Origin of the sequence: Mycolicibacterium hodleri, from assembly GCF_025822245.1 — a bacterium.
GTDB lineage: Bacteria > Actinomycetota > Actinomycetes > Mycobacteriales > Mycobacteriaceae > Mycobacterium > Mycobacterium hodleri.
In genome coordinates, this window is sequence record NZ_JACKTL010000026.1 from 418574 (window position 1) to 474856 (window position 56283).

Below are 56283 nucleotides of genomic sequence, written 5' to 3' on the forward strand. Positions count from 1 at the left end.
CGACCGGCAAGACGACATCACCTCGCTCGACACGACTCTGACGACCGTGGAGCGGGTGCTCGACGTCGACGGGCTCCGCGACCGCATCAAGACGCTGGAGGACGCGGCGTCAGATCCGAAGCTCTGGGACGACCAGACGCGCGCCCAGAAGGTCACCAGCGAGCTGTCGCACGCCCAGAGCGAATTGCGCCGCGTCGAGGAGTTGAGGCAGCGACTCGACGACCTTCCGATCATGTACGAACTCGCCGCCGAGGAAGGCGGCGAGGACGCCCTGTCCGACGTCAACGTCGAGCTGGAGAAGCTGCGCGAGGACATCGCGGCGATGGAGGTTCGCACCCTGCTGTCGGGGGAGTACGACGAGCGCGAGGCCGTCGTGACCATCCGGTCCGGTGCCGGTGGCATCGACGCCGCCGACTGGGCGGAGATGCTGATGCGGATGTACATCCGCTGGGCGGAGAAGCACGACTACGGCGTCGAGGTGTTCGACACGTCCTACGCCGAAGAGGCCGGCATCAAGAGCGCCACGTTCGCGGTACACGCGCCGTACGCCTACGGCACGCTCTCGGTCGAGCAGGGCACGCACCGCCTGGTGCGCATCAGCCCCTTCGACAACCAGAGCAGGCGCCAGACTTCCTTCGCCGACGTCGAGGTGTTGCCGGTGGTCGACACCGCCGACCACATCGACATTCCCGACGGCGACGTGCGGGTCGACGTCTACCGATCCAGCGGTCCGGGCGGGCAGTCGGTCAACACCACCGACTCCGCCGTTCGACTCACCCACATCCCCAGCGGTATCGTCGTGACTTGCCAGAACGAGAAGTCGCAGTTGCAGAACAAGGTTTCGGCAATGCGAGTTCTCCAGGCAAAGTTGCTGGAGCGCAAGCGGCTCGAAGAGCGCGCGGAGATGGACGCGCTGAAGAACGACGGCGGCAGTTCGTGGGGCAACCAGATGCGCTCCTACGTCCTGCATCCGTATCAAATGGTCAAGGATTTGCGTAACGACTACGAAGTCGGAAATCCGGCCGCGGTACTCGACGGCGACATCGACGGCTTCCTGGAAGCGGGCATCCGTTGGCGCAATAGGAAAGATGACGACTAACACGTTCTTGGCACTCAGTTGGGCCGACAGTTGGCACGACTTCTGGCGCGGTGACATCGGGGAATGGATCATCACGCGCGGTCTTCGGATCGTGATGTTGATCCTGGCTGCCATCTTGGCGGCCCGATTCGTCCAGTGGACGGCCCGCAAGATCACCCGCCGCATCGACGCCGACTTCCGCGAGAGCGACGCCTTGGTGCGGTCGGAGACCACCAAGCACCGGCAGGCGGTCGCCTCGGTCATCTCCTGGGTCACGATCGCGCTGCTGTGCGTCATGGTCCTGGTGGAGATCACCGACATCGTGGCGATCCCCGTCGGCTCGCTGGTGGCGCCGGCCGCCGTCCTCGGCGCGGCGCTGGGTTTCGGTGCGCAACGCGTCGTCCAGGACCTGCTGTCGGGTTTCTTCATCATCACCGAGAAGCAGTACGGCTTCGGTGACCTGGTGGCGCTGACGGTGTCGGGCATCGCGCTGCCGGCCGAGGGCACCGTCGAGGACGTCACGCTGCGCGTCACCAAGCTGCGGTCCAGCGAGGGCGAGGTGTTCACGATCCCGAACGGTCAGATCGTGAAGACCGTCAACCAGTCCAAGGACTGGGCGCGCGCGGTGGTGGACATCCCGGTCCCCACCACCGCCGATCTGAGCAAGGTCAACGACGTGCTGCACCAGGTGTGCGACCAGGCCATGGAGGACGAGCACATGGCCGCCCTGATGCTGGACAAGCCGCAGCTGATGGGCGTCGAGAGCATCGAGCTGGAGACGGTGAACCTGCGGATGGTAGCCCGCACGCTGCCCGGCAAGCAGTTCGAGGTCGGCAGGCAGCTGCGCGTGCTCGTCGTCGCGGCGTTGCGACGCGCGGGCATCGCCAGCCCGGCCGAGTCGTCGCCGACGGTGGGCGCGCTGTCGCCCACGGCGACGTCGGCCATTGCCGAGGACCCGCAGAACGGGGGTCAGGACAAGTGAAGTTCAACCTCAACTTCCGCAAGGCGGGCGAAGGCCGCGAGTGGCCGGCATACCTGCCGGGCGGACGGGTGCGCACGTCGACCGCCGCCCTCATCGTCGCCTTCTGCTTCACGTGGTGGCTGCACGCGACCTACGCCCCGCCACCGCCGGCCGCGTCGGAGCCAACTCAGGTGGTGCCGCCCGGGTACGTGCCCGACCCGGAGTACACCTGGGTTCCGCGTACCAACGTCGAGACGCGGCCGAAGACGACGTACAGCACGCCGAGGACGTCCAGGACCACCGAGACCTCGACGACGGAGTCCACGACCCCGACGGAGACCACCAGCGGTACGGGAACGCCCACCACGAGCGCGCCGGAGACGGCGACGACCGTCGTCGACCCCGACGGGCCGGGACCACTGCCGCCGACGACCTTGACGCAGACCCCGATCACGTCTCCCGGCCAGCCGGTGCCCAACCGTTCGGGCACGTCGACCACCACGACGACGGCGATCCTGCCGGGCATCACGCTGCCCGTACTGGTGCCCCCGCCACCCGGGTAGTCGGGGGCTCGAAGTCGGCCCGGCTACACTGGCGTGCCGTGATGATCACCCTCGACCACGTGAGCAAACAGTACAAATCCTCGGCACGGCCAGCTCTGGACAACGTCTCGCTCAAGATCGAAAAAGGTGAGTTCGTCTTCCTCATCGGGCCGTCCGGATCGGGCAAGTCGACGTTCATGCGGCTGCTCCTTGCCGAGGACACCCCGACGCACGGAGACATCCAGGTGTCGAAGTTCCACGTCAACAAGCTCGCCAGCCGGCACATCCCCGGGTTGCGTCAGGTCCTCGGATGCGTGTTCCAGGACTTCCGCCTCCTGCAGCAGAAGACGGTGTTCGAGAACGTCGCCTTCGCACTCGAGGTGATCGGCAAGCGCTCCGACGTGATCAACAGGGTGGTACCCGACGTCCTCGAGATGGTCGGCCTGTCGGGCAAGGCCAATCGGCTGCCCAGTGAGCTGTCCGGCGGTGAACAGCAGCGCGTCGCCATCGCGCGCGCGTTCGTCAACCGGCCCCTGGTGCTGCTGGCCGACGAACCCACCGGCAACCTGGACCCCGAGACCAGCAAGGACATCATGGATCTGCTCGAGCGGATCAACCGCACCGGGACCACGGTGTTGATGGCGACCCACGACCATCACATCGTCGACTCGATGCGCCAGCGAGTCATCGAACTCGAGCTGGGACGACTGATCCGCGACGAACAGCGCGGTGTCTATGGAATGGATCGGTAAGTGCGCTTCGGCTTTCTCGTCAACGAAGTCCTGACAGGGCTTCGTCGCAACGTCACCATGACGGTCGCCATGATCTTGACGACCGCCATCTCGATCGGCCTGTTCGGCGGCGGCCTGCTGGTCGTCCGCCTCGCCGACAGCTCGAGAGGCATCTATCTCGACCGCGTCGAGAGTCAGGTCTTCCTGACCAACGACATCTCCGCCAACGACCCCACGTGCGACGGCGACCCGTGCAAGGCGGTGCGCAAGCAGATCGAGGATCGCACCGACGTGAAGTCGGTCCGGTTCCTCAACCAGAGCGACGCGTACGAGGACGCGATCAAGAAGTTCCCGCAATACAAAGACGTTGCGGGCAAGGATGCGTTTCCCGCATCATTCGTGGTGAAGCTCGACGACCCCGAGCAGCACAAGGACTTCGACAACGCGCTCAAGGCTCAGCCCGGTGTCCTCAACGTGCTGAATCAGAAGGACTTGATCGACAGGCTCTTCGCGGTGCTCGACGGGCTGAGTGCGGCGGCGTTCGCCATCGCCTTGGTTCAGGCCGTCGGAGCAATCCTGCTGATAGCCAACATGGTTCAGGTCGCGGCCTACACGCGAAGAACGGAGATCGGCATCATGCGCTTGGTGGGCGCGAGCCGCTGGTACACCCAGCTGCCGTTCCTCGTCGAGGCGATGCTGGCCGCGTTCATCGGCGTGGTGATCGCGATCGGGGGGCTGATCCTGGTGCGGGCGCTGTTCCTCGAGAAGGCGTTGAAACAGTTCTACGACGCCAACCTGATTGCCCAGGTCGACTATCAGGACGTCCTCTACTTCAGCGCGCCCATCATGCTGTTCCTCGGCTTGGCGATGTCCGGTGTCACGGCGTACGTCACCCTGCGGCTGTACGTACGGCGTTAGCGGTGGCCAAGAAATCGGCCGCGGAGGTCAAGAAGCACCGGAACAACCAGGTCGTCGCGACCAATCGCAAGGCGCGGCACAATTATTCGATCCTGGAGACGTTCGAGGCCGGCGTGGCGTTGATGGGCACCGAGGTGAAGAGCCTCCGCGAGGGGCAGGCGTCGCTGGCCGACTCCTTCGCCACCGTCGACGACGGCGAAGTGTGGTTGCGCAACCTGCACATCCCCGAGTACCACCACGGCTCGTGGACCAACCACTCGCCTCGGCGCAACCGGAAACTGCTGCTCCACCGCGGTCAGATCGACAACCTCATCGGCAAGATCAGGGACGGCAACCTTTCGCTGGTTCCGCTGTCGCTGTACTTCACCGACGGCAAGGTCAAGGTCGAACTCGCGCTGGCTCGCGGTAAGCAGGCCCACGACAAGCGCCAGGATTTGGCCAAGCGCGACGCCGACCGGGAAGTGATCCGCGAACTCGGCAGGCGCACCAAGGGCATGAGCTGATCGGGGTCGTCCTGGCCTTGGTGTCCGGAATCGGCTACGGGCTGAGCGACTTCGTCGGTGGACTGGCGTCGCGTCGGGTCGCCGCGCTGCGCGTGGTGCTGGTGTCCTATCCGGTGGCCCTGGTGCTGTTGACGGTGCTGTCCGTCGTCGTCGGTGGTCACGTGTCGACGCCCGCGGTCGTGTGGGGCGGCCTGTGTGGGCTCAGCCAGGCGTTCGGCGTGTGGTGGTTCTACGCGGCGCTCGGTGCCGGTCCGATGTCGTTGGTGTCACCGCTGACGGCGATCCTGGTCGCGGGTGTTCCCATCGTGGCGGGCGTGACGCTGGGGGAGCGGCCGAGCGCGTCGGCCGTCACCGGAATCGGGCTTGCGTTGATCGCGGTCGTGCTGGTGAGTCGCGAAGTGCGCGACGAGGATTCGACTGCCCACCGCTTCACGACGAAGGTGGCATGGCTGACGCTTGGTGCGGGCCTCGCCTTCGGACTCAACTTCGTGTTGATCGACCAGGCACCGCCGGACGCACGGCTCTGGCCGCTGGTGTTCGCCCGACTGACGGCAAGCCTGATGATCCTCGCGATCGCCGCGACGTCGGGCAATCTCCGCGTCCCGTCCGGCGTGCCGATGAAGCTGGCGCTGGCGGCCGGCGTGCTGGACACCGTCGCCAACGTGTCGGTGCTCCTGGCGCTGCAGGCGTCGCTGCTGTCGCTGACCAGCGTTCTGGTCTCGCTCTACCCGGCGGGCACGGTGCTGCTCGCGTTGGTGGTGCTCAAGGAGAGGGTCACTCGGTGGCAGGCGGCCGGGATGGTGCTCGCCATTGCCGCGGTGGGGTTGATCGCCGCGGGATAGGCGCGGTCCGGTCGGTCAGTAGGATCGAACGTGCGTTGAGCGGAGGGGGTGCGGAATGGCGAGTGACGCCGTGATCCGCGAGTTGACTGCGGCCGTTGCGCGAACTCCCGACGCCGTCGAACTACGGTTGCACCTCGTCGACCTCCTGATTCAGCAGGGCAGGTACACCGAGGCGCTCACCCACTGCAGCGCCGCGCTGGCCCAGGACGCCTCCAACGCCGCGGCGCTGAGCCTGTTGCAACGATGCACCGCCGGTCTGGCCACGGGCACCGTGACCGAGGCGCCGACGCCCAGCCCGAAGCCTGAGTTCAACTGGTCGGCCGCCGAGGAGGAGGTGTCCGACATCATCGGCCCCGCCTTCGTCGACGGTGACGCCGAGACCGCCGACGGGGTCGACGCCACCGACGTCGACGTGGTCCGACGCAGTGAGGTCACCCTCGCCGACGTCGCGGGCATGGAGGCGGTCAAACAGCGGCTCGAGGTGTCCCTGCTCGGACCCATCCGCAATCCCGAGCTGATGCGGGCCTACAAGGTCAACGCTCGCGGTGGCCTGCTGATGTACGGCCCGCCGGGGTGCGGCAAGACGTACCTGGCCAGGGCGGTGGCCGGCGAACTCGGGGCGAACTTCTACGCCGTCGGCATCGCGGACGTGCTGCAGCACTGGCTTGGCGACAGCGAACGCGCGCTCAACCGCATCTTCGACACGGCCCGCCGCAACGCGCCGTGCGTGCTGTTCTTCGACGAGGTGGACGCCCTTGGGCAGCGGCGCGCGGCGCTGAGCAACGGCTCGGGCCTTCGCGTCGTCGTCAACGCGCTTCTCGCCGAGCTGGATACCGCCACGTCGTCCAACGACGGCGTGTACGTGCTGGCGGCGACCAACATGCCCTGGGACGTCGACCCGGCGCTGCGTAGGCCCGGCCGGTTCGACCGGATGATCTTCGTCGGGCTGCCCGACACGGAGGCGCGCGCCGCCATCGTGCGGATGAATCTGCGCGACCGGCCGGTCGAGCGCATCGACCCCGCCTCCGTCGCGAAGCGGACCGACGGCTTCTCCGGTGCCGACATCGCCCACGTCTGCGACACCGCGACGCAGCTCGCGATGGCGGACTCGTTGAGGGCCGGAGAGGTCCGGCCGGTCCGCATGAGCGACGTCGACGCCGCGCTGGTGCAGATTCGTCCCAGTGCGGGCCCGTGGTTCGACACCGCGCGCAACGTCGTCGAATTCGCCAACGGCGACGGCACCTACGACGAGCTGGCCACCTATCTGCGCCGCAAGAAGATGCGTTGACCGCTGCCGGTGACACCGACGGCGTCGTCGCCCTCGCCACCGCGTACGCCGACGCCCGCAACCACGCCCGCGCCGAGGAGGTGCTGCGGGAGGCGCTGGTCACCGCCCCCGACAACGCGGTGCTGCTGGCGAACCTGGCGAGGGTGCAGGTGCTGACCCGGCAGTACGACGCCGCCGCTCGTAACGCCTATGCCGCACTGGCCATTTCGCCCGAGTACGGCTTTGCGATGCGGATCTACGCCGTCGCGCTCGACGCGGCGGGGCGGGTGGACCAAGCGCTGTACATGGCATGGCGCGGTGTCGCCGCCCAGCCCCGTGACCGCCTCGCCCACTTCGTGTACGCCGAGATGCTGCTGAAGGTCGGACGGCCTCATGACGCGCTCTTCGTGGTCGGCGAGGCGCTGCGGCTGGACCCCACCAGCGCCGACAGCCACGTCCTGCGCGGCCAGATCCTGGCCCGGCTTGGCAGGTCCGAGGAGTCGACCAGCGCGTATGAGCAAGCCCTGCAACTGGATCCGGCCAACGCGTCGGCCGTCCACAACATTGGCGTCAACCGCCTCGCCCGCAGCAAGTGGTCGGCGGCGTTGAGCGGGTTCCTCGGCGCCGCGAGGCTCGACCCGGATCTCGGCGACCTGGCGCGGCGCAACATCGGCATCACCCTGGCCCGGCTCCTGCGGCTGGCGACCGTGGGGGTGCTGGTCCTGGGTTGGGTGATCATCGTCAGCATTCCCGCCGTCGGGCAGGGCACCAGTCCCGACGTGGGTCACCGCATCGCCGTCGGTGTGTGCACGCTGGCGTTGCTGGCCTACGCGGGGTGGCTGAGCCGAGTCGTCCCGATGCGTACGTGGCGGTCGGTCCTGCGAACGCAGCGCCCGCTGGCGCTCCGGGTGGGGCTGCTCGTCGGTGCCATCCCCCTTGGCGTGCTCGCCGTCGTCAGCGGCGGTCTGACGGTGGTCGAGATCGTGGGCCCGGTGCTGCTGTTCGGCGCCGTCGTCGTGACGGTGGTCGCGCGGTTCGCAGGCGGCTAGTGCGGACGGGCGGTTACGAGCCGGGCGCGCGGACGACGGTCAGGCCCGCCGCGGTGAAGGGCTGCGTCTGCTCGTCGGTCGCCGACTCGTCGGTGACCAACGTCGTGCCCGGCGGGATCGGGGCCCACGCGTGGAACGGCCGGCTGCCCAACTTGCCGGCGTGAGCCAGGACGTAGACGGTGCCGGCCCGCTCGATCATCATCTCCTTGAGCCGGGTCTGTTCCAGCTCGGCCTCGCAGATGCCGAGGGTCGCGTTGACGGCGTCGGCGCCGAGGAAGGCGCGATCGAACGTCAGGCGTTGCAGGCTTGCCTCGGCGATGGGTCCGACGAATCCTTGGCTGAGGTGCCGCAGCGTTCCTCCGATGCACTCGACGCGGACGTCGTCGGCGTCGGCGAGCGCTTCGAGCGCGGTGAGGCCGGCGGCCACGACGGTGAGACCCGGTACGTCGCAGAGGTATTCACCCATGGCGCCCACGGTCGTACCGGCGTCGAGCAGAATCGTCTCGCCGGGTTGCACCTGTTGGGCGGCCCACCGCGCGATGTCGTGCTTCGCCTGATAGCCCTCCAGGGCGCGTTGGCGCAGCGACGATTCCGGCTGGCGGTCGAGCGCGATCGCGCCGCCGTAGGTTCTGGCGATGAGACCCTGGGACGTCAGCTGGCCCAGGTCCCGGCGGATGGTGGAGGCGGTCACGCCGAACTGCGCCGAGAGCTCCTCGACGCTCGCCAGACCGCTCGATCGCGCGAGATGCACGATCTCGGCGCGGCGCGCCTGTGAACCACGTACCGCCATGTGCTCTTCCCTAATCGACACTCATTGTGCTGCTTGCCATTTCAGCTGCCTGCCGCAGCGCCTCCACCATGCTACCGGCCTCGGCGATTCCCTTGCCCGCAATGTCGAAAGCGGTGCCGTGGTCGACTGAGGTGCGGATCACCGGCAACCCGACGGTGATGTTGACGCCCGACTCGAGCCCCAACACCTTGACCGGCCCGTGGCCCTGGTCGTGATACATCGCGACGATCAAGTCGTAGTCGCCGCGGCCGGCCAGGAAGAAGGCGGTGTCTGCGGGTAGCGGACCGTGGATGTCCATGCCCTCGGCGACGAGGAGCTCGACCGCGGGGATGATCTTCTCCTCTTCTTCGCCGTAGCCGAACAGTCCGTTCTCGCCGGCGTGCGGGTTGATCCCGCACACGCCGATCTTGGGGTGCGGCGTACCGGATCGCACCAACGCCTCGTGGCCGCGGCGAATGGTTCGCTCGACGAGGCCGGGCTCGATGCGCGCGACGGCGTCGATGAGCCCGATGTGCGTGGTCACGTGGATGACCTTCATCTTGGGTGTCGAGAGCATCATCGACACCTCCTCGATGCCGGTGAAGTAGGCGAGCAGTTCGGTGTGTCCCGGGAAGACGTGCCCCGCGGCGTGCAGTGCCTCCTTGTTGAGCGGTGCCGTGCAGATGGCCTGGACGTCGCCGCGGACGGCGAGTTCGGCTGCCACGCGAAGGTATTCGTAGGCGGCGTGGCCGGCGACGGCCGACAGCTCGCCCCATGGAAGATCGGCGGGCAGGAGGTCGAGGTCCACGACGTTGACGCGGCCCGGCGCCTTTTCTGCGGCGGCGACGTCGTCGATTCGGACGATCTCGACGTCGACGCCGAGCAGCTCCGCAGCCTGCGCCAGACGCTTGGCGTCGCCGATGACGATCGGGTCGCAGAAGCCCATGGCGGTGTCGTCGAGCAGGGCTCGGACGATGACCTCGGGCCCGATGCCCGCGCCGTCGCCCATGGTCACCGCGACGACGGGCAGGGGAGTGGTTCGTGTCAGGAGGGTCATGTCAGTGCCTTCGGTTGGGTGCGGACGGACGGGGTTTCGGCGAGGTAGCGCGCCACGGCGCTGAGACTGAACGGATCTCCGAAGCTGCCGGGCCTGGTGACGACGGTGCGTCCGTCGGATGCGATCGAGACGACGGCGCCGTGGTGCACCTGGTCCACCGGGTGCAGCGTGGTGAGCCCGACGGCGTCGACGACGGCCCGCGCCGTGGCTCCGCCGGTGAGCATCAGGTCGGGTCGACACTCGGCCTGTCCGGCCGCGACGAACCGGGCGAGTGCGGCCGACACGGCGTCACTGCGATCCGGGCGCACGGCACCGCGGACGGTGAGCACCACCGAGCCGTCACCGAGGGCGCGGGCGAGGTCGGCGGGATCGGCGGTGCCGTCGAGCAGGTGGTCGGCGTCCACGGCGAGGTGTCGGGTGCCGTTCCGCATCAGCTCGGTGACCTGTTGGGCCGCAGCGGGTTCCGCCGTGCCGACGACGGTGAGCAGAATCTGCGACGGCCGTCGCGACCCGGTGTCGCGTGGACCGGTCGGCAGCGTCCTCGCGACCGCGGCCGCCAGGGCGGAGGTGCCCATCAGTTGGGCGCCGGGAATCGAACGGCTGGCCGCGAGGATCAGGTCCAGATCGGCGTCGGTCGCGACGTCGCACACGGCGATCCGGCCACCGGTGGCCGCCTCCCGGAGACGGTCGGCGAGGTCCGCGGTGACGGTCGTCGACGCCGTCGGGCGGCCGAACACGTCGGCGATCGACGCCGGTGGGGACGACCGTTCGGCATGCCATGCCCGGGTCTGGTGCAGGGGGACGCCGTCGACGTGCAGGACGCCGGCGTGAACGGTGCGGCCGAGCGCGGGCAATGCCGCGGCGACGACGACCGGGCCACGCTCGGCGAGCACGTCGGCCCAGCCGCCGACGTGGCCGCGCAGCAGCGAGTCGACCTTCGCGACGACCAGAGCGTCGGGCGGGATCACCTCGAGTGCCGCCCGAACGGCGTTCTGCGCGTCGACCTTCGTCAGTGTGCGGGTGTTCAGGTCGACGACGGTGACGCCGTCGTGGCGGGCGGTGCGTGGGTCGAGGTGCAGGGTGGGCTGGGGTCGTCGGCCCAGGAAGGTGCTGGCCGCCTCGGCGGCGCCGGAGAGGTCGTCGGCCAGTACGGCGACGGCGGGGCAGGCGACCGAGTCAATCGTCACGGTTCAGCCCCCGTCCGTCATGTTGCGTGAAGTGCGCAACCAAGGGTAGCAAATATGCGTGTTTCGCGCATTAGTCATAGGGACGCCCCCGCGCATTGCACGATCGCCTGGCCGGTGACGTTGCGGCCGTCGGGCCCGAGGAGGAACCCGACGAGCCCCGCGACCTCGTCGGGTTGGATGAATCGTCCGAGCGGTGGCAGCTTCGGAGGCGTGTGCGCTCGTCCCGGGTCGGCGAGCATCGGGGTGTCGGTGGGGCCGGGGGCGACGACGTTGACGGTGATCCGACGGTCGACCAGTTCGGCCGCCCAGGACCGTGCCATCCCGGTGAGTGCTGACTTGGTGGCCACGTACTGACTCTTGCCCGCATTGCCCGTCATCGTGCGACTGCCGACGAGGACGACGCGAGCGCCGTCGCGCAGGCGCGGCGCCAGTGCGTTGACGAGCACTTCGGCCGCGCCCACGTGGACCCGCCACATCTGTAGTCCGCGTTCGGAATCCAGGTCACCGAGTGGGGCCGAGTGCTGCACGCCCGCGGCGTGGACGACGGCGTCGACCGCCCCGAGTTCCCTCGCCTGGGCGCCGAGCCGGGCAAAGTCGTCGAGGTCGACCTCGAGCCACGTGAAACGGTCGTGGTCGAAATGTGCTGCGCGTCTGCTCATTCCGATGACGTGCCAGCCCTCGGTCAGCAAGCGCGTCACGACGGCGGCGCCGATTCCAGAACTGGCGCCCGTGACGACGGCGGTTCTCGGCTCGGCCGTCATGACGGACCCGGTTCGAGCCACTCGTCGGTGAGTTCTACGTATTCGATCGCCTGACGGAACCGGGTGAAGGCGACGTGGAACGTCCCGCCGGCCGCGGTGATGGTCGGATACGAGAACTCTCGGTTCACTCCGTCGCGGGAATTGTTCGACAGGCAGTAGCCGTCGCCGACCTCGATGTTGCGTCGCGTCGGCCAGGTGACGCCGGCGTCGTCGGAGACGGCCAACGTCATCGGGGCACGCGGGGCGCCCCAGAAGGCGCGGCGGTCGTCGCCGTCGGACAGCTCGACGGATTCGAACTCGGGGGCGGCTCCGTCGGCCAGACCGTCGTCGTCGATCTCGTCGTAGAGCGAGGTGCGGCGCGCGGTGGCGTCGGCGGCGCTGGACTCGTTGAACACCAAGGCCAGCCGATCGTCCGGCAGCACCACGAATTGGATCGACGAATTGTTGTTGGGCAACTCGGTGGGGGCCGGCGCGCTCCACGTGTCGCCGTCGTCATGGGACGTGCTGCGGTAGACGTGGTCCGCCCATCGGCTGCGGTACAGCGCCACCAGGGTGCCGTCGGAGAGCCGGCCGATGTTCATGTGCACGCAGCCGGTGCTGTCCGGCACCGGCACCTCGCGCCACGTCAGCCCGGCGTCGTCGGAGATCATCACGCTGCTGTAGTCGCGGTCGCCCACCCACCGGCGCCCCGGCAGGCGGACGCAGTGGAAGATCGGCAGCAGCAGCCGTCCGCCCGGCAGCGTCACCATCGGTTGGCGGACGAAGACGCCGCCCTCGGCGGTCTCGGGCAGCAGGGTGTCGGTCGCACCCCAGGTGCGTCCGCCGTCATCCGAGATCCTGCGCAGTACGCGGGCGGTGTCCTGGTTGCCTGCGTGCTGCGACGTCCACAGCAACCACACGCGGCCCGAGGGTTCCACGTGCAGAACGGGATTCTGTTCCGAGCGGGTGGGGTCGTCGGAGAGCTGAACCGGATCCGACCAGTCCAACGCCCCGGCGTCCAATCGCGAGAACCACACGCTGATGTCGGGGACGCCCTCCTGGGTGCCCGAGAACCAGACGCATCCGAGTGACCCGTCGGGCAGGACCGCGAGATTGGCGGCGTGGTTCTGCACCCGGGGTGCCGGCAGGATGGCGTCGCGACGGCCGGGCTCCGAGGAGCTGCGCAGCACGCCGTCGGCCTGTGCGGTCGCAGCGGGAGTGGCATGTGGGCTCATGGTCTCAACCCTTCAGGGAGATCGCGGCGAGGTCATAGGAGTTCGTGGGGCGCAACGTCATTCCGTCGATCCGGGTGCGCCGGCCCAGTACGGCCTTCGGCACGAACGACCACATCATGGGGCAGGTGTCCCAGATCTTGCGCTGGGCGTCGGCCAGCAGTGCGGCGCGCCGGGCCGGGTCGGCGTCCTCCGATGCCTGCGTGATGATCGCGGTGATGTCCGGGAACAGGTACCCGTGATACGTGTCGCGGGTGGCCTCCTTCTCGGCGGTGCCCGCGTACATGCCCTGCATGATGGTCAACGCCAACCCCGTGGGGCTTGGGAACCCGTTGCCGAGCACGTCCCAGTCGCCCGCCTTGCCCTGGCGCCACTGGGCGATGTCGCCACCAGGCTCGAACTGCTGAAGCGTGGCCTGGACCCCCACCGCCGACAGCATCTGCACCACCGACTCCATGATGTCGGTGTCGGCGGCGAATTCGCCACTCTCCCAAATGATCTTGATCTTCAGGTTGCGCAACCCGAGTGCGTTCAGTTCCGACTTCGCACGATCCGGGTCGTAGACGTACTCACCGGTCTCGATCGCCCCGTCCAGGCTCAGTGGAATCACGCCGCGCGACGCCGTCGCCGACTTTTGCATGACGTTGTCGACCAGGGACGTGCCGTCGATGGCGTAGGTCAGCGCGCGGCGCACCTTGGCGTCGGCCATCGGGCTGTTGGGAGGCTTGCGGAAGTTGTAGAAGAGCTGGTTGAGCCGGACGCCGTCGGCACGGTCGATCGCCACGCCGGACAGTCCGGCGATCTGGTCGGTGGCGTCGGGGGTGATGGAGTCGATGACGTCGACCTCCCCGCTGCGCAGTGCGACGACGCGGCTCGACTCGTCGGGCATGAAGCGCACCCGCACGGACTCGACGAGGGGCGCTGCGGCCCAGTACTTCTCGTTGCGGACGAGCGTGTAGGTACCCGAGCCGCGGTCGGACTGGGTCACGACGTAGGGGCCGGTGCCGACGCCGGTCTGCAGGTCCTCGGGCACGTTCGCCGCGGCGGGGGTGATGAGGATGTTGGACATCAGGTAGTCCAGGACCGGGATCGGACGCTGCGTGTTGAGGGTGAAGCTGCTCTCGTCGATCTTCTCGACCGTGGGCCATTCCGGGAAGAACGTGCCGACGAACGATCCGCTGACCTGGCTGTACATCTTCAGTGCGGTCGCGACGTCGTCCACCTGCACCGGTGAGCCGTCCGAGTACCGGATGCCCGGCCGTAGATGCACGTACCACTGCGTGGGCGTGCGCAGCTGGAAGGCGTCGGCCAACACCAGTCGCGGCTTGAGGTTCTGGTCGATCTCGGTGAGCGCCTGGCGCACGGCCCGTTGCACGGTGAGCGCGGCGTCGTACTGGAGGAGCTTGTTGTCGAGGGTGACCAGCGACCGGTTCAGCGCGAGGCTCACCGTCGTCGGGCCGGGGCGTCCGGTGGGCGTCGCGCAGGCGGCAGCCGAGCCGACGGCCAGACCGGCGCCGAGCAGGAGGCTGGAGCGCAGGAGCGACCGCCGCGAAAACGGCTGGTGAAGAATGGGTTTGGTCACCGTCGACCTCCTGGCAGTGGTTTGGGGGCAGTCAGCACGTGGTCGAGGCTGGCGCTACGTGTGACGGCTGACACATGGCGACTGTAGGCCCAAATGCACACAACACGCAAGAACGAATTGGATCTTGCGCAAATCACGCAGTAGTGCCATTGTGAGCTGAGTAACAACACGGGCTGCAGCTCTGGGTCGTCATCGCCGATCCTCGGCAGCGCCGCAAGCGCTCGAAAGGTCGACGATGACGCAACAGCTTGCCCCGCCGCCACCGCAGGCGCCGACCCACGACTCCGTCGAACGCCGGGGAACGGGAAGGCCGCGCATCGGCGCGATGCCGCGCTACGTCGTCAAGCGACTCGGCCAGAGCGTGCTCACCGTCTTCCTCACGTTGACGACGGTGTTCGTGCTCATCCGGTTGGCGCCCGGCGACCCCGCCTACGCCATGGCAGGACCGCTGGCGAGTACCGAGGATCTGGCCCGCATCCGCGTCGACATGGGCCTCGACCAGTCCGTGTTCGTCCAATACTTGCGCTACCTGCAGGGTCTGCTCCACCTGGACCTGGGCACCTCGTACTCCTTCCAGGCGCCCGCCTTCGACGTCGTGCTGGACCGCCTGCCCTACACGATCACGCTGTCGGTCGCCGCCATCGTGCTGACCACGATCGTGGCGGTGCCCCTGGGGGTCTGGATGGCGCGCCGCGCGGACACCCGCCGCGAACTCGCCGCCAACGCGGTGACGATCGCCGGACAGTCGATGCCGGACTTCTGGACCGGCCTCATGCTGATCACCCTGTTCGCCGTCCTCGTCCCGGTGTTCCCGGCCGCCGGCTTCACCACGTGGTCGAGTCTGGTGCTCCCGACGGTGACCATCGCCGTCCTGCAGATCGCCCTGATCTCCCGCATGGTGCGCCGCGAAATGGTCGGCGCGTTCGCCTCGCCGTATGTCACCGTCGGCCGCTCCCGCGGCGTCTCGGAACGAGAACTGATCTGGCGCTACTCGATGCGCAACTCTGCGATCCCGGTGTTGACGGCCCTGGGCACCCGCTTCGCCTCGATGCTCAACGGCGTCGTGGTCGTCGAGGTGGTCTTCGCCTGGCCCGGTGTCGGATCACTGGTGGTGCGCGCCCTCGAGACCCGCGACTACCCGCTGATCCAGGCCACCGTCCTGGTCACCGCGGTGCTCGCGGTCGTCGTCCAGCTCCTCGTCGACCTCTGCTATCCGCTTCTGGACCCGCGGGTCCGGCTCGGGAAGGGAACGTCCAAATGACCACCGTGATCGAGGCCCCCGAACAGCCGCGTCCCAGCGCCGTCACCCCCCGCGACGTCGCGACCGCCGGCGCCACCCGCCGCGCGCGAGACAGCCGGGTGAAGATCTGGGTCGGCAGCGTCGCCGCACTGGTGGTCATCGCGCCGGTCGCCCTCGCCAGGGTGCTGCCGCTGCCCTCACCCGACACCACCGACTTGGCCGCCCGCCGACTGCCGCCGTTGACCGACGGGCACCTGTTCGGCACCGACCAGCTGGGCCGCGACCTGTTGGCCCGAGTCCTGTTCGGCGGTCAGGTCTCCCTGGCCATCGGCGTGCTCGCCGTCGTCGTGTCCGGCCTCATCGGTCTGACGCTCGGGGCGATCGCCGGGTACCGCGGGGGATGGGCCGACACCATCGTCAGCCGGCTGCTGGAGGCGCAGCTGTCGCTGCCGCTGCTCATGATGCTGCTGCTCGTAGTGGCGCTCTTCGGACCGTCGATCCCGGTGATCACCTTCGTGATCGCGATCGCGCAGTGGCCCGAGATCGCCCGGCTCACCCGATCGCTCACCCTCGTCGAACGCGAAAAACCCTACATCGCAGCGGCTCACGTGCTGGGCCTCGGCCATACCGCGATCCTGCTGCGCCACGTGATCCCCAACATCATCAAACAGGTGTCGCTGGTGGTTCTGTTGCTGCTGGCGCAGGCGGTGCTGCTGGAGAGCGCGCTGAGCTACCTCGGCGCCGGACCGCAACGCCCCTTCGCCACCTGGGGCCGCATCATCTCCGACGGGCAGGACTACGTGACCACGTCATGGTGGCTGGTCACGCTGCCCGGGTTGGTGATCGCCTTGCTCGTCGTCGGAGTCAACCTCCTCGGCGACGGACTTCGCGACCGCAGCGGCCGCTCCAAGACCGGTCTGCTGAGCCGATTCTCGCTGCGCAAGAAGGAGATCTGACATGGCCGGCCTGCTCAGCGTCGACGAACTGCAGATAGAGCTGATCACCGCCAACGGCGTCGTCCGGGCCGTCGACGGGGTGTCCTTCCGCATCGACGCCGGCGAGACGGTCACCATCATCGGCGAATCCGGCTCCGGCAAGTCGACCACCGCGATGGGCGTGCTCGGCCTGCTGCCGAGCGACCTGGCCGTGCTGTCCGGCGCGGCCACGTTCCAGGACTGCGACATCCTCGGCAAGCCCAAGGCGCTGCAGAAGGTGCGGGGCAAGCACATCGCGTTGATCCCGCAGGACCCGATGACCGCGCTGAGCCCGGTGCACACCGTCGGAGCGCAACTACGAGACGCCATCCGCCACAGCGGAGTCCGCGGCAGGGTGAACCAGAACGCCCGTGCGGTCGAACTGCTCGAACAGGTTAAGATCACCAATCCCGCCGGCCAATTGTCGAAGTACCCGCACCAACTCTCGGGCGGCATGCTGCAGCGCGTGCTCATCGCGGCGGCGCTGGCGGCGGGACCCGAACTGATCGTCGCCGACGAGCCCACCAGCGCGCTGGACGTCACCGTGCAGGCCTCGATCCTGGACCTGCTGCTAGAACTCCAAGAGCGCACCGGGGTCGGAATACTGCTCATCACCCACGATCTCGGCGTCGCCAGGCTGATGTCGGACCGCATCTTCGTGATGAAGAGCGGCCGGTTCGTCGAAAGCGGCGACGCCGAGGAACTGCTGCGCCACCCGCGCGACGCGTACACCAAGCGACTGCTCGACGCCGTGCCGCGTCTCGAGCCCGTTCAGACGGGAGTCCCCGCATGACCGCCCCCCTGCTCGAAGTAGAGAACCTGGTCGTCGAGTATCCGGTCGCCAACGGCGTGTTCCGCGCGCTCGACGCGGTCAGCTTCTCCGTCGACGCCGGGTCGACGCTGGCCGTCGTCGGCGAGTCCGGATGCGGCAAGTCGACGCTCGCGAAGGCCATCGTCCGGCTGCTCACGCCGACGTCGGGTGCCATCAGGTTCGACGGCGTCGACGTCTCGCGAATGTCGGAGAAGGCGTTGCGGCCGTTCCGTTCCCGCATCCAGATGGTGTTCCAGGATCCCTTCGGCTCGCTGGATCCGCACCTGAGCGCCGTCGACATCGTGGGAGAACCCCTGCGGCTGCAGGGAATCCGCAATCGCGGGACGCGCGACGCGAAGGCGGCGGCGCTCATCGACCGGGTCGGACTCCCGGCGACGGCACTGCACCGCAAGCCCGCCGAGTTCTCCGGCGGCCAGCGCCAGCGCATCGGCATCGCGAGGGCACTCGCCAGCGGACCCGACCTGCTGGTGTGCGACGAGGCGACCAGCGCGCTGGACGTCTCCGTCCAGGCTCAGGTGCTCGACCTGCTTCGCGAAATCAAGCGGGACACCGGGTTGACGTATCTGTTCATCTCGCACAACCTCGGCGTCGTGCGCGAGATCAGCGACACCATCGTCGTGATGCGTGGTGGCCGCATCCTCGAACGCGGTCCCACCGCCGAGGTGCTGGCCCGTCCACGGGAGCCGTACACCCGGGCGCTGCGCGCTGCGGCGCTCGACCCGACCACCATGGTGGGAATCAAACCGCGCAGCGTCGTCGCCCAGGGAGTCGCATCATGACCGAACTCGACCTGTCCGGACTGGTGTTGGGCACCATGACCTTTGGTGACACCGTGGACGCCGCCGGTGCGGAGGCGATGCTGGACGCCGCGCTGGAGGCCGGCATCACCCACGTCGACACCGCCAACGGGTACGCGGGCGGCGAGTCGGAACGCATGCTGGCGGCCTTGCTGGGCCCGCGGCGAGACCGAGTCACGCTGGCCACCAAGGCGGGCATGCCGCACCCGGACGCCGAGGGGCACTCGCCGTTGTCGGCCCGCGGCCTGCGCGCCAGCCTCGAGGGCAGCCTCACGCGGCTGGGCACCGAACACGTCGAACTGTTCTACCTTCATCAGCCCGACCGGGCCGCCCCGCTGGCGGAGACGTTGACCACCGTCGCGGAACTGGTGTCCGAGGGCAAGATCGGCGCCTTCGGGGTGTCCAACTTCGCGGCCTGGCAGATTGCCCAGGTCAACCACCTCGCCGACGGCATTGGCATGGCCAGACCCGTTGTCGCACAGCAACTCTACAATCTACTGGCCCGCCGGATCGAGGAGGAGTACGTCGAGTTCGCCGCGGTGACCGGCCTGGTGACGATGGTGTACAACCCGCTGGGCGGCGGCCTGCTCACCGGGCGGCACTCCTTCGACGAATCGCCCACCGACGGGCGCTTCGGCGATTCGCGGCTGGCGGCGATGTACAAGGAAAGGTATTGGAACACCGCCATCTTCGACGCCGTCGAGCAGTTGTCGGTGATCGCGGAGAAGGCCGGCATACCGCTCACCGAGCTCGCGCTACGGTGGCTGGTGTCCAAGCCCGCCACCGGCCCGGTACTGCTGGGCGGATCGAAGGTCGAGCACCTGCGGGCCAACGTCGCCGCCGTCGCCAAGGGCCCGCTGGAGCCCGACGTGCTCGACGCCTGCGACGACGTCGGCGCCGCGCTACGGGGCCCGATGCCGAACTACAACCGTTAACCCGAGAGGTCGCTCCACATGAGTGCACGTGAATTCGCCGCCCGCCTGCGCAACCGGGAACGCATCCTGGGGTACTGGTCGGTGCTGGACTGCCCGGTCGCCACGGAGTGGCTCGCCTACGTCGGTTGGGACTACCTCGCGCTGGACCTGCAACACGGTCTGATCGGGTACTCGGGCATGTTGTCGGGGCTGACGGCCGTCGACGCCGCGGGCGGACCGGTGGGCCTGGTGCGGGTCGAGGCGAACGACCCCACACCGATCGGACGTGCGTTGGACGCCGGCGCGGCAGGGGTGATCGTGCCGTTGGTCGACGACGCGGCCGGAGCGGCCAGGGCGGTCGCCGCGGCCACCTACCCGCCGACCGGGATCCGGTCCTACGGTCCGATGCGCTCGCAGCTGCGGATCGGGCCGGTTCCGGCGGAGGCCGACCGCGACACCGTCGTGCTGGCGATGATCGAGACGCCCGAGGGCCTGGCCAACGTCGAGGAGATCTGCGCCGTGGCCGGCCTGGACGGGGTGTACGTGGGCCCGTCGGATCTGCGACTGGCCGTGGGAGGGGCGCATCCCCAGGATCCGGCGGTGGCCGACGAGTTCGAGGCCGCGGTGACCCGGGTCCGGGAGGCCGCCGCGGCCGCCGGCGTCGCGGCGGGCATTCACACCCCCGACGGTGCGGTGGCGGCACGCCGCCTGGCGGAGGGGTTCACGTTCGCGTCGGTGGCGTCGGACCTGACCCACCTCAAGGCCGCGTCCGCCGCGCACCTCAAGGCCGCGACCGGCGGCTGACACCCGGGAATCAATCGCCGGCCGATCGCGCTGAAGGCGGTACGATGAACGTCCTGCTGAAGTTCGGCAGGGGTGCGAGGGGCTGAACGGTTTCGACTTCGCGCATCGAATCAAGGGAAGCGTGCCGGTGCAGGCAAGAGACCACCGAAAGCGTCGTTGCAACCAATTAAGCGCCGATTCCAATCAGCGCGACTACGCCCTCGCTGCCTAAGCGACGGTGTGTCCGTCAGACCGAGAGAGCCCTCGACTCGGACCCTGGCGTCATCTAGAGGGACAAACCCATACGTCCGGTCGCGGGATGTACGGGGACATCAAACAGCGACTGGGATCGTCATCTCGTCTCGTCCGCGTGAACGGGAGATCCAAGTAGAGACATAGCGGACTGCGCACGGAGAAGCCTCGAGGGAATGCCGTAGGACCCGGGTTCGATTCCCGGCAGCTCCACCGTTTGACCAGCAGGCCGGATGACACATCCGGCCTGCTTGTCGTCTTCCTGGGTTCAGTTCACCTCAGCGGGCCGCGTTCGCATTCGCTGAAAACGCTGAATACGCCCACGGATGGTGCGTATCACCTGGCTGAGGGTAGATTCGAAACATGCCACCTCGTTGCGGGCGTAGCTCGCGGCCGACGAATGCGCGGTCCGCGGGCCGCTGGGCCGGTCGTACCGCGGCTGTATTGGTCGTCGTCGCCGTTCAGCAGCTGAGTCCTCGCGCTCTCCCGGTTGCGTCGGCCGCCGACTGCGCCGACGCCGAGGTCGTGTTTGCCAGGGGCACGGACGAGCCCAAGGGCCTCGGCGTCGTCGGCGACGCCTTCGTCGACTCGCTGCGCGCGCAGGCCGATGGCATGAACATCGCGTCGTACGGGGTCGACTACGACGCGGGCAAGCTGCAGCTGGGCACTGGCGACGGCGCCAAGGACGTGATCAAGCACGTCAAATCCATGGCGGCCTCGTGCCCCGACACCAAGATCGTGCTGGGCGGGTACTCGCAGGGCGCGGACGTCGTCAACATCGTCGCAGGCAATCCCATCGTCGGCATCGCATGGGGAGATGCACTCCCGTCTTCGATGGCGGTCAACATCGCGGCGATCGCCACCTTCGGAAACGTCGCGAACCGCTCGGGTACCAAGCTGCCTTCCCAATCCACGATGTTCGCCGGCAAGGCGATCGACCTCTGCAACCCCGCCGATCCGATTTGTCACGCAGGCCCTGGAAACGCATGGAGCGGGCATACCGACGGCTACGTTCCCGTGTACACCACGCAGGCGGCGGATTTCGCCGCCGCCAAACTGTTGGCTGGTAGGGCCCCATTGGGACCCACTCTCGGACCGCCGTCGGCGTATGGACAGCCGCCGGGATCCGTCCCGGATGCGCCGATCTATGCCTCGCCGCCACAGGGCACCGATCACATGCCGCCGGGATATCAGCAATCGCCCGCCTACACCTCGTCCGAACCGGGGTATGCCCCTTCGGTCGTGGCCGGCCTGCCCTGACGAACCCATGCGGGCAGCGGCCGGTCACACCCGAGCCGTCACCTCTTGCAGGGCACGGTCGAGGTTGCTCAGTGCCCTGACGGCGCCGCGCACGGGTCCCGGCGGGATGTCCGCCGTGCCCGCCACGGTCAAGATGACGGCATTGGTGGCCTTGTCCGTCCGCTCGACCGCGGCGCCGTCGACCACCCGTTTCACCGCGTCGACGGTCTCGCAGACGTGCGCGGCGGCATCGCGCAGCGCGGCGGCCGTCGCCTCCGCGGGAGCGGTGTCGGCGTCGGCCCGGGCGGCGTTCACGCCGGCCCTGGCCAGGGCGTGGGCCGATCGGTTGCTCACCTGCAACCCGCGCAGCAGGCGTTGAACCCCGCGTCGGCTGCGTACCGCAGGTCCCATCTGCAGCGGCTTGCCCGCCGTGACCACGGCCTGCAGGGCGTTATCGAGTCGCCTGGTCTCGGCCACCAGATCGGTCTCCCCGCCGGGCGCCACCACCGACGCGGTCGCCACGTCGATCAGATCGGTCATCCGTTGTAGGTACACGTCGACCTTCTCGACGAAGTTGGCGCGGGTCCCGGTCGAGAAGATGAAGTACGCCGACGCGATGCCGACCACGCCGCCCACCGCGGTCTCGGCGATGCGCAGCTCCAACACCTGGACGCTGAAGTCGCCGAGCAGGCCGTAGAGCATCGCCAGCAGCACGGTGACGAAGAACGTCAACCACGCGTAGGCGACCGTGACGAGGTAGAACGCGCAGAACACGCACGCCACCAGGACGATCATCTGAACCAGCGGGTGGTGCCCGACCAGGGTGGCCAGCAGGACGCCCGCCACGACGCCGGCGATGGTGCCCACGATGCGATGCCCGACGCGCGTCAGGATCTCACCGCGCGTCGAGACCCCGGTGAAGACCAGGAACGCGGTCAGCACCGCCCAGTACCACCGATCGGGTGACACCAGTTCGCCGAGAATCGTCGCGGCGCTGGTGGCGACCGCGACCTGAATGGCCGCCTTGGTACTGGGGTCGAGCCCACGGTCGGCGTCGTCGTCCGGGGTCTGCGGCTCGGGTTCGGCGGCCTCGGAGGCGCCGAGGGCGTTGGTGGTGATGTGGTGGATCGCCAGGTGGGCCTGGGCGGCACGGAAGGCGACGACGGTCGCGATGCCCTCGGTGCTCGACAGGTCGGCACGGTCGGATGCGGCGGCGGCACTCTTGCGGGCCGCCCGCAGTTCGTCCTCGGAGGGATGGTTCCACAGGCACACCCGGACGGCGGCGACCGCGTCTCGCAGACCCGGTGGCCACGAGCTGGCCGGCCCCAGCGACCACAACATGCTCGCCACCTGCTCCATGGCGATCTGCGCGTCGAACACCCTCAGGGCGAGGTCGTCACTGGTGACGTTCAGCGACTGGGCGGCGTCGTGGCGGTCGAGCCAGTCGTCGATCATGAGCGCGGTCTCACCCAGGCGGTCCAACCGACGCCGAAGCTCGGCGAGGTCGAACTCGTCGGGGTTCGTCGCCACGTCCAGCACCGCCGACGACGCCGCGCGCAATGCCCGCACGAGGCGCTGCACCTCGACCGCCGGCCGGTCCGGAAGGATCAGCGTGCGCACCAGCAGGGTGGCGCTCAACCCGATGACGATTGCCACGGCGAGCACCGGTATCTGACTGGGCGTGGCACGCAGGAACAGCGCGAAGAAGTAGGAGATGAACGCGACCATTCCCAGTGCGTTGCCCCGGGGACCGAAGCGCCGGACCCACACCGCGCCGAACAAGACGGCGATGAAGCCGACGTCGGCCACCTTGCCGAAGTGGCTCAACGTCGCGGCCAACGACACGGCGGCCACGGCCGGGAAGAAGAGCAGCAGGGTGGTGACGACGCGGCTGTGTTGTTGGCGGTCCTTGACCGCGGCCGCGGACTGCATCGCCACGATCGTGCCGAGCATGGCCACGGTGATCGGCTGACCGGCGACGGTGATGAAGCCGAACGAGGCGGTCAGGGCCAAGACGAGGGCCAGCGTGGTCGTCGCGGCGCTGCGCAGGCGCAGTCGGCCGGGGTCGGAGTCGACCAGCAATCTCCTGATGGCCCCCCGATCAGCCACCAGATGCATCGCTCGATTGTGCGGCACGCAGCTGCGAGGACCGGCGGCGGCGCGCGTCAGTAGCTCTGGGCGGCGGTGTGCAGGGCGCGGGCGGCCTTGGCGATGGCCGGCTCGGGCCACCGTTGCGGCACGTGCAGCGTGAGGGCGTAGCGGGTCCCGGCCACCGGGCAGGCGAGCTGTCGACCCATGTGCGCGGACTGCGATTCGTAGACGTTGCGTCGCCGACGGTGGCGCACGGCCAGGCACGTCTGCACCTCGTCGGCGGTCAGACCCAGGTGACGGGCCGCGGCCGAGACGGCGTCGGCCGCGTCCTCGGCGGACAGGGTGGACAGGATCGCCGCCGCACCGGCGCACTCGGCCGCCTCCGCCCGTTGTCCCGGTCGGGGAGTCAGTGGCAACGGCAGCCGGCCGAGGTGGACGTCGACGAACACGACCTGGTTGCCGAACATTCGGACCAGGGAGATGGTGTGCCCTTCCAGGTCTGGTGTCGCGCAGGCGCGAAAGAGGTTCTGCACCACCGATTCCGGATCGGAGAGATCGGACAATCGTGGTCCGGTGTGCAACGTGCCGTCGGACCGCCGGGTGACGAAGCCGACGTCCTCCAACGTGCCGAGCAGGTCGGCGATCGAGCTCTTGGGCAGCCCCAACATGGCGATCAGTGCCGCGGGCGTGGTGGCGGCGCCCGAGGAGACGGCGTCGAGGATGCGCGCTCCGCGGTGCACGGCCGGGGTCCGGGAGTCGGCTATCCCCATGGTTGATAGTCCGCGGCGTTGTGGGCGTCGATGAGCTTGGGCGCGAGATAACGGGACGGCCGGGCGACGTGGGCGCCTCCGTGCAGGGCGATGCCGATGTCCATCGCCGCCCGCACCAGCGCCGCCGGATCCTGCGTCGCGGTCGCGACGATGGGCCCGCCGGCGCGAATCTCCTCGACCGCGTTCCTGGCTCCGTCGACGCCGACGATCGGCACGGAGAGCTTGCGGGCGCGCAGCACCCGCGAGATGCCGATGGCGATTTGGTCGTTGGCGGCGAAGAAACCGTCGACGACGGGGTTGGCGGCGAGGATTTCGGTCGCGGCCCGTCGCCCCGACTTGGCGTCCAGTTCGCCGTAGCTGGTCGCGACCACCTCGATGCGCTGGTGCGGGGCGATCGCGGCCAGAAAGCCGGCGATTCGGTCGGAGTTGGCCGTGATGGGGATGCCGCCGACCACGGCGACGCGTCCCCGTCCGCCGAGTGCGGCCGCCAGGGCCGAACCGGCCAGGAACCCGGCCTTGGTGTTGTCGGTGGCCACGACGGCGTCCGCGCCGCTGACCGCCGAGCCGATGGCGACGACGGGAATGCGGGCCGCGCGGGCCCGGGCGCACGCCTCTTCGAGGCCGTCGGTCGCCACCGGCTCCACCAGGATCAAATCGACTCCGGCGGCGACGAATTCGACGATCTGACGCGACTGGGTGTGCCGGTCCTCCTTGGCGGCGTGCACGTGCAGGCGCGCCCCCAGCCGGTCGGCTTCGGTCCGCAGGGCGTCTATCTCGGCGACGAAGAAGCTCTCGGCGACCGGGTAGCTGAATCCGATGTCGTCGATCGGCAAGCCGTGCGCCCGCGCCGCCGACGCGAGTTCGAACAGCCGGGACCCCAGTGCGTAGGTGCCGTCGACGCCGCGGGCGAGCAAGCTCTCGTCGGTCAGCGCGTGGCAGATCCCCATCACGCTGCTCTTGGGAAGCCCGGTCCGCTGGGTTAGCTCGGCGAGCGACATGGGCCTACCCGAGTCGCTGATCTGTTGAAGCACGACGGCCGCACGGCGCAATGCGGGCACACGTGCTTGCTCCGCCATCGACTCACCATAAGTGATGTGCCACTGCGGAAGACCGCAAATCACGAGGTGGCGTCACCCGCCGGGGGTTGTTGACAACGTCACAGCGACTTGCTTACTGTGTGTTTCATCACTCGACGCTGAGTTCGATATATGAAACGCACGCGCCGGGTGGTCGCCTGCCCGGGTAGGTCTCGGGCGAGGTTTTCCTAGCCCAGGCCGAAGGATGAGTCGATGCCGGTTTCCCAGCGTTTCGTCGGAGTGATCAGCGTGGCGTTGGCCATCGCGATGGTCACCGGCGGCTGTACGAAGAAGAACGACGAACCGGCACCGGCGACGGGTGGCGGCAGTTCGTCGCAGGCCGCCTCCGGAAACAAGGTCAAGGTCGCCTTCGTGCCGAAGCTGCAGGGTTCGCCCTACTTCGAGGCCATGGACACCGGCGCCAAGAAGGCCGCCGCCGATTTGGGCAACGTCGACTGGCTGTACCAGGGACCCACCTCGGCCGACGCCGCCGCCCAGGCGCAGATCGTCCGGTCCTTCATCCAGCAGAAGGTCGACGTCCTGGTCGTCGCACCCAACGACCCCGACTCGATGGCACCGCTGATGAAGCAGGCGCAGGACGCCGGCATCAAGGTGATGACCGCCGACACCGACGCGCCCAACTCGGTGCGCGAGGCCTTCGTCAACCAGGCCACCGCCGAGGGCATCGGCAACAAGACCGCCGAGACGCTGATGACGGCGATGGGCGGAAAGGGCAAGTGGGCCATCGTGTCCTGCGGTGAGACGGCCGAGAACCTCAACTCGTGGATCGCCGCCGAGAAGGCCTACGTATCGGCCAAGTACCCCGACGCCGAACTCGTCGACGTCGTGTACTCCGGTGAGGACCAGGCCAAGGGAACGCAGATGGCCACCGACCTGATGAGCGCACACCCCGACCTCAAGGGTCTGCTCGGGCAGTGCACCACCTCCGCCGTCGGCGTGGCGCAGGCCGTCAAGGACGCCGGCAAGATCGGCCAGGTCTTCTCGGTCGGCATCGGCACGCCAAAGTCCATGGCGCCGTACCTCGCCGACGGATCGTCGTCCGGCTCGATCCTGTGGAACGTCGCGAACCTGGGCTACCTGACGGCATGGGCCGGCCAGCAGCTCGCCAGCGGCAAGACCTTCCAGGCCGACAACAAGGTCAACGACGAGATGACCGACGTCAAGTGGGACGAGGCCAGCAAGACGCTGGTCCTGGGTGAGCCGCTGTTGATCACCACTCAGAACGTCGGTCAGTTCGATTACTGACGCGGCCGGTCCTCGCTCGGGGGAGACGTCGATGTCGCAGCAGTCGCGACTGAGTCTCACCGGAGTGGTCAAGAGCTACGGTGCGGTCAAGGCCATCCGGCACGCCGACTTCGAGATCCAGGCCGGACGGATTCACGCACTGGTGGGGGAGAACGGCGCAGGCAAGTCCACGCTGATCAAGATCATCGCCGGTGCCACGATGCCCGACGCCGGCACCGTCACCTACGACGGTGAGCCGGTGACGATCGCGTCGACCAACGACGCGATCGCCCTGGGCATCGCGACGGTGTACCAAGAGCCGCAACTGTTCAGCGAACTCACCGTTGCCGAGAACGTGTTCATGGGCCGCGAGATGGTGACCCGCGGGCGGGTCGACTGGGCGGCCCAGAACGAGAAGGTGGTGAGCCTGCTCGAGGCGCTCGGCCTGCCCGCCAAGCTCTCCACCGCCGTCGTTGGCAACCTGTCGGTCGCCACCCAGCAGCAGGTCTCCATCGCAAAGGCGTTGGCGGGCAAGTGCGGAGTGCTCATCCTGGACGAACCGTCGGCGATCCTGACCGACGCCGAGATCGACGTGCTGTTCCAGATCATCCGACGGCTCGCCGACGACGGCGTGGCGATCGTGTACATCTCGCACCGCCTCGACGAGGTCGTCAAGATCGCCGAGCGGGTCACCGTGATGCGCGACGGCAGCACCATCGGCACGTACCCCATGGAGGACATGTCGGTCCGGCGCATCGCGGAACTGATGGTGGGAGAAGCTCTTTCGGAGCACTCCGGTCCTCGGACCGTCCCCGAGGGCGAACCGGTGCTGGAGTTGAAGTCGCTCGCCCGGGCCGGCTCCTTCGACGACGTGAGCCTGCAGCTGCGGTCCGGCGAGATCCTCGGCCTCTACGGCTTGGTCGGCTCCGGCGTCGCCGAGATCGCCGCGTGCATCTACGGACTGGACAAGGCCAGCGCGGGCGACATCGTGATCGACGGCCGGGCGGTGGCCCCCAAGAGTCCGCGCGAGGCGGCGGACGCGGGGATCGCGCTGCTGCCGGCCAACCGCAAGACCGAAGGCATGTTCTCCTTCCAGTCCATCGCCTTCAACGTGTCGATCGGTCATCTCCGACGACTGTCGTGGGGCAGGGCGTTCGTCGACCGGCGCCGGGAGCGCACCACGGTCAAGGACCTGATGAAGCGGCTCGCGGTGCGGGCCTCGGACGAGAACCAAAACGTCGGCGACCTCTCCGGCGGAAACGCCCAGAAGGTGATGCTGGCCCGGCAACTCGTCGAGCGGCCCAAGCTCCTGCTGTTGGCCGAGCCCACGCAGGGCGTGGACATCGGGGCCAAGGAGGAGATCCACCGCATCATCACCGATCTCGCCGACAACGGCACGGCCGTACTCGTCGTCACCTCCGATCTGCAGGAGGCGCTGCGCATCGCCGACCGACTCCTCGTGGTGCGCACGGGCGCCATCGCCGCGGAGTTCGGGCCGGACGCCCGGCAGGTCGACGTCCTGGCCGCGGCTGCAGGCGATCGCGAAGGGACGGCCACCGCATGACCACCACGACCGATCCGCCCGCCCCCGTCAAGACCCGTGGGCGGGTGCTTCCCCCGCCGGTGACCCCCGCCGAGATCGCGCTGGTCGCCGTCATCGTCGTGCTGTGGATCGCCCTGGCCTTCGCGACGCCCGCGTTCCTCAGTGCGGGTTCGATCGTCCCGCTGCTCGTGGAGATGTCGCCGGTGGCGCTGATCGGCATCGGCATGACCTTCATCATCATCACCGGCGGGATCGACGTCTCGGTCGGCGGCGCGATCATGGTGTGCTCGGTGATCACCGGAAAACTCATGCGGGATCACGGTTTACCCGTGTTGGGGTGCCTCGCCGTGGCGCTCGGAACCGGTGCGGTCCTGGGCCTGGTCAACGGTGCGCTCATCGCGTACGGCCGGGTGCACGCCATCATCATCACCTTCGGCACGGCGAATCTGTTCCTGTTCGTCGGCCTTCAGATCTTCAACTCGCAGCCGATCGCGGGCATGCCCAACACGCTGTCCTGGTTCGGACGAGGGGTCGACGGCCGAACCCTCGCCGTCCCACACAGTTTCGCGATCACCGTCGTCCTGGCCGCGGTCGCCTGGTGGTACCTGCGGCACACGCCCGGCGGCCGGCACTTCTTCGGCGTGGGCGGTGACCCGGTCGCGGCCCGACTGGTCGGCATCCGGGTGCAGCGACGCATTCTCGTCGCCTACGTGATCACCGGCGTGCTCGTCGGGCTGGCGTCGATCTTCACGCTCGCCAAGGGCACCTCGAACCTGGACCAGTCGGTGGGATCCGGCCAGGAGCTTGCCGTGATTGCCGCCGTGGTCATCGGCGGCACGTCGATCATGGGCGGGCGCGGCTCGGTGCTCGGTACGGTCCTGGGGGCGCTGCTCGTGCAGACCGTGAAGTCCGGTGTCACGCAGCTGGGTTGGCCCTCGCAGCTGTCCGACTTGTTCGTCGGGATCTTCATCGTCGTCGCGGTGGGAACCGATCTCGTCCGCCGACGTGCCAGGAGAGACCCATGAGCGTCGAGACACCCGCCCCGGTCGCGGAGAAGGCCACGTCGCGCCGTCCGGTGGACCGGATCGTCGAAGCGGTCCTCACCCAGCGCATCGTGCTGCTCGCCGTCTTGATCGTCGTCGTCGTGGCCTGGTTGTCCTACCTCAGTGTCAACGGCTATCTTTCGGGCGACTACGACTTCGACTACATGTCGGCCACCCTCATCGACGCCGTGCCGCTGGCGCTGCTGGCGTTCGCCGAACTGGTCGTGATCGTGTCCGGTCGCGGCGGGATCGACCTGTCGGTCGGCGCCATGGTGTCGCTGGTCGGAATGATCTTCGGCTTCGCCTACGGCAAGTGGGGGTGGCCGCTGCTTGCCGCCGTTCTGCTGGCGGTGGTGACCGGCGCCCTGCTGGGTGCGATCAACGGATTCCTGGTCGCCCGCATCGGATTTCCCGCACTGATCGCCACGCTGGCGACGTACTACGCATACAAGTCCATCGCGCTGGTGATCAACGGCCAGAAGCCGATCAACAGCCCCCAGATCCAAGACCTGTACACCCTCACCGGTTCGGTGAGCGTGCCGATCATCGGCGACTACATTCCCGACGTGCCCCTCGGGGTGTTCACGTTCCTGGTCCCGGTCCTGGTGGTGCTGTGGTTGGCCTTGGGACGCGGCACCTTTGGCCGTCGGCTCTACGGCGTCGGGACCAACGACGTGGCCGCTCGCTGGGCCGGAGTCGACGTCCCGGGCACCCGGATGCGCGCCTACGTCACCGCGGGCGTTCTCTCCGGTCTCGTCGCGGTCTACATCACCGCCGAATTCGCCTCGGCCCGGCCCGATTCCGGCACCGCAGGCAACGGTCTGGCGCTGCCGGCGATCACCATCGCCGTACTCGGCGGGGTCGCCATCACCGGTGGCGTCGGGCGCCTCGCGGGCGTACTGCTCGCCGCGCTCCTGATCGTCTGGCTCAACGCCGGCATCATCCTCTACTTCGAGGGCAACACCGGCACCCAGTTCCAATTGCTGGCCCTCGGCGTGGTTCTCATCCTGGCCGCACTGCTCAACGGGTTGACGACACGCCGGTTCCGCGGCGGCGACTAGCCCACCAAGAAATGAAGATGGAGAAGAACACATGACCGTTCTCGACGCGTTCTCGCTCACCGGCAAGCGAGCCCTCGTCACCGGCGGAAACCGCGGGCTTGGGCTGGCCTTCGTGCGCGGGCTCGCCGAGGCGGGTGCCGACGTCGTCTTCGTCTCGCGGGACGCCGACCGCAACGCCGCCGCCGTCGCCGAATTGGCTCGGGACGGCCTCGACGTCAAGGCCTTCGAGGTCGACATCACCGCCCAGGACGGCCCCGACGCCGCCATCGAGGGTGCGGTCGAGCGGCTGGGTGGACTGGACCTGCTGCTCAACAACGCCGGCCTGGCCATCCACAAGCCGGCGCTGGAGATCAGCGACGACGAGTGGGACCTGGTCTTCGACGTGAACACCCGGTCGCTGTGGCGGCTCAGCCAGCGCGCGGGCGCGTACATGAAGGACCACGGCGGCGGCAACATCCTCAACGTGGGCTCGATCAGCTCGCTCATCGTCAACCGGCCGCAGTTTCAGCCGTCGTACAACGCCTCGAAGGCCGCGGTGCACCAGTTGACCAAGTCGTTGGCTGCCGAGTGGGCGCCCTACGGCATCCGGGTCAACGCGATCGCCCCCGGATACGTCAAGACCGAGATGGCGCCGGTCGACCAGCCCGAGTTCCGTCAGCACTGGATCGAGGACGCGCCGATGAAGCGGTACGCGTTGCCCGAGGAGATCGCGCCGACGGTGGTCTACATGGCCTCCGACGCCTCGGCGTTCATGACGGGTTCGGTCGTCGTCATCGACGGCGGCTACACCGTGTACTGACCCGACGAGGTGCGTTGGGGAATGAGTGGCGTAGCTCACTCCGCGAAAGTTCCTCGGGTGATCGTGTTTAAGGCCGGCGCATTCGTGGAACTTGCTTACCTAGAGTAACGAACAGTTGCTCGACGACTCTAGGAGAAGCCACAGATGAAGATCTTTGCCGTCATCGGAGGAAGCGCCGCCGTCACCGCCGCCGCCATTGGAATCGCAGTCCTGCAGGGACCCGCCAGCAGTGGCGCCGTGGCGGGCGACATGGAGACCGGGGTGACCATGACGCAGACCGCACCCGCGCCGACCGAGATGTCGGTCGCACCCCAGATCACCGGGCCGGCCGCGCTGCCGTCCGAGGAGCAGGGTCTGCCCGGCTGATTGGTCGATGCCGTGGGCGCGATGCGGTAGGCAGTAGGGCATGGACCCTCGAGACGACTTGACCGTATTCGGTCAGGAGTACCACACCCCCGACGGCGCCACGATCATCCCGGTGTCCAAGCCCGTCGGGGTCTTCGTCGTCAAGGACGGCACCCCGGTCTGGTCGCCGGCGAGTGACGACACGCGGATCGCGTTGCTCGGCATCGTCGTGGGTTTGGTGGCCACGGTCCTGGCGGGGATCACGATGGTGCGCCGGCCGCCGTGGCCCGACTTGCGCGGGGACGTGTCCAAGCACTCCTAGGCGTCAGCCCTGAACGGCCTTGGCGATGGCCACGTACTTGGTGAGTTCGTCTGAGCCGACGGATGTCTCGCCGGCGAGCAGGCGTACGACTTGGTGGACGACGCGTACCAGGACCCAGGATCTCGCACGTGCCTCGTCGAATCCGGCCGCGTCGACGAGCGCGTCGAAGCGCATCCGCACCCCGGTGCGCACGTTGCCATCCAACTCGTCCCAGCGATGCCACAGCATGGGGGCGATCTCGAAGTGCGGGTCGCCGTTGATGGGCCTCGGCCCGATTGCCAACCAGGGCTCCCGCCGGGCGGCGAGCACCTTCCCGTAGTGCAGGTCGCCGTGGAGCACGACGGCGCCGTCGTCCGGGTGCGACGTCAGCTCGCGTCCCGCGACGATCGCCTGCTCCACCAGTCGACGAGGAACCGGTGCGCTCCGCGGCAGCTCCTCGAAGTCCCGAACCCACTGCTCGACTTCGGTTGTCAGTGACCGCAATTGGGGCATCGCGGAAACGTGGAGGTGCCGGTACTGGGCGGCCACCACCTCGCAGGCCTCCACGTCCCACATGGCGTCGAGGTTCTGTGGGTCCAGCCGCTCCAGCAGCAGGGCGTGGCGATGCGGGTCGGCCCGCAGCAGACGAACGGCGCCGACACCGCCCCAGCGCCGCAGCACGAGGTGTTCGTGCTCGGACCCGGCGGCGGCCGAGGCGATCTTGAGGACCGCAGGCGCCCCGTCGGACGTCCGGACGAACATCACGGCCGAGGTGGACCCCCGTGTGACCGGTCCGTCGGACGTGAGCTCCCACTCGTCGAGCTGGCCACGAATACCGGGCGGGACGTCGGTCACCTTCGAATGGTGACACGGGCGCGGGGGATGACAACCCCCGACCGCAGCCAGCGGTTAGTCACGACGCGGCCCGTCGCTACGATCGGCGAGCCAGAGGATCCACTTCCGCACGGACACGGTGAAAGATGTCTGCCACAGTTCTCCACGGGCGCGCCGGTGAATGCGCGACGCTGCGGGACGTCTTGTCCAGCGTCGGATCCGCCGAGAGCCGGGCGCTGGTCCTGCGGGGCGAGGCGGGCGTGGGCAAGTCGGCACTGCTCGACTACGTCGTCGACGAAGCCACGGGCTTTCGCCTGGCCCAGGTGTCCGGTGTCGAGTCCGACATGGAGTTGGCCTACGCGGGACTGCAACAGCTGTGCGCCCCACTGATGGACCGCGTCGAGGAGGTGCCCGAACCGCAACGCGAGGCGCTCTCGGTGGCCTTCGGCCGAGGCGTCGGGCCGGCGCCCGACCGGTTTCTCGTCGGGCTGGCGGTGCTCAGTTTGATGGCGGCGGCAGCCGACGATCAGCCACTGCTGTGCGTCGTCGACGACGCTCAATGGCTCGACCAGGTGTCGGTGCAGACCCTCGGGTTCGTGGCGCGGCGGCTGATGGCCGAGCCGATCGCGATGATCTTCGCGGTCCGGGACGGCGTCGCGGACGTGCTGCAGGGGCTGCCCGAGCTCAGGGTCGGGGGCCTCTCGGACGCGGAGGCTCGGGAACTGCTCGACGCCGTGGTCATCGGCAAGATCGACGCGCGAGTGCGCGACCGCATCGTGGCCGAGACACGCGGCATTCCCCTCGCGCTGCTCGAGGTGCCGCGCAACGTGTCCGCCGCCGAGCTGGCCGGCGGATTCGGGACGACCGTCGGGCGGACGTCGGCGAGTCAGATCGAGGACGGCTTCCTGCGTCGCATCCAAGCGCTTCCAGAGCCCACGAGGCGGCTACTACTCGTCGCGGCGGCCGAGCCGGTGGGGGATGCCGCCCTGTTCCTGCGCGCGGCGGCGCGGCTGGGAATTCCGGTCGACGCCCTCGCGCCGGCCGAGGCCGCCGGCGTGATCGAATTCGGCACGCACATGCGGTTTCAGCATCCGCTGATGCGCTCGGCGGCCTACCGCGCCGCGGATCTGACCGAGCGCCGCGCGATCCATCGGGCCCTGGCCGACGCGACGGATCCGGACTCGGCTCCCGACCGTCGGGCATGGCACGCCGCGAACGCCGCCTCGGGACCGGACGACGTCGTGGCCGCCGAATTGGAGACCTCGGCCGGGCGGGCTCAAAGCCGGGGCGGCGTGTCGGCGGCCGCCACCTTCCTGGAACGCGCCGCGGTGCTGACCTCGGATCCGGTGCTGCGCGGCGCCCGGTCGATCGCCGCCGCGCAGGCCAAGCGGGAAGCCGCGGCACCCGAGGCTGCCTACGAGCTCCTGGCGATCGCCGAACTGGGGCCGCTGTCGGCTCGGCAGCGAGCCGACATCGCCCGGATGCGAGCACAAATGGAGTTCATGCGCAGTCGCGCCGGCGAACCCGGTGCCCCCAAGGCGGGCGACGCCGCGGCGCAATTGCTGCGTGCAGGAAAGCGACTCGAGGGCCTCGCCGACGACGTGGCGCGCGACACCTACTTCGAGGCCCTCACCGCCGCCATGTACGCGGGCCGCCTCGGCGCGCCCGGCTTGCTGACCGCGGTGGCCCGGGCGGGCCGCGCGGCCGTCCGCCGCGTCGTCGAGCTGCAGCGTCCAATCGACTTCCTGTTGAGCGGCATGACGAGTCGCATCCTGGACGGTCCGGGAGCTGGCTCGGAGCACCTGCGTTCGGCCTTGGAACTCTGGAAGGTCCACGGCGACGGCGACGATGGGCGGGCCGTGCAACCGCCGTTCCCGATCGCGCAGGAGTCCGCCGCGCACGAACTGTGGGACGACGGGGTCTTGCAGCAGATTGCGACCGACACGGTGCGGCGGGCCCGCGACACCGGGTCACTGGCCGTGCTGCCACCGGCGTTGGCCTACCGAGCCGGGGTGCACGTCTACACCGGTGAGTTCGGCATGGCCGACACCCTCATCGAGGAGGCCAACGCGATCACCGCGGCGACGGGTTACGCGCCGGTGAAGTATCACTCGCTGAACCTTGCCGCCTGGCGCGGCGACCCGGATGCGGCCCTCGCCACGATCTCCGCGGCCGCCGCGGAGGGAATCGCACGGGGCGAGGGACGACTCGTCGGGGTGAGCAGGTTCACCTCGGCGGTTCTGTTCAACGGGCTCGGCCGCTACGAGGACGCGCTGGCCGCGGCCCGCGAGTGCTGCGAATACGAAGACTTGGGCTTCTTCGCGTGGTGTCTCTTCGAATTGATCGAGGCGGCAGCACATTTGGGCGATCGGGACGCCGGCGCGTCGGCGCTGGCGCTCCTCGAGCCGAGGCCGGGTACCAGTGGCACCGACTGGGGGCTGGGGGTGGTGGCCGCCGCCCGCGCACTCCTGGCGCCCGACGACCTGGCGGAGGGGTTGTTCGAGGAGGCCGTCGAGCGCCTGGACCGCGCCAGCGCCACGCTGCACGGCGCGCGCGCCCGGCTTGCCTACGGCGAGTGGCTTCGGCGGGCGAACCGCCGCATCGACGCCCGCACGCAGCTCAACGCCGCGCACGAGGCGTTCACCCGGATGGGTGCTGCCGCCTTTGCCGAACGAACGCGGCGGGAGCTCGTTGCCACGGGGGAGAAGGTGCGCAAGCGCGCCGCCAGCACCAGCGGCGAGTTGACCGCCCAGGAAACGCAGATCGCGCGACTGGCCGGCGACGGGTTCACGAACCAGGAAATCGGCGCTCAACTGTTCATCAGCACCCACACCGTGGAATGGCATCTGCGCAAGGTGTTCGTCAAGCTCGACATCACCTCACGCCGGCAACTGCGCACCATCTCGTGGGCAAGCTAGCCCCCTCGTAGTCCGCCGAGCACCACGAACTCTCGACCGGTGACCACGCAGTTCCAAGGGCTCGGTTCGCCCGCTCGCGCTCGATTCTGAAGGGGCACGTTCAGCGACACCGAACAGGGGACCCTTCGTCATGATCGACGCCACCGCCGAATCCGACACGGAACTGGCGGCACGCTTTGCCCGCGACGCGGTCCCGCTGTTCGACGCACTGAGCCGCCGCGCGCGTCGGCTGACCCTCAGCGACGCCGACGCCGAGGATCTGCTGCAGGACACGCTGCTGCACGCCTACCAGGGCTTCCGGTCGTTCGAGCGCGGCACCAACCTGAAGGCGTGGCTCTTTCGGATCCAGTACCACCGCTGGATCAGCGCGCACCGCTACAAGGAGCGCCGCCCGGCGGAGGTCATGGTCGAGCACGTGGGCGAGCACGAGTTGGCCTGCGGGGTGGCCAGGCTCTCGGCGGGCCGTCCCTCGGCCGAGGACGACGTGCTGGAAGCGCTGTCGGACAACGCCGTTCGCGCGGCCCTGGCAAACCTGCCGGAAGGCACCCGCGTGGTGATGTACTACTCCGGGGTGGCGGGGTACACGTACGCCGAGACCGCCGCGCTGATGGACATCCCGATCGGCACGGTGATGTCGCGGGTGTCTCGCGGGCGGCAGCGCCTGCGGGCGTCGCTGGCGCACCTCGACCACGGCCAGGCATTCGCCGAATCCGACCGGCAGAGTGCCTGACGACACATTGTTAGTGCCCTAACTATTAGCGTACGATTCATACATGACCCCCTCGGCCGTCGTGGACACCGACCCCCTGGCGCTCGAGCGCCAAGTCTGCTTTGCGCTGGCCGTCACCAACCGGGCCGTCCTCGCCGTGTACCGGCCGCTGCTGGAACCACTCGGCCTCACCCACCCCCAATACCTGGTCATGCTTGCGCTCTGGGACCACCGGAAGTCGGCGTCGCGAGACGCGCCCGCCCTGTCGGTGAAGCAGATCGCCACGGCCCTGCAACTAGATTCGGCCACGTTGTCGCCGATGCTCAAGCGGCTCGAGGCGCTCGGCCTGGTGACCCGCACGAAGAGCGCGGTCGACGAGCGCGCCACCGACGTCGAGCTGACCCCGGCCGGCGCCGCCCTGCGCGCGCGGGCCCTGGAGATCCCGCCCGCCGTCGTCGAGCGACTCGGGGTGGACCTGCCCGAGTTGGAAGAACTTCACCGCGTCCTGACGCGAATCAATCTGGCCGCGTTGGCGGCCGACGCGCCCGACGCCTAGATCGAAAGATGGGAGCCACCATGAACGACGCCCGACCCACGCCGTTGCAATACGTCGCCTACTCCTACGGGCGACGCCTGCCACCGTCCATGCGCAACTGGGTGGCCGAGGACCTCGCGGGCGAGGGCGCAGTCCGCCGGCACGTCCTGCGGATGGCAATCCCACCGCTGCTGGTGCTCGCACCTCTGTGGTTGCTGCCCGCGTCGCTGTACGTCCACCTCGAGATGACGGCGCCGATCTACATCTGGGCAATCCTGATGTCGCTGGCCCTGAACAAGGTGTGGCGCCGCCACCGCCTGGTGCAGCACGATCTGGACCCGACCCTGGTCGACGCCCTCCGGCGTCGCAAGGACTCCCGTCTTCACGAGGACTACGCCGCACGCTTCGGTCCTCGCCCGGACTCCGCCAAGTGGCAGTCGAACAGCAGCCCGTTCTGAGCGAGGTTGAAATCGCGCCGGCCGGGGCATCTGCTTGCCATGACCGACAAGGACGAGCAGACCGAGGACCACACCGACGCGGCCGACCCGCCGCCGGGGCCGGCCGACCACGGACGCACCGGAGGCATGGCCACCCGCGAGGTGGCGCCGGACGTCGTCAAGCGATCGGGTGACGCAACCGACTGACGGCTGAGCGGACCAAAGCCCTACGTCCAGTACAGCATTCGGGCCATGGGCAGCGTCTCGGCGAGCGCGGACCCGAACCAGGACCGCAGTTCGGTCATGGTGTCCCTCGGATAGACGTACTTCGCCGCGCCGTACTTGCCGAACTTCCGTGTCCGGACCTCCTCGTCCATCTCCAACTTGGTGCGGGGGTACCACCCCAGCAGGACGTCCTTGCTCGTCTCGGTGAAGCGGTGCGTGATGCACTCCACCGTCAGGTCGAGGTTCGCAACGTCGGCCACGGCGTCGGCGACGTCCCGCAGCAGCGATCCGTACGCGTCGCGCCAGTCGGGCACCGGCATGATCGGGGCGATGGTAAGGCCCACCCGGTAGCCGTGTCCGGCCAACTTCCGAAGCGCCGAGATGCGTTGCGGCACACGGGCCGTGCCCCCGTCGAAGCGGTTGGCGACCTCGTCGGCGTTGACGGAGATCCGGACCCGCGTGCGGCCCGCGTGGGGGAGGTCCAGCAGCGGCGCCACGTTGTCGTACTTCGTGGTGAACCGCAGTCCCACCGGCCCCGGCCAGTCGTGGGTTCCGACGTGGCTGATCGCCGTCGACAGCGAGCCCGTGAGGTGTTCGAGCGCCAGCGGATCGGTGTAGCAGGACGCCTCGAACGTGGTGCCCTCCGCCGCGCGCTCGGTGGAGGCGGAGGTGACGGTGCCGTGCCCGACCTTCTCGTCCATGGCGGCGAGGATCTCGGGAAGGTTGGCGTACACCCGCGTGATCGGGGGACCCGAGAGCGACCCGGCCAGATAGCAGTACTGACAGTGGCCGGGGCAGCCTTCGGCCAGGTCGATCCGCCAGTCGGCGCTGGGCGGGATGGGTTGCAGCCGCCGCTTGCTCGGCGGCGCCACGACGACGGCAAGGGTGCGCTTGGCCAGTGCATAGGTCGCGCGGTCGTTCTCGGCGCGCAGCGGCGGCAGCCGGTCGCCGGACAGCACGTCGACGTCGGCCACGCCGGCGGCCTGACACCGGGCGATGATCTCCGCGCCATGGGGGAGTTCGGCGGCCGATCGGGTCACCAGCACACGGGCCGGAATCCACAGGGTGGGTGTGGCAGAGTCGGTCGTACTCGCCCGCCGTTCCACCGTCAGCGTCCCGCCATGACGGCGATTCGCTCGGCGACGTCGCGGGCGACGCTCAGCGTGGCGGGATCGTCGGACGGTCCGTAACGGTCGTGGGTCGCGTCGTAGTGCGCACCCGCGATCGACCCGTGGTCCGCGTCGAGCTCGACCACCTCTGCGGGCCAACCGGATTCGCCGAGCTGCGTGGCGAACGCCATCGAGACCGTGATGGGGACGACGTCGTCGTGCAGACCGTGGAGCAGCGTGAAGGCGCCGGTGGGCCCGCCGTCGAGACCGTCGGCGACGGATCTGCCCGAGATCGGGTCCGTGGCGTCGAAGGCACCGGCGAGGCAGACGGTGTGGCCGACGCGCATGCCGACGGCGTCGGACTGAATCGTCAACCCCGCCGCGGCCAGACCTCCCATCGACCACCCGACCACCACCAGATCGTCGGCATTGGTGGCATTTTCGCGCGCGAACGTGGCCGAACCGAGCAGGTCGGCGCGTCCGCCGTCGTCGGCATGGGAGTTCCAGTCGGGGACCACGACGGCGAGGCGGTGTCCGGCGATCGCCTCGGCGAGTGGCGTCAGCGCAGCTCTGGAGTCGGTCTGCATCCCGTGCCACAGCAGCACGGTGGGGTCGGACGGGGAGCCGAACAGGTCGGCCGAACGTCCCGGTGCGTATTCGACGGTCTTCATGCCAGTGGTGTTCCCCGCTTAGCGAGAGCCAAGCAGCGAGAAGAACCGGTGTGACGGGTCGTCCGCGGCGGAGCTACCCCGTGGGGTGTCCCGGGTCAACGGGTGGTCGAACTGCACCGGCGACGGATCGTCGACGCGCGCCCAGTCGGTGACGATCGTCCGCTCGACGAATCCCCATGTGCCGTTCTGCTTTTCATACTTGTCGAGATAGCGTCCGCCGACCGTGACGTCGACGTCGCCGGTGCCCGAGATCAGCGTGTGGGTCGCGATCGTGTAGATCTCACCCTCGGCCACGGTGCCGTCGACGGCGAAGTTCACCGTGGTGACGTGGTGTTGCATCGACCGCAGGTGCGGGCGCGCCGCAGCCAGTCGACCGACGAATTCGTCGACCGATCCGCCCGAGAACGCGCCGTGGGAGTCGACGGCGTCGCGGTGGTACAGACTCCGCACCAGGTCGAGGTCACCTCGGTCGACGGCGCGGCAATAGGCGTGGACCAGTCGGCTGAGCTGGTGTTCGTCGAGCATCTCCTGCAGCAGGGGATCCATCGGTGTCACGGCGTCAGGACTGCTTGGCGGATTGCTCGGCCGCGTGGTCCTCGATCGCCTTGCCGATCGCGTGTGCGGCGCGATCCATGAACTCCGTCCCGCTGGAGAGCACCCACTCTTGCGAGGCCACCGGGGCGGCGAGCTGACCGGTGAAGTGCGGCATCACGTACTGGGCGAACAACTCGTAGCTCCGAAGCTTCGCGGCGGGCGGTGCCCAGTCGTGGTCGAAGAGGAGGAATGCCCCAAAGCCGCCGTCGCTCGCCTCGACGAGCTCGGAGATCTTGGCCACCGCGTCCTCGGGCGTGCCGATCACCGCGAAGCCGGACTGCCGGTTGTTGGCGAGGATCTCGGCGGTGGTGTCGCCCTGCACCGGGCCGGCGGGCAGCAGATGTTTGAAGTACCGCGAGAATTCGACGATGCCGTGCTCCACGTCGCGCTCGGCCTGCTCGCGGGTCTCGGCCAGATGCATCGGGCCGACCAGACGCCACTTCGACCGGTCCGCGACGTGGCCATGCTCGAGGGCGACGTCCTCCCACGTCTTCCAGTGTTGGGCAAGCAGATCCATGCCCTGTCGTGCCGTCGCGGCGATCGACAGCATGCCCACCCCGTGCGTGCCGGCGCCGCGTGGCCCGGTGGGCGAGAAGGACGCCGCGACCGCGACGTCGAAACATGGCTCGCTGTACGGCCTCAACTGGAGGCGGGCGTCCTGCAGGACGAACCCGTCGGTGTGCATGGTGACGGTCTCCCCCCGGAGCAGCCGCATGATCGCGTCGAGGCTCTGCTCCATGCGCGGACGCTGCGCGTCGGCGGGAATGCCCAGCATGTGGGCGTCCGACGTGAGCTGTCCGGGGCCGCACCCCAGCATCACCCGTCCGCGCGTGAGGTGATCCAGCAGGACCATCCGATCGGCCAGCATCAGGGGATGGTGATACGGCAGCGAGCTCACGCCGGTGCCGAGTTTGATGTGCTTGGTCCGCTCGGCGGCGACGCCGATGAAGACCTCCGGGGAGGAGATGATCTCGAACCCGGCGGAGTGATGCTCCCCGATCCACGCTTCGGCGAAGCCCAGTCGGTCCATCGCCACGATCAGGTCGAGGTCTCGTTCGATGGCGAGTGTCGGGTTCTGCCCGACCGGGTGAAAGGGGGCCATGAAGTTTCCGAAGCGCATCGGCCCATTCTTGCCCGCGGGCACGCGCCCCACGTGGGGTTTCGGGGTGGCCGGACGCGCTCGGCGTTTCAACGTCGTTGCCGGCGGTAAGGGCAGACGGTGACGAATTCCGGTCAGGTGCCCAAAGTTCACCCGTCGTCCAACTTTGCCGTCGACACTGGCCACGTGCTCGCATCGACAAGGACCGCCCTCGCGCGGCTGACCGCGCTGGCCTCCGTCGTCGGCTGCGCCCTCTTCGGAGTCGCCGTGACTGCGTCGGCGTTTCCGGCGGGCGACTCCCGAGGTGAGTTGTCATTCGGCGGGTTGCAGCGGACCTACCTGGTGCATGCGCCCAGTGGCACCGACCGGCCGTCGGGTCTGGTGATCAATCTGCACGGTGCCGGCAGTGACGGCGCGGGGCAGGCGGCCAGCACGAATTACGGCGCTGCGGCCGACGCGCTGGGATTCGTCGTCGCCTATCCGGACGGAATCGACCAGAGCTGGGCGGACGGACGCGGTGCCTCGATTCCGGATCGCCAGGGCGTCGACGACGTCGGTTTCCTGACGGCACTGGTCGACCGACTCGTCCGCGACTACGGCATTCCACCGGGTCGGGTGTTCGCCGCCGGAATGTCGGCGGGCGGGTTCATGGCCTCGCGGCTGGCGTGCGACCGGGCCGACGTGTTCTCTGCGGTCGCGCCGGTGGCGGCCACGTTGGGTTCCGGCGTTGCGTGCAATCCGTCCCGCCCGGTGTCGGTGCTGGAGTTCCACGGCACCGCCGATCCCGTCGTGCCGTTCGCCGGCGGTGCCATGGTGGGCCGCGGCGGACCCAGCGACATCCTCTCCGCGCCGGCGTTCTCGGCGCATTGGCGGGACGTCGACCGATGCGCGAGCGTGCCGGTCGAGGACGAGCTGCCCAGTTCGGGGGACGGCACGTCGGTGCGCCGGTTCAGCGGGGTCGGATGTGCCGACGGCACCGCGGTCGTCCTGCTGCAGATCAACGGCGGCGGGCACACCTGGCCGACGGGGAACTTCACTCCGCCCGGTGCGGGGCTGACCACGACGGCGACCAACGCGTCGCTGGCGAGCGCGCAGTTCTTCGCCGCGCACGGCAGGTGAAGCGGCCTAGGACCCCGTGACCGACTTGGCCAGGGCGGCCAGCTTCGTGTCGAGGGCGACGGCCGCCTCGAGCAGAGGCGGGTTGGGTTCGACCACCATCAGCGACGACGGGCGCACGTAGGTCAGTGCGCTGCGGCCGCCGTCCTCCTCCGTCAGCAGCAGTTCGACCGGCGCGAACAGTCCCGCCGTGACGTCGTGTCGCAGCATCGTGATGGCGATCAACGGGTTGCCGATGATCACCCGCCGCACCTGCCGGTCGATCCCGGCCTTCTTGATCCACGCGCCGTGGTCGAACGAGGCGAAGAGCATGAAGCCGTGGGGCCCGACGTGGTCCCCGACTTCCCGTTCGTGGGACGCCCAGTCGTCGTGGCGACCGGAGATGGCTTCGATGGGCACGGGCTGCCTGCCGACGTCGGCCAGTAGCGCGTCGACCAGCGCGGCGAAGTCCTTCGCGCTGTCGAAGCGCATCCGGACCCCGTTGAAGGGGATCTCCACTTCGGACATGTCGGCCACCTCTCGTTCGCCCCCGCGCTCTAAGTATAGTAAGCAATATTCAGCTGTGAGGATGGTGTGCGCCCCCGCATACTGGGCACGTGAAGATCTGCGTCTTCCTCTCCGCCGCCGACCTCGACGAGCGGTACACCGTTCCGGCCCGCGAATTCGCCGAACTGATCGGCGCCGGCGGTCACACCCTGGTCTGGGGTGGCTCCGACACCGGGCTGATGAAGGTCGTCGCCGACGGTGTGCACGCCGCCGGGGGCCGGCTGGTCGGCGTGTCGGTCGAATTCCTCCGTGCCAAGGCACGGGCAGACGCCGACGAGATGGTGTTCGCCGCCGACCTCGCCGAACGAAAGGCGTTGCTGTTGGCCGAATGTGACGCCGTGGTCGTGATGGTCGGCGGGTTGGGAACACTGGACGAGGCGACCGAGGTCCTGGAACTGCGCAAGCACGGATTCCACGACAAGCCCGTCGTGCTGCTGAACACCGCGGGTTTCTACGACGGGCTCGCCCTGCAACTCGAGCGAATGGACGCCGACGGGTTCCTGCCGATCCCGTCGGCCGAGCTGGTGCACGTCGCACCCGACGCGGCCGGCGCGCTGGCCTACCTGCAGGAGTCCGTCGGCGATCGGTGAGGGGATCACTCGCTATCGTCGGGCGGTGCGCCTCGAGGAACTGCAGTGGTTCGTCACCCTCGCCGAGACCGAACACGTCACGGTGGCGGCCGCCGAGCTGAGGGTGAGTCAGCCGACGCTGTCCCGCGCCTTGGCGCGATTCGAAGAGCAGGCCGGGACGCCCCTGTTCGACCGCGTCAACCGGCGCCTGCGACTCAACGCCTACGGACGGATCATGCTCGAGCATGCCCGACGGAGCATCGCCGAAATGCAGTCGGCGGGTGACCGCATTGCCGCACTGCGCAATCCCGACAGCGGCCGCGTGCGGTTGGCCTTCCTGCACTCACTGGCGAGCTGGTATGTGCCGGAACAACTTCGACGCTTTCGGGACGCCGTTCCGGGGATCGGCTTCGACCTTTTCCAGGGCGCGGCCCACGAGATCACCGACCGGGTGCTCACCGGTCAGGCCGACTTGGCGATCACCGCCCCCCGCCCCGACGACTCCGACTTCACGTGGCGCCGGCTCTACGTCGAGCGACTGTGCCTGGCCGTGCCGCCGGGGCACCGGCTCGCCACGCGCACCCGCATGCGGCTCTCGGCGGCGGCGGGCGAGCCGTTCGTGGCGTTGGCCGAGCAGTACGGCCTGCGGCAGGTCACCGACGAACTCTGTGCCGAGGAGGGGCTGACCCCCGAGATCGTGTTCGAGGCTACCGAGATTCCCACGATGGAGGGCCTGGTCGCCGCGGGCTTCGGCGTCGCCGTGGTGCCGGTCCCGCGCGACGACGCGGGTCACACCAAGACCGTCCACGTGACGCTCGCCAACCGGGGCGCCAAGCGCGAAGTGGGCTTGGTGTGGGAGCGGGACCGCCCGTTGACGCCGCCGGCGGAACGATTCGCACGATTTCTCACCGACACGTAGCGGCGTCAGTGCCTCGCTGAGCGGTAATGATGTATCCGCCGTATGAACTTGCCAAAGGCCATGCATTGGACACATGAGAACGTCGTTCCTACCGTGGTAGCAGTGTCAATCGAGCAAACCACCGCACCCCAATGGGTGGGACATAGTCGCGGCTCGGCCGAGTACGGACGACTGCTCGCCGCGCTGTTCTGCGCCGGCGTGGCGACGTTCGCTCAGCTCTACTCGCCCCAGGCGGTGCTGCCGCTCATCGCGGGCAGCCTCCACATCGGTGCGGCGGACGCGGCGCTGACCATCTCGGCGTCGACCGTCGGTCTGGCCGTCGGCGTCATCCCGTGGTCGACGTTGGCCGACCGCATCGGCCGCGTGAAGGCCATGACGATCTCGGTCGGCGTCGCAACCACCGTCGGGCTCCTGGTTCCGTTTGCGCCCACCTATGAAATCCTTCTGGCCGGGCGCTTTCTCGAGGGCTTGTTCGTCGGTGGCGTGCCCGCCATCGCGGTGGCCTACTTGACGGAGGAGATCGATCCCGCCCACGCCGCGCGGGCCGCGGGCACCTTCGTCGCGGGCACCACCATCGGTGGTCTGTTGGGCCGGCTGGTGGCCAGCCCCGTGGCCGAGTTCGCCGGCTGGCGCGGGGGAGTGTTCACCGTGTCAGTGGTGTGCGGTTGCGCCGCACTGGCATTCGTCAAGCTCGCACCCGCGCCACGCGGGTTCGTCCCCCGTCGGGGAGCCGGACCCGAGGGGACGCTCGCCCACCGGCTCGGGGCCAACCTGCGGTCGCCTCGGCAGCTGGCGTTGTTCGCCCAGGGCTTTCTGCTGATGGGCGGCTTCGTCGCGCTCTACAACTTCCTGGGCTTCCGGCTGACCGGAGCGCCGTTCTTCCTGCCCTCGTTCCTGGTCAGCCTGGTGTTCCTGGCCTACCTGGCCGGCACCTGGGCGTCGTCCCGCGCGGGTGCCGAAGCCAGCCGCTTCGGCCGCAAACGGGTGCTGCTGACCTCCATCGCGATCATGGTGGCGGGCGTCTCGATCACGTTGAGCGACAACGTGTTCGTGGTGCTCGGCGGCCTGGTCGTCGCGACGGCCGGGTTCTTCGGCGCGCATTCGATCGCCTCCGGGTGGACGGGGCAGTCCGCCCCCGTCGGCAAGGCGCAGGCGTCCTCGCTCTACAACCTCTTCTACTACGGTGGCTCCAGCGTCGTCGGCTGGTTCGGCGGGGTGGCGTTCGACCGGTACGGCTGGTCGGCCGTGGCCGCCACCATCCTGGGGCTGGCGATCGTCGCGGCGGCCGTCGCGGCGCTCGTCCTGCCCAAGGACTAGAGCTAGAGCACGTCCTTGATGTCGTTCTTCAAGGCCTCGGCCTGCGTGCCGAACACCGCCTGAACGTTGTTGCCGACCTCGATCACACCGGCGGCGCCGAGGGTCTTCAACCGCGCCTGGTCGACCTTCGACGGGTCGGCGACCTCCATCCGCAGTCGCGTGATGCAGGCGTCGACGTTGACGAGGTTCGCCCGGCCCCCGAACGCCGCGATGAGTTGCTCGGCCGTGCTGTCGGTTGCGGCGGGTGCGGGCGCCGCGATCGTGTCGGTCGCCGTGCCCGATCCGCCGGCCGCGACCGCGGTGGCCGCGACGTCCCCCTCGTCGAGATTGGCCCGTTCCTCCGCCTCGAACTCGCTTTCCGGTTCCCGGCCGGGTGTCCGCATGTTCCACTTCACGATCGCAAACCGGAACAGCAGGTAGTAGACGACGAAGAACACCACTCCCATGCCGATGAGCAGCGGAATGTTCTTCGCCGCCGGGGCGGTCCCGTACAGCAGCAGGTCGATCAGGCCCGCGGAGAACGAGAAGCCCAGATGGATGTCGAGCAGGTAGGCGATGGCCAGTGAGAGGCCGGTCAAGACGGCGTGCACCACGTACAGCGGGAACGCCACGAACATGAACGCGAACTCCAGCGGCTCGGTCACGCCCGTCAGGAACGCGGTCAGCGCGGCTGCCGACAGGATGCCCACCGCGACCTTGCGTTGCTTCTTGTTCGCCACGTGGATCATCGCCAGCGCCGCGGCGGGCAGGCCGAACATCAGGATCGGGTAGAAGCCCGAGGTGAGCAGGCCCGCCGACGGGTCGCCCGCCGCGAAGCGGGTCAGTTCGCCGGTGACGACCTTGCCGTCGGGTGCCTGGTAGTCGCCGTAGATGAACCAGACGAACGAGTTCACGATGTGGTGCAGGCCCAGCGGAATCAACATGCGGTTGGCGAATCCGTAGATGAACGCGCCGATGGCGCCCGAGCCGCCGATGAACTTGCCCAGACCGGTCAGCCCGGCGTCGAAGAGCGGGTAGCAGTAGCTCATCGCGAAGGCCAGGAACAAGCAGGCCAGGGACACCGCGATCGGGACGAAGCGCCGGCCGCCGAAGAAGCCGAGATACGAAGGCAATTGGATGGTGTGGTACCGGTCGAACAGATACGCGGTGAGCAAGCCGACCAGGATTCCGGCGAACACGCTGTAGTTGATCTGCGCCTGTTCGCCTGCCTTGTCGACCTCCCCGGCCAGGACGATCGGCGACATCGTCTTGAACACCGCCTGCACCACCAGGTATCCGACGACGGCGGCCAGTGCCGTCGAACCGTCTGCCTTCTTGGCGAAGCCGATCGCGACGCCCACCGCGAACAGCAGGGGAAGGTTGCTGAATATCGCGTCACCCGCCGCGGTCATCGCCTGGAAGAACGGTCCGATGACCGGCGCCTTGATGCTGCCCAGCAGGTCATCCTGGCCCAGCCTCAGCAGGATGCCCGCCGCGGGCAGGACCGCGATGGGAAGCATCAGGCTCTTGCCGAGTCGCTGAAGTTGCGCGAAGCCGGGGATTCGTACGCCCGACTTACGCTGTGTTCCTACGGGTTTCGTGGTATCACTCATCGTCGGTCACCCTCCTCTGCGGCACACGTCGGCCGCCGCCTCGGCTGCGGGTGAAGCCTAGACGAGAACCCGGGAACACGAGACCCAGTTGCACCGGTACTCGTATTGTTGAGCAGATGAGCACCACACACGTCCTCGCGCCGGTCGCGGGGCGCGCGGTTCCGCTGCAGGACGTTCCCGACCCGGTCTTCTCCCAGGGCATGGTCGGATACGGCGCCGCCGTCGAGCCGCCCCATCGGGTCACCGAGGCGACCGCCCCCGTCGGCGGCACGTTGCTGAAGCTGCTTCCGCACGCGTTCGTCGTCATGACCCCGGACAACGTCGGGGTTCTCGTGCACCTCGGCCTGGACACCGTCGCACTCAAGGGGGAGGGCTTCACGGCGCACGCCAAGGAGGGCGACGTCGTCACCGCCGGTCAGCTCGTCATCACCTACGACGTCCCCGCCATCGTCGCCAAGGGGCTCAACCCGATCGTTCCCGTCGTTGTCATGGACGAGCGCGAGGCGGGCAACGTCGTCGCCGCCGAAGCAGTCCTCGAAGGTGCTGACATTCCCTCGGGCGCACACCTTTTCACTGCGAACAAATAGATGGAAGTCGTCATCTGCCGCGATGCCACCGAGATCGGCGGCATTGCCGCCGACGCGATCGGCGCCCTGCTGACGAGCAAGCCCGAGGCCGTGCTCGGGTTGGCCACCGGATCGTCGCCACTGGCCATCTACGACGAACTGGCGGCGCGCTGCGACCGGGGACTCGTCTCGTTTCGCCGCGCCCGCGGATTCACCCTCGACGAATACGTCGGCCTGCCCGCCGACCACCCCGAGCGGTACCGCAACGTCATCGACCAGGTGTTCACCTCGCGGGTCGACTTCGCGCCCGGTGCCGTCTCGAGCCCCGCCGGCGAGGCGGACGACATCCCGGCCGCCTGCGCGGCGTACGAGGCCGAGATCCGGGCCGCCGGCGGGGTGGACCTTCAGATCCTCGGAATCGGGACCGACGGGCACGTCGCCTTCAACGAGCCGGGATCCTCGCTGGCGTCCCGGACGCGGATCAAGACGTTGACCCGCCAGACGCGCGTCGACAACGCGCGATTCTTCGGAGGCGACGTCGAATCCGTGCCCTCGCACTGCCTCACCCAGGGGCTCGGGACCATCATGGAGGCCAGGCACCTGATTTTGGTGGCCACCGGTCGCAGCAAGGCCGAGGCCGTCCACCACCTGGTCGAAGGCGCCGTCAGCGCCATGTGGCCCGCGACCATCCTGCAGCACCATCCGCACGCCACGGTGCTGCTCGACGACGCCGCCGCCCGCCGACTTCAGCTGGTCGACTACTACCGCGAGACCTATCGCTCGAAGCCCGCCTGGCAAGGCATCTGAGTGCTGCTTGCCGCCGACACCCTGCTCACCGGTCGAGAACTGTTGCGGCCCGGCTGGATCGAGGTCGTCGACGGTGTCGTCCGGGCCGTCGGCGGTGGTCGCGCTCCGCGGCCCGTCGACCGCGACCTGGGCGCCGTCACGCTCGTCCCCGGCTTCGTCGACACCCACCTGCATGGCGGCGGGGGAGCCAACTTCACCGCGGCCACCCACGTGGAGACGGCGACCGCGGTCGACCTGCATCGCCGGCACGGCAGCACCACCCTCGTGTCCTCCCTCGTCACCGCCGGCCCCGACGAATTGCTCAGGCAGGTAACGGGATTGGCCGACGACGTCCGCACCGGCCTGATCGACGGCATTCACCTGGAGGGGCCGTGGCTGTCCACCAAGAGGTGCGGTGCACACCAGCCCGCCCTGATGCGTGACCCGGACCCCGACGAGGTCGACCGCGTGCTGGAGGCGGGCGGGGGGGCCGTCCGAATGGTCACCATCGCCCCGGAGCGTGAGGGCGCGCTCGCGGCGATCCGGCAGTTCGTGGCCGCCGGGGTGGTGGCGGCCGTGGGCCACACCGAGGCGACGTACGACCAGACGCGGGCGGCCGTCGACGCGGGTGCGACGGTCGGCACCCACCTGTTCAACGCGATGCGTCCCGTCGACCGCCGCGAGCCGGGGCCGGTCGTCGCACTCCTCGACGACCCGCGGGTGACCGTCGAGGTGATCGCCGACGGCGTTCACCTCGCGCCCGCGATCTACCGCCACGTGACGCGCAGCGTGGGGCCCGACCGGGTGTCGCTGGTGACCGACGCTATGGCGGCGACCGGGATGGCCGACGGTCGCTACCATTTGGGGCCTCTGGCCGTGGACGTCGTCGACGGAGTCGCGTCGGTGGCGGGAACGGACACCATCGCGGGCAGCACGGCGACGATGGACCGGGTGTTCCGGTTCGCCGTCGAGCACTGCGGACTACCCCGTGACACGGCATTGGACCTGGCCGTGTGCCAGGCGTCGGTCAATCCCGCGCGCGCGCTCGGCCTGTCGGCCGGCAGTCTGGTTGTCGGGGCGAAAGCCGATGTGGCAGTGCTGGACTCAGAGCTTCGGGTGGTCGGCGTGCTGCACCGCGGTTCCTGGGTCACCGAACCCGCGAGCTAGCGGCCGGTTCGCGGTCTCGCGCATGGTGAGCACCGTCGCCAGGGTCACCACCGCGGCCACGATCACGTAGTAGGCGGGTGCGACGGCGTTGCCGGTCCGGTCGGTCAGCCACGTCGCGACGTACGGCGCCGTGCCGCCGAACAGGGCGACCGAGACGTTGTAGCCGATCGAGTAGCCGGTGGAACGCACCCGCGTCGGGAACAGCTCGGCCCCGGCGGCCAGGGACGCCGAGACGAACACCGCCTCGAGGGCGGCCAACCCTGCATGCGCGGCGACGGCCGCCCCCAGGGACCCGCTGTTGAGCAGGGTGAACAGTGGATAGGCGAAGACCGCGAAGCCGACGGCGCCGGCGATCAGTAGCGGTTTACGGCCGATCCGGTCCGACAGTGCCGCCAGCGGCAGTATCAGGACCAAGGCGACGACGCTGGCCACCGTGATCGACACGAAGGCGTCGGTCTTGGTGAATCCGAGCGTCTTGGTAAAATAGGTGGGCAGATAGGTGAACACGACGTAGAAGCCCACGTTGTGGATCACGACCAGGCCGATGATCTGGAGAATGGGCCGCCACGCCGTGCGGATCGCCTCTCGCAGTGGGGAGTCGGCCACCTCGCCGCTGTCTCGGAGGCTTTCGAACTCGGGGGTGTCGCGCAGCCGCAGCCGGATGTACAAGCCGACCGCGCCGAGCACGCCCGCGATGAGGAACGGGATGCGCCACCCGTAGTCGTTCATCGCGTCCTCGGACAGGACCGCCTCGAGCGCGGTGACGGTGACCGACCCGAGCAGGAAGCCGACGACCACCGACCACACCAGGAAGGCGACGACCAGACCGCGGTGCCGCGTCGGGGCGAATTCGGCGAGAAAGCATGCACCGCTGCCATATTCGCCACCGGCCGAGAAGCCCTGCACGCAGCGCAGCAGTACCAACAGCAGCGGCGCCGCGACCCCGATCGACTCGTAGCTCGGCACCAGCCCGATGCCGAGCGTGGACAGCGACATCAGCACGACCACGATCGCCAACACGCGCTTGCGGCCGATCCGGTCGCCGAGCGGGCCGAAGAAGAATCCGCCGAGTGGACGCATGAAGAACGCCACCGCGAAGACCGCGAACGTGCTGAGTAGTGCGGCGGTGCCGTTGACCGACGGGAAGAACTTGTCGGCGATGTAGGTGGCCAGGAACCCGTAGATCGCGAAGTCGTACCACTCGACGGTGTTTCCGATCCCCGCTCCGACGACCGCTTGGCGGAGCGAGCCCGGCTCGACCTCGGTCGCCGCTGTGCTCATGGCGCCTGACTTCCCCCGCGCGGCGTCGAGTAACCCCGTTCGGCGCACGTCGCGAGCCGTTACCTCCCAGCAACTTCCCAGAAACGCAGTGGGGGAATCCCTCCGTGGATCGCTTCGCCCGTCGACGAGCTGGGAGCTCTCCATGACCGATTCACTGGCCGAACACGCCGCCGAGACCATCGCCCGCGGCATCGGCCGCAGGGGGTTCGCGCAGGCGGTGGCCGGTGTCGTCGCCGGCGTGGGCATCGCGGGCACCGCGGCAGCGTGTTCGTCGGCGACCGGGGGCGGCAGCGGCGTCACCCCGTCGAGCCCGGCGGCGGCGGGCAACGGCCCGATCCTTCAGCCGGGCAGCGGGGATCGCCCCGGTGACCACTATCTGAGCTCGGAGGTCGACCAGGTGCTGTGGGGCTACGTGCCGACCGTGGAATCGCAGTCGGTGTTGCAGATGAAGTCGGGCCAGACCGTCACCGTCGACACGGTGTCGCACGAGGGAATCCTGGAGGACCAGGGCCGAAATCCCGTGAAGTACTTCGGCTCTCACGGGGTTGCGGAGTCCGACGTCCTTCGTGACGCGGTGGACGTCGCGTCGGGATACGACCGCACGCCACGCAACTTCGACGTGGACGGCCCACACGTCGTCACCGGCCCGATCTTCGTCGAGGGCGCCCAGCCCGGCGACGTGCTGAAGATCGAGACGCTCGAAGCCACCCCGAGGGTTCCGTACGGCGTGGTGTCGAGCCGCCACGGCAAGGGCGCGCTCGGAGTGGCGGCCGACGGGGCGCCGCCGGCGGGCATCACACTCGACGAGGTGATGCCACCCCTGGCCACCGACGGCAGGAAGACCAAGAACCCAGCCCAGTACGGCAACGTCTCCACCTTCACCGCCGTCGAGGACGGCCACGGCGTCATGCCGTTCGGCAATGCCGCCGTTCGCTTTCCACTGCGGCCGTTCATGGGCATGATGGGCGTCGCCTACGCCAGCGCGCCGGGCCTGACCTCGCCCAACGCGAACTCGATCCCACCCACCCTCGGTGGCGGGAACATCGACATCGGCCTGCTGGGTCCCGGCTCGACGTTCTATCTGCCCGTGTTCGCCGAGGGTGCCCTGTTCTACGTCGGCGATCCCCATTTGGCGATGGGCGACGGCGAAGTTGCCCTGACGGCGATGGAGGGAGCCCTGCGCGGCACCTTTCGTCTGACGGTCTGCAAGAAGGGCAGTGGTGACGCACCGTCGGTCGCGTATGCCTACCCGTTTGCCGAGAACGCAGACGCCTGGATCCCGATTGGACTGTCCGATCCCGACGGCGCGGCCAACGGCCAAGGCAACGACCTCGACGTCGCGATGCGACGCGCCGTCGTCAACGCGTTGAACTTCCTCCAGGACGACCGCGGCATGGATCGTCCGACCGCATACGCCTACCTGTCGGCCGCGGCGAACTTCTCCGTCAGCCAGGTGGTCGACAAGACCGTCGGCGTGCACGCACAGATCCCCAAGGCGCACTTCGGGTAGCGGTTGACGGCCGCGTCGAAATCGACTCACCGGTCGGCGAACATCGTTCTACCCCCGAACCGTTGACCGCCTGCGGTTACGATCGCGGCTGGGGGTGAACGCCATGACCACGACGCCGGTCCTGCAGTCCGCGCTGGACGCGCGGGCGTCCGCGGGGTGGCTGCGGCGATTCGCCCGCACCACCCCCGGCGTGATCGGTCTGGTTGCCGTCGTCGTCGCGGCGTCGTGTGTGATCGCCGGCGTCGTCGTCGGCGGACAGCTCGACGGTCGCATCGCCACCAGCGATCGGATCCTCGACCACTCGGAGCCGTTCGCGTACTCCGCGCAAAAGCTCTATGCCGCACTCTCGGCCGCCGACGCGGCCGCTGCGACCGAGTATCTGTCCGGCGGGCTCGAGACGGCCCCCATGCGGGCGCGTTACCAACAGGCCCTCGCCGACGCCGCCGAGGCGTTGACCGACGCCACGCTGGGCGCGAGCGACGCGCAGACGCGCACGGCGCTGGCGCAAATCTCGGCCGAGCTGGCTGCCTACACCGGGCAGGTCGAGTCGGCCCGGGCCAACAACCGGCAAGGCTTCGCGGTCGGCGCCGCCTACTTCCGGGAAGCGTCTTCGTCGATGCAGACCTCGATGCTGCCCAGCGCCGAGCGGGTCTACACCGGAGCCCTCGCCGCGGTCGACGACGACCAGCGCGCGGTGGCCGCGCTGCCCTGGGTCGGGCTCGTGCTGCTGGCCATCGTCCTGGTCCTGGTCGTCGTCGGCTCGTGGATCCTCGTCGGGCGGACCAACCGGCAATTCAACCGGGGACTGGTGGCCGCGGCGGTCGCCGTCGTGCTGGTGATCGGGTGGATCGTGGTGGCCAACGGGTTCGCGGCGCACGGCGTCGAGCTGAGCCGCCGCGACGGCACACATCGGTTCGAAGAGCTCGCCGACGCCCGCGTCCTCGCCCAAAAGGCCAGGACCGACGAGACCCTCCAGCTCATCTCGCGCGGTGACATCACCGCGGGGGAGAAGTCCTTCGGCGACCGCATCGGCCAGCTGACCGCCCTCCTCCGCGACGAGCCCGTGGCGTCCGACCTCGTCGCCGCGTGGACGACCAGCCACGGCAAGCAGGTCGAGCTCTATCAGAGCGGTGACTATCCCGGAGCGCTTGCCCAGGCCATCGGACCCGATCCGGGCGGCTCGGCAGCGCAGTTCGGCGCCGTCGAGACGACGTTGAACGACGCCATCGAGCAGACCCGCACCACCCTGCGCGACGACGTCGGCGCGGCAGGCAGCAGCCTGTCGTGGAGTCCTACCGGCACGTTGGTGCTGATGGTGCTCGCCGCCGCGGCCGCCGTCGCGGGTCTGTGGCCGCGGCTCAAGGAGTTCCTGTGAAGGCGCGCATCGCCGCGGCACTGCTCGCCGTCGGCCTCACCGCGGCGTGTGGGACCCCGGGGTCGCCGGCGTCGGTCACGGTCACCCCCGTCAACGCCATGCCCGGTGGTGCATCGGAGGTCACCACCGCCCCGACCGCCGCGACCGCGGACTGCGACCGGGAGGCGAGTCTGCGCCCCGGTCCGCAACCCGCGCCAGGGGCCATGCCGCCCGGCTCGACGATGGCCGACATCCTGGCGCGTGGCCGCCTCGTCGTGGGCGTCGACCAGTCCACCAACCTGTTTGGCTCGCGTAACCCGGCCACCGGGCAGCTCGAGGGCTTCGACGTCGACCTGGCTCGCGAATTGGCGCGCAGCATCTTCGGTGACCCCAACCGGGCCGACCTGCGGGTGGTCACCGCGGCGCAGCGGGAGACGGCGCTGCAGGAGGGGCAGGTCGACCTGGTCGTCCGCACCTACTCGATTACGTGCGACCGGAAGAAGAAGGTCGCCTTCTCCACCCCCTACTACATCGCCAAGCAGCGCATCCTGGCGACGAAGGACTCCGGAATCCACAGTGCCGCAGACCTTTCCGGCAAGCGGGTGTGCGCGGTGACGGGCACCACCTCGCTGGCCGCGCTGTACGCGCTCAACCCACGGCCGACCCTCTACGGCGTGGGGCAGTGGACCGACTGCCTCGTCATGGTCCAACAAGGCCAAGTCGACGCCATCAGCACCGACGACGTCGTCCTGTCCGGATTGCTGGCCCAGGACCGGAACAACCTCGAGCTGGTGGGAGCCAGCATCGGCGACGAACCGTACGGAGTGGGCGTCAAACTGGAGAACCAGGACCTGGTGCGCTTCGTCAACGGCGCCCTCGCGCAAATGCGCGAGGACGGCACGTGGGAGCGTCTGTATCAGGCCAACCTGCAACAGGTTGGACCCTCGCCCGGCCCGCCGACCGCGCGGTACCAGGATTGACCACGATGCTGACCACCGAGGAGATCGATCGCGAACTCCGGGCGCGCACCGACGAGGTGAACGCGGCCTCGGCCACGCTTCTGGAACTCGACGACCATCCCGGCCTGCAGCACGTGCGACGCTATCCGCCCGCCGGCGAGACGGCGCGACGGTGGGCGCAGGTGGAGACGTCCCTCGACGGGCTGTGGCAGGACGTGGCCCGAATGACGTCGATCCTGGAGTCGGCGAAGACCCTGCGGGCCCGGCGCTCCAAGCTCGACGACGACGACCGCCGCGAGTTGACCAGGTGGCTGCGCGACCGCCCGCTCGAGGTCTCGCGTGAACGAATCCCGTTGGCGCAGAGGGTGATCACCGGACCCGGTGAGACCGTCGACTACGTGGGCTTGGCCGACATGGCCGCACACCTGCGCAATGCGTACCCCGCCGTCGTGGACTTCCTCGACGACGTCGACGGCGTCAACTCGCTGATCGCCGACCGGCTCGGACCGCTGCAGCAGCGCCTCGACGAGGCGGGGGCGACCTTCCCCGACGAGGTGGGCGACCTGCTGGCGGTGTCGGCGACCGATCCGTTGTCGCTGACGTCCCAGGACGTGGAGGCGCGCATTCGGGTGATCGCCACGGAGGTGGAGCGCAGATCGGCCGAACTCGCCGAACTGGCTGCACTGCGGTCGAATTGGCCCCACGCGCTCGCCGAGACCGCGGCGCGGCTCGACGCGCTGCGCGCCGGCACCGAGCGGCTGGTTCACGTCCGCGCCCAGGCCGAGCGTGACGTGGTCTCGGGTCCGCTCCCGGTGCACGCCGACGCCGAGCCGGCGCTACGCGCGGAGCTCGGTGCGATCACCTCACCGGATCCAGCCGCGCTGCGGTCACTCCGGCAGCGGATAGCGACCGCGCAGCGCGTCGTGGCCGAGGACGAGGAGCTGGCCCAGGGACTGCTGGATCGCCGTGTCGAACTGAAGGGGCGGTTGACGGCCTATCAGGCGAAGGCCGCCAGGCTCGACCTCGGCGAGGATCGAGACCTGCTGGCGTGCAGCCGCATTGCCTCCGGTCTGCTACACCGGCAACCGTGCGATCTGCGTGCCGTGACCAGGGCGGTCGCGGACTACCAGGAGTTGCTGGTCGAGAAACAGGGGAGCGCGAGATGACCTGCGCCGAACCGGGCTGCACCGGGACCGTCGTCGACGGATACTGCGACGTCTGTGGCACCGCCCCGCCCACGCCGGGGTCGAGGGCCACCGTGGCGAGTCGGCCCACCGCACGGTCGAAGGGCTCGGCGCGGACCGGCTCGTCGAGGTCGTCCAGCACCCGCGGTCGGCTGGGCGCCGGTGTGGTGACCATGCCGAGGATTCCGAAGGGGGATCCCGCGGCGGCCATCCTGACCGACCCCAAGGTGCCCGAGGGCAGCCGGTTCTGCGGCAACACCGACTGCGGCAAGCCCGTGGGGCGCGGCACCGACGGACACCCGGGCCGGGTCGAGGGCTTCTGCACCCAGTGCGGCACCCGATACTCGTTCGTGCCCAAGCTGTCTCGCGGCGACCTGGTCGGGGGACAGTACGAGGTGCAGGGTGCCATCGCGCACGGTGGACTCGGCTGGATCTATCTCGCCGTCGACCGCAACGTGCACAACCGCTGGGTGGTGCTCAAGGGTCTGATCAACTCCACCGACGCCGACGCGATGGCAGCCGC

The 56283-nt window shown here is 68.9% G+C and carries 57 protein-coding genes and 1 other RNA gene (2 of these 58 only partly in view); 41 read left to right on the forward strand and 17 right to left on the reverse strand.

The features are described from left to right. The 9 genes in view from prfB to H7J06_RS10250 are tightly spaced (at most 55 nt apart) and all read left to right on the forward strand, a layout consistent with a single transcriptional unit that may run on beyond the window. Nucleotides 1-1099, forward strand: the 3' portion of a protein-coding gene (prfB, locus tag H7J06_RS10210; protein WP_264038646.1) for a peptide chain release factor 2. 8 nt of this gene lie to the left of the window's left edge; the window shows 1099 of its 1107 coding nt (coding positions 9-1107); its start codon lies beyond the left edge, outside the window; it ends in the stop codon at nt 1097-1099. After that, nucleotides 1089-2060, forward strand: coding sequence for a mechanosensitive ion channel family protein (locus tag H7J06_RS10215; RefSeq protein WP_264038647.1), 972 nt, complete (start codon nt 1089-1091; stop codon nt 2058-2060). The genes prfB and H7J06_RS10215 overlap by 11 nt, the downstream gene beginning before the upstream one ends. Continuing rightward, the gene (locus tag H7J06_RS32610; RefSeq protein ID WP_372515280.1) at nt 2057-2602 is read left to right on the forward strand and encodes an Rv3103c family proline-rich protein; all 546 of its coding nucleotides are present in this window, start codon (nt 2057-2059) and stop codon (nt 2600-2602) included. Before H7J06_RS10215 ends, H7J06_RS32610 begins: the two co-directional genes overlap by 4 nt. Before the next feature lie 41 nt (nt 2603-2643). After that, nucleotides 2644-3333: a cell division ATP-binding protein FtsE gene (ftsE, locus tag H7J06_RS10225; protein ID WP_264038795.1), complete on the forward strand. Its 690-nt coding sequence runs from the start codon at nt 2644-2646 to the stop codon at nt 3331-3333. Beyond that, a complete protein-coding gene (gene ftsX / locus H7J06_RS10230; protein WP_264038648.1) occupies nt 3334-4230 on the forward strand; it encodes a permease-like cell division protein FtsX in 897 nt (298 codons plus the stop codon). 2 nt (nt 4231-4232) lie between these two features. Next, nucleotides 4233-4733, forward strand: coding sequence for an SsrA-binding protein SmpB (smpB, locus tag H7J06_RS10235; protein ID WP_264038649.1), 501 nt, complete (start codon nt 4233-4235; stop codon nt 4731-4733). Next, entirely contained in the window at nt 4730-5575 is an 846-nt protein-coding gene (locus H7J06_RS10240) for a DMT family transporter (protein WP_264038797.1), read from the forward strand. Before smpB ends, H7J06_RS10240 begins: the two co-directional genes overlap by 4 nt. A gap of 55 nt (nt 5576-5630) precedes the next feature. Next, nucleotides 5631-6863 (forward strand): AAA family ATPase, encoded by a 1233-nt coding sequence (locus H7J06_RS10245; RefSeq protein WP_264038650.1) that lies wholly within the window; start codon nt 5631-5633, stop codon nt 6861-6863. Then, nucleotides 6860-7891, forward strand: a complete 1032-nt coding sequence (locus H7J06_RS10250) for a tetratricopeptide repeat protein (RefSeq protein ID WP_264038651.1) — start codon at nt 6860-6862, stop codon at nt 7889-7891. Before H7J06_RS10245 ends, H7J06_RS10250 begins: the two co-directional genes overlap by 4 nt. A gap of 13 nt (nt 7892-7904) precedes the next feature. Here H7J06_RS10250 and H7J06_RS10255 read toward each other — a convergent pair whose 3' ends face one another. The 6 genes from H7J06_RS10255 to H7J06_RS10280 all read right to left on the reverse strand — a co-directional run bounded on the left by H7J06_RS10255 (nt 7905) and on the right by H7J06_RS10280 (nt 14458). Next, the gene (locus H7J06_RS10255; RefSeq protein ID WP_264038653.1) at nt 7905-8681 is read right to left on the reverse strand and encodes a DeoR/GlpR family DNA-binding transcription regulator; all 777 of its coding nucleotides are present in this window, start codon (nt 8679-8681) and stop codon (nt 7905-7907) included. 10 nt (nt 8682-8691) lie between these two features. Beyond that, the gene (gene pdxA, locus H7J06_RS10260; RefSeq protein WP_264038655.1) at nt 8692-9717 is read right to left on the reverse strand and encodes a 4-hydroxythreonine-4-phosphate dehydrogenase PdxA; all 1026 of its coding nucleotides are present in this window, start codon (nt 9715-9717) and stop codon (nt 8692-8694) included. Further along, nucleotides 9714-10904: a four-carbon acid sugar kinase family protein gene (locus tag H7J06_RS10265; protein WP_264038657.1), complete on the reverse strand. Its 1191-nt coding sequence runs from the start codon at nt 10902-10904 to the stop codon at nt 9714-9716. Before H7J06_RS10265 ends, pdxA begins: the two co-directional genes overlap by 4 nt. 74 nt (nt 10905-10978) lie before the next feature. Then, entirely contained in the window at nt 10979-11665 is a 687-nt protein-coding gene (locus tag H7J06_RS10270) for an SDR family NAD(P)-dependent oxidoreductase (protein ID WP_264038658.1), read from the reverse strand. Further along, nucleotides 11662-12879, reverse strand: a complete 1218-nt coding sequence (locus H7J06_RS10275; protein WP_264038659.1) for a sialidase family protein — start codon at nt 12877-12879, stop codon at nt 11662-11664. The genes H7J06_RS10270 and H7J06_RS10275 overlap by 4 nt, the downstream gene beginning before the upstream one ends. Before the next feature lie 4 nt (nt 12880-12883). Then, the gene (locus H7J06_RS10280; protein WP_264038660.1) at nt 12884-14458 is read right to left on the reverse strand and encodes an ABC transporter substrate-binding protein; all 1575 of its coding nucleotides are present in this window, start codon (nt 14456-14458) and stop codon (nt 12884-12886) included. 325 nt (nt 14459-14783) lie between these two features. Here H7J06_RS10280 and H7J06_RS10285 point away from each other — a divergent pair, with 325 nt between their 5' ends. From H7J06_RS10285 to H7J06_RS10320, 8 genes are all read left to right on the forward strand, one after another. After that, nucleotides 14784-15719 (forward strand): ABC transporter permease, encoded by a 936-nt coding sequence (locus H7J06_RS10285; protein WP_308205756.1) that lies wholly within the window; start codon nt 14784-14786, stop codon nt 15717-15719. Then, the gene (locus H7J06_RS10290; protein ID WP_264038662.1) at nt 15716-16654 is read left to right on the forward strand and encodes an ABC transporter permease; all 939 of its coding nucleotides are present in this window, start codon (nt 15716-15718) and stop codon (nt 16652-16654) included. Before H7J06_RS10285 ends, H7J06_RS10290 begins: the two co-directional genes overlap by 4 nt. A gap of 1 nt (nt 16655) precedes the next feature. Next, the gene (locus H7J06_RS10295) at nt 16656-17465 is read left to right on the forward strand and encodes an ABC transporter ATP-binding protein (protein ID WP_264038663.1); all 810 of its coding nucleotides are present in this window, start codon (nt 16656-16658) and stop codon (nt 17463-17465) included. After that, a complete protein-coding gene (locus H7J06_RS10300; RefSeq protein WP_264038670.1) occupies nt 17462-18283 on the forward strand; it encodes an ATP-binding cassette domain-containing protein in 822 nt (273 codons plus the stop codon). The genes H7J06_RS10295 and H7J06_RS10300 overlap by 4 nt, the downstream gene beginning before the upstream one ends. Beyond that, nucleotides 18280-19236 carry an aldo/keto reductase gene (locus tag H7J06_RS10305; protein ID WP_264038671.1) on the forward strand — a complete coding sequence of 319 codons (957 nt, stop codon included), beginning with the start codon at nt 18280-18282 and terminating at the stop codon, nt 19234-19236. The genes H7J06_RS10300 and H7J06_RS10305 overlap by 4 nt, the downstream gene beginning before the upstream one ends. Before the next feature lie 18 nt (nt 19237-19254). Next, nucleotides 19255-20019: an HpcH/HpaI aldolase family protein gene (locus H7J06_RS10310; protein ID WP_264038672.1), complete on the forward strand. Its 765-nt coding sequence runs from the start codon at nt 19255-19257 to the stop codon at nt 20017-20019. Nucleotides 20020-20097: 78 nt separating this feature from the next. Then, nucleotides 20098-20466, forward strand: a transfer-messenger RNA (tmRNA) gene (gene ssrA, locus H7J06_RS10315). A gap of 147 nt (nt 20467-20613) precedes the next feature. Continuing rightward, nucleotides 20614-21510 carry a cutinase family protein gene (locus H7J06_RS10320; RefSeq protein WP_264038673.1) on the forward strand — a complete coding sequence of 299 codons (897 nt, stop codon included), beginning with the start codon at nt 20614-20616 and terminating at the stop codon, nt 21508-21510. Nucleotides 21511-21534: 24 nt separating this feature from the next. Here the strand turns inward: H7J06_RS10320 and H7J06_RS10325 are convergent, their stop codons facing one another. From H7J06_RS10325 to H7J06_RS10335, 3 genes are read right to left on the reverse strand one after another with little or no spacing between them, the layout of a single operon-like run. Further along, a complete protein-coding gene (locus H7J06_RS10325; RefSeq protein ID WP_264038675.1) occupies nt 21535-23607 on the reverse strand; it encodes an FUSC family protein in 2073 nt (690 codons plus the stop codon). Between the two features lie 47 nt (nt 23608-23654). Beyond that, on the reverse strand, nt 23655-24350 hold the full coding sequence (locus H7J06_RS10330; protein WP_264038676.1) for a helix-turn-helix domain-containing protein: 696 nt from the start codon (nt 24348-24350) through the stop codon (nt 23655-23657). Then, on the reverse strand, nt 24341-25426 hold the full coding sequence (locus H7J06_RS10335; protein WP_264038677.1) for a substrate-binding domain-containing protein: 1086 nt from the start codon (nt 25424-25426) through the stop codon (nt 24341-24343). Before H7J06_RS10335 ends, H7J06_RS10330 begins: the two co-directional genes overlap by 10 nt. 213 nt (nt 25427-25639) lie before the next feature. Here H7J06_RS10335 and H7J06_RS10340 point away from each other — a divergent pair, with 213 nt between their 5' ends. The 7 genes from H7J06_RS10340 to H7J06_RS10370 all read left to right on the forward strand — a co-directional run bounded on the left by H7J06_RS10340 (nt 25640) and on the right by H7J06_RS10370 (nt 31784). Beyond that, the gene (locus H7J06_RS10340; protein WP_264038678.1) at nt 25640-26692 is read left to right on the forward strand and encodes an autoinducer 2 ABC transporter substrate-binding protein; all 1053 of its coding nucleotides are present in this window, start codon (nt 25640-25642) and stop codon (nt 26690-26692) included. A 31-nt stretch (nt 26693-26723) separates the two neighbouring features. Next, a complete protein-coding gene (locus tag H7J06_RS10345) occupies nt 26724-28235 on the forward strand; it encodes a sugar ABC transporter ATP-binding protein (protein ID WP_264038679.1) in 1512 nt (503 codons plus the stop codon). After that, complete coding sequence (locus tag H7J06_RS10350) at nt 28232-29239, forward strand: ABC transporter permease (RefSeq protein ID WP_264038680.1); 1008 nt, start codon at nt 28232-28234, stop codon at nt 29237-29239. Before H7J06_RS10345 ends, H7J06_RS10350 begins: the two co-directional genes overlap by 4 nt. Then, a complete protein-coding gene (locus tag H7J06_RS10355; RefSeq protein WP_264038681.1) occupies nt 29236-30318 on the forward strand; it encodes an ABC transporter permease in 1083 nt (360 codons plus the stop codon). Before H7J06_RS10350 ends, H7J06_RS10355 begins: the two co-directional genes overlap by 4 nt. 31 nt (nt 30319-30349) lie before the next feature. Then, nucleotides 30350-31117 carry an SDR family NAD(P)-dependent oxidoreductase gene (locus H7J06_RS10360; protein WP_264038682.1) on the forward strand — a complete coding sequence of 256 codons (768 nt, stop codon included), beginning with the start codon at nt 30350-30352 and terminating at the stop codon, nt 31115-31117. 144 nt (nt 31118-31261) lie between these two features. Beyond that, entirely contained in the window at nt 31262-31483 is a 222-nt protein-coding gene (locus H7J06_RS10365; protein ID WP_264038683.1) for a hypothetical protein, read from the forward strand. Nucleotides 31484-31523: 40 nt separating this feature from the next. Next, nucleotides 31524-31784: a hypothetical protein gene (locus tag H7J06_RS10370; protein WP_264038684.1), complete on the forward strand. Its 261-nt coding sequence runs from the start codon at nt 31524-31526 to the stop codon at nt 31782-31784. A 3-nt stretch (nt 31785-31787) separates the two neighbouring features. Here H7J06_RS10370 and H7J06_RS10375 read toward each other — a convergent pair whose 3' ends face one another. Further along, the gene (locus H7J06_RS10375) at nt 31788-32618 is read right to left on the reverse strand and encodes an aminoglycoside phosphotransferase family protein (RefSeq protein ID WP_264038685.1); all 831 of its coding nucleotides are present in this window, start codon (nt 32616-32618) and stop codon (nt 31788-31790) included. Nucleotides 32619-32743: 125 nt separating this feature from the next. Between H7J06_RS10375 and H7J06_RS10380 the strand changes: the two genes are divergently transcribed. From H7J06_RS10380 to H7J06_RS10400, 5 genes are all read left to right on the forward strand, one after another. Beyond that, the gene (locus tag H7J06_RS10380) at nt 32744-35515 is read left to right on the forward strand and encodes an ATP-binding protein (RefSeq protein ID WP_264038686.1); all 2772 of its coding nucleotides are present in this window, start codon (nt 32744-32746) and stop codon (nt 35513-35515) included. A 130-nt stretch (nt 35516-35645) separates the two neighbouring features. Next, a complete protein-coding gene (locus H7J06_RS10385) occupies nt 35646-36245 on the forward strand; it encodes a sigma-70 family RNA polymerase sigma factor (RefSeq protein WP_264038687.1) in 600 nt (199 codons plus the stop codon). A 43-nt stretch (nt 36246-36288) separates the two neighbouring features. Then, complete coding sequence (locus H7J06_RS10390) at nt 36289-36780, forward strand: MarR family winged helix-turn-helix transcriptional regulator (protein WP_264038688.1); 492 nt, start codon at nt 36289-36291, stop codon at nt 36778-36780. A 20-nt stretch (nt 36781-36800) separates the two neighbouring features. Then, the gene (locus H7J06_RS10395; protein WP_056550035.1) at nt 36801-37217 is read left to right on the forward strand and encodes a DUF5313 domain-containing protein; all 417 of its coding nucleotides are present in this window, start codon (nt 36801-36803) and stop codon (nt 37215-37217) included. A 39-nt stretch (nt 37218-37256) separates the two neighbouring features. Next, the gene (locus H7J06_RS10400; protein ID WP_264038690.1) at nt 37257-37403 is read left to right on the forward strand and encodes a hypothetical protein; all 147 of its coding nucleotides are present in this window, start codon (nt 37257-37259) and stop codon (nt 37401-37403) included. A 20-nt stretch (nt 37404-37423) separates the two neighbouring features. On the opposite strand, the gene H7J06_RS10405 is transcribed toward H7J06_RS10400, so the two are convergent. Genes H7J06_RS10405 through H7J06_RS10420 form a run of 4 tightly spaced genes read right to left on the reverse strand, consistent with a single transcriptional unit; the run spans nt 37424 to nt 40915 of the window. Next, nucleotides 37424-38527: a spore photoproduct lyase family protein gene (locus H7J06_RS10405; RefSeq protein ID WP_372515281.1), complete on the reverse strand. Its 1104-nt coding sequence runs from the start codon at nt 38525-38527 to the stop codon at nt 37424-37426. A 2-nt stretch (nt 38528-38529) separates the two neighbouring features. Continuing rightward, complete coding sequence (locus H7J06_RS10410; RefSeq protein ID WP_264038693.1) at nt 38530-39201, reverse strand: alpha/beta hydrolase family protein; 672 nt, start codon at nt 39199-39201, stop codon at nt 38530-38532. 18 nt (nt 39202-39219) lie between these two features. Further along, nucleotides 39220-39747, reverse strand: coding sequence for a nuclear transport factor 2 family protein (locus H7J06_RS10415; RefSeq protein ID WP_264038798.1), 528 nt, complete (start codon nt 39745-39747; stop codon nt 39220-39222). A gap of 13 nt (nt 39748-39760) precedes the next feature. After that, complete coding sequence (locus tag H7J06_RS10420; protein WP_264038694.1) at nt 39761-40915, reverse strand: LLM class flavin-dependent oxidoreductase; 1155 nt, start codon at nt 40913-40915, stop codon at nt 39761-39763. 165 nt (nt 40916-41080) lie between these two features. Between H7J06_RS10420 and H7J06_RS10425 the strand changes: the two genes are divergently transcribed. Further along, nucleotides 41081-42013: an extracellular catalytic domain type 1 short-chain-length polyhydroxyalkanoate depolymerase gene (locus H7J06_RS10425; protein WP_264038695.1), complete on the forward strand. Its 933-nt coding sequence runs from the start codon at nt 41081-41083 to the stop codon at nt 42011-42013. A 6-nt stretch (nt 42014-42019) separates the two neighbouring features. Here the strand turns inward: H7J06_RS10425 and H7J06_RS10430 are convergent, their stop codons facing one another. After that, complete coding sequence (locus H7J06_RS10430; RefSeq protein ID WP_264038696.1) at nt 42020-42517, reverse strand: DUF302 domain-containing protein; 498 nt, start codon at nt 42515-42517, stop codon at nt 42020-42022. An 89-nt stretch (nt 42518-42606) separates the two neighbouring features. Between H7J06_RS10430 and H7J06_RS10435 the strand changes: the two genes are divergently transcribed. The 3 genes from H7J06_RS10435 to H7J06_RS10445 all read left to right on the forward strand — a co-directional run bounded on the left by H7J06_RS10435 (nt 42607) and on the right by H7J06_RS10445 (nt 45361). Next, a complete protein-coding gene (locus H7J06_RS10435; protein ID WP_264038697.1) occupies nt 42607-43146 on the forward strand; it encodes an LOG family protein in 540 nt (179 codons plus the stop codon). Nucleotides 43147-43171: 25 nt separating this feature from the next. Beyond that, a complete protein-coding gene (locus H7J06_RS10440) occupies nt 43172-44044 on the forward strand; it encodes a LysR family transcriptional regulator (RefSeq protein ID WP_264038698.1) in 873 nt (290 codons plus the stop codon). A gap of 108 nt (nt 44045-44152) precedes the next feature. Next, nucleotides 44153-45361, forward strand: coding sequence for an MFS transporter (locus H7J06_RS10445; RefSeq protein WP_372515285.1), 1209 nt, complete (start codon nt 44153-44155; stop codon nt 45359-45361). 2 nt (nt 45362-45363) lie between these two features. Here H7J06_RS10445 and H7J06_RS10450 read toward each other — a convergent pair whose 3' ends face one another. After that, complete coding sequence (locus H7J06_RS10450; RefSeq protein ID WP_264038700.1) at nt 45364-46953, reverse strand: PTS transporter subunit EIIC; 1590 nt, start codon at nt 46951-46953, stop codon at nt 45364-45366. A gap of 116 nt (nt 46954-47069) precedes the next feature. On the opposite strand from H7J06_RS10450, the gene H7J06_RS10455 reads away from it, so the two are divergent. From H7J06_RS10455 to nagA, 3 genes are read left to right on the forward strand one after another with little or no spacing between them, the layout of a single operon-like run. After that, nucleotides 47070-47540, forward strand: coding sequence for a PTS sugar transporter subunit IIA (locus H7J06_RS10455; RefSeq protein WP_264038701.1), 471 nt, complete (start codon nt 47070-47072; stop codon nt 47538-47540). Continuing rightward, on the forward strand, nt 47541-48326 hold the full coding sequence (gene nagB / locus H7J06_RS10460; protein ID WP_264038702.1) for a glucosamine-6-phosphate deaminase: 786 nt from the start codon (nt 47541-47543) through the stop codon (nt 48324-48326). Next, entirely contained in the window at nt 48327-49472 is a 1146-nt protein-coding gene (nagA, locus tag H7J06_RS10465) for an N-acetylglucosamine-6-phosphate deacetylase (RefSeq protein WP_264038703.1), read from the forward strand. Here the strand turns inward: nagA and H7J06_RS10470 are convergent. Then, nucleotides 49410-50753, reverse strand: coding sequence for an MFS transporter (locus H7J06_RS10470; protein ID WP_264038704.1), 1344 nt, complete (start codon nt 50751-50753; stop codon nt 49410-49412). The two genes, nagA and H7J06_RS10470, sit on opposite strands and share 63 nt — an antisense overlap. A 142-nt stretch (nt 50754-50895) precedes the next feature. On the opposite strand from H7J06_RS10470, the gene H7J06_RS10475 reads away from it, so the two are divergent. The 5 genes from H7J06_RS10475 to H7J06_RS10495 all read left to right on the forward strand — a co-directional run. After that, the gene (locus H7J06_RS10475; protein WP_264038705.1) at nt 50896-52263 is read left to right on the forward strand and encodes an acetamidase/formamidase family protein; all 1368 of its coding nucleotides are present in this window, start codon (nt 50896-50898) and stop codon (nt 52261-52263) included. Nucleotides 52264-52366: 103 nt separating this feature from the next. Next, nucleotides 52367-53638, forward strand: coding sequence for a GlnX family signal transduction membrane protein (locus H7J06_RS10480; protein WP_264038706.1), 1272 nt, complete (start codon nt 52367-52369; stop codon nt 53636-53638). Then, nucleotides 53635-54597: a glutamate ABC transporter substrate-binding protein gene (locus H7J06_RS10485; RefSeq protein ID WP_264038708.1), complete on the forward strand. Its 963-nt coding sequence runs from the start codon at nt 53635-53637 to the stop codon at nt 54595-54597. The genes H7J06_RS10480 and H7J06_RS10485 overlap by 4 nt, the downstream gene beginning before the upstream one ends. A gap of 5 nt (nt 54598-54602) precedes the next feature. After that, nucleotides 54603-55742: a hypothetical protein gene (locus H7J06_RS10490; protein ID WP_264038709.1), complete on the forward strand. Its 1140-nt coding sequence runs from the start codon at nt 54603-54605 to the stop codon at nt 55740-55742. Continuing rightward, on the forward strand, nt 55739-56283 hold the 5' portion of the coding sequence (locus H7J06_RS10495) for a serine/threonine-protein kinase (protein ID WP_264038710.1). The gene runs 1645 nt beyond the window's last position; the window shows 545 of its 2190 coding nt (coding positions 1-545); its start codon is at nt 55739-55741; its stop codon lies off the right edge, out of view. Before H7J06_RS10490 ends, H7J06_RS10495 begins: the two co-directional genes overlap by 4 nt.

Excerpts from the sequence above, each read along its gene's own strand:
- H7J06_RS10215 (WP_264038647.1), top strand. The coding sequence starts at position 1,089 with ATGACGACTAACACGTTCTTGGCACTCAGTTGGGCCGACAGTTGGCAC.
- ftsE (WP_264038795.1), top strand. The coding sequence starts at position 2,644 with ATGATCACCCTCGACCACGTGAGCAAACAGTACAAATCCTCGGCACGG.
- H7J06_RS10245 (WP_264038650.1), top strand. The coding sequence starts at position 5,631 with ATGGCGAGTGACGCCGTGATCCGCGAGTTGACTGCGGCCGTTGCGCGA.
- H7J06_RS10255 (WP_264038653.1), bottom strand. The coding sequence starts at position 8,681 with ATGGCGGTACGTGGTTCACAGGCGCGCCGCGCCGAGATCGTGCATCTC.
- pdxA (WP_264038655.1), bottom strand. The coding sequence starts at position 9,717 with ATGACCCTCCTGACACGAACCACTCCCCTGCCCGTCGTCGCGGTGACC.
- H7J06_RS10270 (WP_264038658.1), bottom strand. The coding sequence starts at position 11,665 with ATGACGGCCGAGCCGAGAACCGCCGTCGTCACGGGCGCCAGTTCTGGA.
- H7J06_RS10275 (WP_264038659.1), bottom strand. The coding sequence starts at position 12,879 with ATGAGCCCACATGCCACTCCCGCTGCGACCGCACAGGCCGACGGCGTG.
- H7J06_RS10285 (WP_308205756.1), top strand. The coding sequence starts at position 14,784 with ATGCCGCGCTACGTCGTCAAGCGACTCGGCCAGAGCGTGCTCACCGTC.
- H7J06_RS10290 (WP_264038662.1), top strand. The coding sequence starts at position 15,716 with ATGACCACCGTGATCGAGGCCCCCGAACAGCCGCGTCCCAGCGCCGTC.
- H7J06_RS10295 (WP_264038663.1), top strand. The coding sequence starts at position 16,656 with ATGGCCGGCCTGCTCAGCGTCGACGAACTGCAGATAGAGCTGATCACC.
- H7J06_RS10300 (WP_264038670.1), top strand. The coding sequence starts at position 17,462 with ATGACCGCCCCCCTGCTCGAAGTAGAGAACCTGGTCGTCGAGTATCCG.
- H7J06_RS10305 (WP_264038671.1), top strand. The coding sequence starts at position 18,280 with ATGACCGAACTCGACCTGTCCGGACTGGTGTTGGGCACCATGACCTTT.
- H7J06_RS10310 (WP_264038672.1), top strand. The coding sequence starts at position 19,255 with ATGAGTGCACGTGAATTCGCCGCCCGCCTGCGCAACCGGGAACGCATC.
- H7J06_RS10320 (WP_264038673.1), top strand. The coding sequence starts at position 20,614 with ATGCCACCTCGTTGCGGGCGTAGCTCGCGGCCGACGAATGCGCGGTCC.
- H7J06_RS10325 (WP_264038675.1), bottom strand. The coding sequence starts at position 23,607 with ATGCATCTGGTGGCTGATCGGGGGGCCATCAGGAGATTGCTGGTCGAC.
- H7J06_RS10330 (WP_264038676.1), bottom strand. The coding sequence starts at position 24,350 with ATGGGGATAGCCGACTCCCGGACCCCGGCCGTGCACCGCGGAGCGCGC.
- H7J06_RS10335 (WP_264038677.1), bottom strand. The coding sequence starts at position 25,426 with ATGGCGGAGCAAGCACGTGTGCCCGCATTGCGCCGTGCGGCCGTCGTG.
- H7J06_RS10340 (WP_264038678.1), top strand. The coding sequence starts at position 25,640 with ATGCCGGTTTCCCAGCGTTTCGTCGGAGTGATCAGCGTGGCGTTGGCC.
- H7J06_RS10345 (WP_264038679.1), top strand. The coding sequence starts at position 26,724 with ATGTCGCAGCAGTCGCGACTGAGTCTCACCGGAGTGGTCAAGAGCTAC.
- H7J06_RS10350 (WP_264038680.1), top strand. The coding sequence starts at position 28,232 with ATGACCACCACGACCGATCCGCCCGCCCCCGTCAAGACCCGTGGGCGG.
- H7J06_RS10355 (WP_264038681.1), top strand. The coding sequence starts at position 29,236 with ATGAGCGTCGAGACACCCGCCCCGGTCGCGGAGAAGGCCACGTCGCGC.
- H7J06_RS10360 (WP_264038682.1), top strand. The coding sequence starts at position 30,350 with ATGACCGTTCTCGACGCGTTCTCGCTCACCGGCAAGCGAGCCCTCGTC.
- H7J06_RS10365 (WP_264038683.1), top strand. The coding sequence starts at position 31,262 with ATGAAGATCTTTGCCGTCATCGGAGGAAGCGCCGCCGTCACCGCCGCC.
- H7J06_RS10370 (WP_264038684.1), top strand. The coding sequence starts at position 31,524 with ATGGACCCTCGAGACGACTTGACCGTATTCGGTCAGGAGTACCACACC.
- H7J06_RS10380 (WP_264038686.1), top strand. The coding sequence starts at position 32,744 with ATGTCTGCCACAGTTCTCCACGGGCGCGCCGGTGAATGCGCGACGCTG.
- H7J06_RS10385 (WP_264038687.1), top strand. The coding sequence starts at position 35,646 with ATGATCGACGCCACCGCCGAATCCGACACGGAACTGGCGGCACGCTTT.
- H7J06_RS10390 (WP_264038688.1), top strand. The coding sequence starts at position 36,289 with ATGACCCCCTCGGCCGTCGTGGACACCGACCCCCTGGCGCTCGAGCGC.
- H7J06_RS10395 (WP_056550035.1), top strand. The coding sequence starts at position 36,801 with ATGAACGACGCCCGACCCACGCCGTTGCAATACGTCGCCTACTCCTAC.
- H7J06_RS10400 (WP_264038690.1), top strand. The coding sequence starts at position 37,257 with ATGACCGACAAGGACGAGCAGACCGAGGACCACACCGACGCGGCCGAC.
- H7J06_RS10410 (WP_264038693.1), bottom strand. The coding sequence starts at position 39,201 with ATGAAGACCGTCGAATACGCACCGGGACGTTCGGCCGACCTGTTCGGC.
- H7J06_RS10415 (WP_264038798.1), bottom strand. The coding sequence starts at position 39,747 with ATGGATCCCCTGCTGCAGGAGATGCTCGACGAACACCAGCTCAGCCGA.
- H7J06_RS10420 (WP_264038694.1), bottom strand. The coding sequence starts at position 40,915 with ATGCGCTTCGGAAACTTCATGGCCCCCTTTCACCCGGTCGGGCAGAAC.
- H7J06_RS10430 (WP_264038696.1), bottom strand. The coding sequence starts at position 42,517 with ATGTCCGAAGTGGAGATCCCCTTCAACGGGGTCCGGATGCGCTTCGAC.
- H7J06_RS10450 (WP_264038700.1), bottom strand. The coding sequence starts at position 46,953 with ATGAGTGATACCACGAAACCCGTAGGAACACAGCGTAAGTCGGGCGTA.
- H7J06_RS10455 (WP_264038701.1), top strand. The coding sequence starts at position 47,070 with ATGAGCACCACACACGTCCTCGCGCCGGTCGCGGGGCGCGCGGTTCCG.
- nagB (WP_264038702.1), top strand. The coding sequence starts at position 47,541 with ATGGAAGTCGTCATCTGCCGCGATGCCACCGAGATCGGCGGCATTGCC.
- H7J06_RS10470 (WP_264038704.1), bottom strand. The coding sequence starts at position 50,753 with ATGAGCACAGCGGCGACCGAGGTCGAGCCGGGCTCGCTCCGCCAAGCG.
- H7J06_RS10475 (WP_264038705.1), top strand. The coding sequence starts at position 50,896 with ATGACCGATTCACTGGCCGAACACGCCGCCGAGACCATCGCCCGCGGC.
- H7J06_RS10480 (WP_264038706.1), top strand. The coding sequence starts at position 52,367 with ATGACCACGACGCCGGTCCTGCAGTCCGCGCTGGACGCGCGGGCGTCC.
- H7J06_RS10490 (WP_264038709.1), top strand. The coding sequence starts at position 54,603 with ATGCTGACCACCGAGGAGATCGATCGCGAACTCCGGGCGCGCACCGAC.